General features: G+C 42.0%; 24 protein-coding genes and 1 tRNA gene. 3 read left to right on the top strand and 22 right to left on the bottom strand.

What is annotated here, in order from left to right:
- The 5 genes from IM477_RS00480 to IM477_RS00460 all read right to left on the bottom strand — a co-directional run.
- Window positions 1-92 (bottom strand): helix-turn-helix domain-containing protein (locus IM477_RS00480; protein ID WP_190718206.1); only part of this gene is annotated, 92 nt, incomplete at its 3' end.
- A gap of 139 nt (window positions 93-231) precedes the next feature.
- Complete coding sequence (locus IM477_RS00475) at window positions 232-1,152, bottom strand: DUF4351 domain-containing protein (RefSeq protein WP_287730020.1); 921 nt, start codon at window positions 1,150-1,152, stop codon at window positions 232-234.
- Between the two features lie 351 nt (window positions 1,153-1,503).
- Window positions 1,504-2,994 carry an MFS transporter gene (locus tag IM477_RS00470; RefSeq protein WP_287730018.1) on the bottom strand — a complete coding sequence of 497 codons (1,491 nt, stop codon included), beginning with the start codon at window positions 2,992-2,994 and terminating at the stop codon, window positions 1,504-1,506.
- Window positions 2,995-3,016: 22 nt separating this feature from the next.
- Entirely contained in the window at window positions 3,017-3,799 is a 783-nt protein-coding gene (gene recO, locus IM477_RS00465; RefSeq protein ID WP_287730015.1) for a DNA repair protein RecO, read from the bottom strand.
- A 198-nt stretch (window positions 3,800-3,997) separates the two neighbouring features.
- Window positions 3,998-4,070: transfer RNA gene (locus tag IM477_RS00460), tRNA-Ala, on the bottom strand.
- A 77-nt stretch (window positions 4,071-4,147) separates the two neighbouring features.
- On the opposite strand from IM477_RS00460, the gene trhO reads away from it, so the two are divergent.
- Window positions 4,148-4,960, top strand: a complete 813-nt coding sequence (gene trhO, locus IM477_RS00455; protein WP_287730013.1) for an oxygen-dependent tRNA uridine(34) hydroxylase TrhO — start codon at window positions 4,148-4,150, stop codon at window positions 4,958-4,960.
- A gap of 29 nt (window positions 4,961-4,989) precedes the next feature.
- Here trhO and IM477_RS00450 read toward each other — a convergent pair whose 3' ends face one another.
- Genes IM477_RS00450 through IM477_RS00440 form a run of 3 tightly spaced genes read right to left on the bottom strand, consistent with a single transcriptional unit; the run spans window position 4,990 to window position 7,607 of the window.
- Complete coding sequence (locus IM477_RS00450; RefSeq protein WP_287730011.1) at window positions 4,990-6,573, bottom strand: protein kinase domain-containing protein; 1,584 nt, start codon at window positions 6,571-6,573, stop codon at window positions 4,990-4,992.
- Between the two features lie 57 nt (window positions 6,574-6,630).
- Window positions 6,631-7,008: a coiled-coil domain-containing protein gene (locus IM477_RS00445; RefSeq protein WP_287730023.1), complete on the bottom strand. Its 378-nt coding sequence runs from the start codon at window positions 7,006-7,008 to the stop codon at window positions 6,631-6,633.
- Window positions 7,009-7,052: 44 nt separating this feature from the next.
- Window positions 7,053-7,607 (bottom strand): hypothetical protein, encoded by a 555-nt coding sequence (locus IM477_RS00440; protein WP_287730009.1) that lies wholly within the window; start codon window positions 7,605-7,607, stop codon window positions 7,053-7,055.
- A 407-nt stretch (window positions 7,608-8,014) separates the two neighbouring features.
- Here IM477_RS00440 and IM477_RS00435 point away from each other — a divergent pair, with 407 nt between their 5' ends.
- Window positions 8,015-8,542: a hypothetical protein gene (locus tag IM477_RS00435; RefSeq protein ID WP_287730007.1), complete on the top strand. Its 528-nt coding sequence runs from the start codon at window positions 8,015-8,017 to the stop codon at window positions 8,540-8,542.
- Between the two features lie 41 nt (window positions 8,543-8,583).
- Here IM477_RS00435 and IM477_RS00430 read toward each other — a convergent pair whose 3' ends face one another.
- The 13 genes from IM477_RS00430 to IM477_RS00370 all read right to left on the bottom strand — a co-directional run bounded on the left by IM477_RS00430 (window position 8,584) and on the right by IM477_RS00370 (window position 36,000).
- Complete coding sequence (locus tag IM477_RS00430) at window positions 8,584-9,363, bottom strand: pentapeptide repeat-containing protein (RefSeq protein ID WP_287730004.1); 780 nt, start codon at window positions 9,361-9,363, stop codon at window positions 8,584-8,586.
- 677 nt (window positions 9,364-10,040) lie between these two features.
- Window positions 10,041-13,139, bottom strand: coding sequence for an efflux RND transporter permease subunit (locus tag IM477_RS00425; RefSeq protein WP_287730001.1), 3,099 nt, complete (start codon window positions 13,137-13,139; stop codon window positions 10,041-10,043).
- Window positions 13,140-13,181: 42 nt separating this feature from the next.
- Window positions 13,182-14,537 carry an efflux RND transporter periplasmic adaptor subunit gene (locus IM477_RS00420; RefSeq protein WP_287730000.1) on the bottom strand — a complete coding sequence of 452 codons (1,356 nt, stop codon included), beginning with the start codon at window positions 14,535-14,537 and terminating at the stop codon, window positions 13,182-13,184.
- Between the two features lie 60 nt (window positions 14,538-14,597).
- Complete coding sequence (locus tag IM477_RS00415; RefSeq protein ID WP_287729999.1) at window positions 14,598-15,899, bottom strand: MFS transporter; 1,302 nt, start codon at window positions 15,897-15,899, stop codon at window positions 14,598-14,600.
- 48 nt (window positions 15,900-15,947) lie between these two features.
- Window positions 15,948-17,579, bottom strand: a complete 1,632-nt coding sequence (locus IM477_RS00410; RefSeq protein WP_287729997.1) for an FAD-binding oxidoreductase — start codon at window positions 17,577-17,579, stop codon at window positions 15,948-15,950.
- 80 nt (window positions 17,580-17,659) lie between these two features.
- Complete coding sequence (locus tag IM477_RS00405) at window positions 17,660-18,265, bottom strand: isoprenylcysteine carboxyl methyltransferase family protein (RefSeq protein ID WP_002731647.1); 606 nt, start codon at window positions 18,263-18,265, stop codon at window positions 17,660-17,662.
- A gap of 12 nt (window positions 18,266-18,277) precedes the next feature.
- Entirely contained in the window at window positions 18,278-19,453 is a 1,176-nt protein-coding gene (locus IM477_RS00400; RefSeq protein ID WP_287729996.1) for a type III polyketide synthase, read from the bottom strand.
- Window positions 19,454-19,500: 47 nt separating this feature from the next.
- Window positions 19,501-20,820: a flavin-containing monooxygenase gene (locus IM477_RS00395; protein ID WP_287729994.1), complete on the bottom strand. Its 1,320-nt coding sequence runs from the start codon at window positions 20,818-20,820 to the stop codon at window positions 19,501-19,503.
- 28 nt (window positions 20,821-20,848) lie between these two features.
- Window positions 20,849-24,811 carry a beta-ketoacyl synthase N-terminal-like domain-containing protein gene (locus IM477_RS00390; protein WP_287729991.1) on the bottom strand — a complete coding sequence of 1,321 codons (3,963 nt, stop codon included), beginning with the start codon at window positions 24,809-24,811 and terminating at the stop codon, window positions 20,849-20,851.
- Between the two features lie 40 nt (window positions 24,812-24,851).
- On the bottom strand, window positions 24,852-30,293 hold the full coding sequence (locus IM477_RS00385; RefSeq protein WP_287729990.1) for a type I polyketide synthase: 5,442 nt from the start codon (window positions 30,291-30,293) through the stop codon (window positions 24,852-24,854).
- Window positions 30,294-30,488: 195 nt separating this feature from the next.
- Complete coding sequence (locus tag IM477_RS00380) at window positions 30,489-34,283, bottom strand: AMP-binding protein (protein ID WP_287729987.1); 3,795 nt, start codon at window positions 34,281-34,283, stop codon at window positions 30,489-30,491.
- A gap of 93 nt (window positions 34,284-34,376) precedes the next feature.
- A complete protein-coding gene (locus IM477_RS00375; RefSeq protein ID WP_002776854.1) occupies window positions 34,377-35,039 on the bottom strand; it encodes a nitroreductase family protein in 663 nt (220 codons plus the stop codon).
- 31 nt (window positions 35,040-35,070) lie between these two features.
- A complete protein-coding gene (locus IM477_RS00370; protein WP_002732692.1) occupies window positions 35,071-36,000 on the bottom strand; it encodes a VOC family protein in 930 nt (309 codons plus the stop codon).
- A 733-nt stretch (window positions 36,001-36,733) separates the two neighbouring features.
- Here IM477_RS00370 and IM477_RS00365 point away from each other — a divergent pair.
- Entirely contained in the window at window positions 36,734-38,176 is a 1,443-nt protein-coding gene (locus IM477_RS00365) for an AAA-like domain-containing protein (RefSeq protein WP_287729984.1), read from the top strand.
- Here IM477_RS00365 and IM477_RS00360 read toward each other — a convergent pair.
- Window positions 38,173-40,890 carry an AAA-like domain-containing protein gene (locus IM477_RS00360; RefSeq protein WP_287729983.1) on the bottom strand — a complete coding sequence of 906 codons (2,718 nt, stop codon included), beginning with the start codon at window positions 40,888-40,890 and terminating at the stop codon, window positions 38,173-38,175. The genes IM477_RS00365 and IM477_RS00360 overlap by 4 nt on opposite strands.
- Window positions 40,891-41,144 lie beyond the last annotated feature (254 nt).

Here is a 41,144-nt window from a genome sequence, read left to right as displayed (position 1 = left end):
TTGTAAACCAATCTTACACAGCCCAAAGTGCGCCGCAATAGCGACTCTTGTTCGGGTGTGGGGTAAAATCGGAACGAGTAGGCTTTTTCCATATCTCACATTTTAGCATATATTTCGTAAATGTGCTAATATTTAACAGTAAAGCCGTCGTAGAACGACGGGGTTTCAGACCCAAATTTTCGATGAAAATTTTAGCGGGTGATGGACAAAAGGCGATCGCTAACGTCAAAACTAGGCAGTTAAAGTATTTAACCAATTGATTAAATCTTCAACCGTAGAGAAGTCGAATAAAGCTTCTCCTAATGCTTCGACATCATCAATACTTAACTGCATGATTTTAGTTTCTAATGCAGGATTAATTTCCCCTAACTTGCGTTTAAGTTGGCGAATAATAAACGTCTTTTCGCGTTCGATACCTTGTTCAATACCTTGACGCATCCAACTGGTGGTAATTTGCATAACTCCCTCCTGTACGGGTTGACTAAATGTGCTAATCTCTTCTTGAAATTGTATCTCTTCGACCGGATTTAGATTGAGATAAGTATCAATAAATCCAGAAATTAATTGCATTCTCGCCGCATCTAGCCGTAAAGTTATTAACAAGCGCAGACATTCCGCTTTAACTTTGGCTCGCTCTTTGTCGGCAATGTTCATCTTAGCCATCAAAGCCGAAGCAACCGGATTCGGCTGATTGAGAAAATCTCGCCAATTTAATCGATTTAATTGCACGACTTGATAGTTAAATTCTAAAACCTTGAAATCGGGAAAATCGACTACATATTGACTAATTGCTTCTTTTTTTGGCTTTGAATAAGAAAAAATTACAATGGGATAAATCGGTAAGACAAATTTCTCATGAAAGCGAGCAAAATAAGTAAACATTCGCCGGTTAAACCACTGGCGGGAACTTTCCTGCGCCTCCAGATGAATCAGAAAAAAAGATTCTTTTCCGCGAAACTTAACTTGTGCGACTAAATCGCTTTCATGCCTTTCTCCTTCCGTGACATCGGTAAATACTTCTTTGTCTAAAAAAGTAATCGAGTCCCTATCTAAATAATCCATCACTTGAGGAAAAAACAACTCAAAAAATTCGACAAAAAAGGTGGAGATTAACTCCTTAAATAAGCGATCATGGTCAATATTATTAGTCATGTAATATCATCTTAACTAATCTGAGCGGTGAATGACTACCAGAAAATAACAACTTTTTGATTCTAACAAGTTTAAGGTTACTTTGTCTCCTGATACTAAATCTGGTTATTAAAGACTGATTATTTATTCCCCTTTTTGCATGAGGCATGAGTAGAAAACGGGTTTCTCCGAGAAACCCGTTTTCTGTGCGTTACTCAGTAATTACTACCAAAAGCTACCGTTTAGTTAATGTTAGTTTCGCTTCTTTGCGGGGGAGATAGGAGAATAAATAAAGGCAATCTCCTGACTCCTGACTCCTGACTCCTGATTACTGATAACTGATAACTGATAACTGATAACTGAAAAGTCCCGCTAATCTTTAGATAAATTGCCAGAAACATACCAAGTAAAACCACCGCCGATAACTGCCATAACTGCTAAAGCTAATAGTACCGGTCGGAGTCCGAATTGAGTTTCGGCGATACCCGCAACAGCTAAGGGTAAAGAGAGGGCAATATTAACGGCATTGTTTTCTAAACCAAAGACTTTACCGCGCATTTCGGGGGGTGTATCTGCCTGTAGGGTGGTTTGCATGGGAACCCCGACTAAAGCGGCAAAAATCCCTAATAAAGCCGTCATAGCGAAGGCTAAAATTAAACTCTTTGTGGCTAGAGATAAACCGATTAAAGCTGCCGCCATACCCAGGGAACCCCAGAGACTTAATTGGGTGTGGGAGAATTTTTGGCCCCAATAACCCAAAGTAATCGCACTAACTGCCATTCCTGCACCACAGGAGGCTAATAAAAAGCCGAATTGAGAAGCTTTTAACCCGGGTAGTTTTTCCGCCATACTGACGGCTAATACCGATAGAGCAGCAAAAATACAGAATAAGATGACTAATTGAATCAGAGCGTTACGAACTTTATGATTTTTGTTGAGGTAACGAATGCCGTCGCGGATATCTTCCCAAACATGGGGCTGTTCTGCGGTAGGAATGACATATTTTTCGTTAGTTCGCAGGATAATTAGAATTAAACCGGCAATTATATAAAAAGCACCGACAATCATCACTTTGCCAATATCAAATTGTCCGGCTCTCGTGCCGAAAATGCTATCGGCAAAAGCTAATACCGGTTCACCGATGGCAAAACCGATAATTAATACCGCCATGGTGGTTAAAGTGTTGAGGGAATTAGCGGGTAGAAGATGACGACGTTTTACCACCAATGGCAGGGTAGATTGTTCGGCGGGGGCAAAAAATTGGGTTAAGGTGGAGACAAGAAAAGTAATGACTAACAACAGGAAAAAACCGAAGGGTAAATTAAATTCTCCTTGTAGCCGGTAATGCCAATTTCTTAAACCTTCCGGCAGCCAACCGAGGGGAACGGCTAAAGTTTGCTCGCGCACTAACCATAATAATAGGGGAATGAGGAGGACAAAAGCCCCGCGTAAAAGGTTAGAAATAACTAAAACTTGTTTTTTTAACCATCTATCAACATATACACCCGCCACCGAACCCACTAACACCGCCGGAATTGTATTAGCAATCATTATCGCCGATACCCAGCCACTAATCGACTGATCGGCTTCTTGGTAATGGGTGGCAATTAGGGAGATCATCAGGACTAAATAGAATTTATCCGCTAATTGGGAAAAAATTCCCCCCGCCCAGAGAGTGAGAAAGCGCGGGTTTTTTAGCACTGGGGCAAAACCCTGACTAGGATTGGATTTGGGCGCACGTTTAGGCAAGCGGTTCATGGTTTCTGCGTCGGATTGCCTCGGTGAGGAATCGGAAGAATTAAAAACAGGAGTGGAGGAGTCGCTAGACGTAGCGTCGTCAGTTTCTGAGTCAAACAGTTGCATTATGATGATTTTTGCTATCTGTTTAAAATTCTAAGGGAGATAAACCCTCAACTAATGCCGAGGAGCGAAAAGTTTTTCCCAGATGATATTGAGTATAGCGGCGCAGCAGGCGATCGAGGTTAATCCAAGCTAGTTCTGAGGTAAGGTTTTCTTCTGGGGGAAAATCGGGTTTTCCTAAGCATTGCAGTAATTGCAGTTCTTGCAACGTCAGTTTACTATCGATTTTGGGCGGGTTGATTGTTTCTGTTAGGGCAGCTAGATCTATTATTCCCCCTGCCTCGAAACTAAATCCTAGGCAATTGTTCCCAATTAAAGCTTTTCCCGTCAACAGGCAGTTATGGACTTGCGGCACTAAACCGGCAATTATTAAGAAATGAAAAATTGCTTGACAAAGGTAGGGAAGTATGTATTGATTTTCGTCGAGGACTTCAATTCTGGCCAGATGGCTGCAGATTAATTCGTATAATTCCCTCTGGGGTTGTTCGCTCAGAGCGATCGCCAAAACCAGTTCGCAGAGGTATTGGCTAACGGTGAGTTTGGCGAGATTTTGACTTAATTTGGGATAAGATTCGATAGTTTCGGCTTGAACGACCTTATCTAGGGATTTTCCTGCGACTATTAACAGATTATTGACCACAAATAGTTCACTTCTACCCCGCAGGGAAGATTTATACTTGCGCGCACCGGGAGCGATGGCTCTAATTAAACCATATTCGGCGGTCAAAATAGTTAAGAGGCGATCGGCCTCTCCGAAGGCCATTCCTTGCAGATTGATTCCAGTAGCTTGATAGGTACGAGACATCATTGATAGCAGTTATCTTAATGGTGAGGTACGAAGTTTTCGTTTTGGGGAGACTCCAAGACGACTCCCTCTAAACCCTAAACCCTACACCCTGCCCCCAGGAAAAACTTTTTCGGCAACCCTAGCTAATTGTCTCCCCAAAAAGACTTGAGCTAATCACCAAGCAAAAGTGAATCAGTCAGGACTATGGGGGAGATGCTATGGAGGTTAGCGGACTCGAACCGCTGACATCCTGCTTGCAAAGCAGGCGCTCTACCAACTGAGCTAAACCCCCGATCTGGTTTTTAGGACACTTTCGTTATCATAACCTATAGTGAAAAATATTACAAGTTAATTTTTCCCTTGCCTGCCATGTCTTATCTAGTCGCCACTTTTTACCAGTTTGTGGCTTTGTCAGATTATCGTCAAAAACAGCCAGAAATACAAAAATACTGCCAAGAAAGAGGAATTAAAGGAACTATTCTTCTGGCAGCCGAGGGGATTAATGCAACGATCGCCGGGAACAGTCAAGCGATCGCAGAGGTGATTAGTTGGTTAAAAACCGATACTCGTTTAGCTAATCTAGAGGTGAAAGAGTCTGTTTGCGATTATTTGCCCTTTCAACGCTTAAAAATTCGCTTAAAAAAGGAAATTGTGACTTTTGGTCAACCCAAGGCTAACCCTCTCGAAAAAACAGGAATTCATCTCAAAACTGAAGAGTGGAACCAATTGCTGAAAGAGCCGGACGTGGTAGTTATCGATACTCGTAATAATTATGAAGTGGCGCTCGGTACTTTTGCGGGAGCGCTTAACCCAGAAATCCAGCATTTTCGCCAATTTCCTGAGTATATTCACGACAATTTTGATAGTATTAACGATAAAAAAATAGCTCTTTTTTGTACGGGGGGAATTCGCTGTGAAAAGGCGGCAGCTTTTTTATTAAATCAAGGCTTTTCTCAAGTTTATCAGCTAGAGGGAGGTATTTTGAAATACTTAGAAGAAGTTAGTCCCGATCAGAGTCTTTGGCAAGGAGAATGTTTTGTTTTCGATCAAAGAGTGGCCCTAACAGCTAATTTAGAGGTAGGACATTATGAAATGTGTCCCGCTTGCGGTCATCCCATCGATGAAAAAGATAAACAATCCCCCAATTACCAAGCAGGAATATCTTGTCCCTATTGTAGTTGATTTTATCCTATCGTCCTGCTCCCATCTCCCTACTTTTCTAGGTTCTGGTTACTTTTTTTGCGGATTTGTGTACCGGAAATCATGTCATGAAGGGCGCGTTTTTTCTTTGTCCAGGCTGCCAGTAAAAAGCCCAAATATAAGGGAGCAGTGGAGATAAATTTTAGTAAGTAGCGGCGATTGGCTCTCGCAAAAGATATGCGTCTTCCTTCGCTATCGGTGACGGATAAATCAAAAAACATTTTACCAATAGTGGCTTTAAAAAGATATTCTAAGAAAACATAATATAACCATTTAATAACTATTCCTAAACCGAGAGCAGTCAGGATGGCAATATGCTCGTGAGTAAAGTTAATTTTGGCTTGAATATTATAGATAATTGCTGCTATAAATAAAGCAAAACCAAAAATTGTTGTTCCAGCTGCACTTAATCCTGCTGCGTAGTAAACCCAGATTTCTTTGGCTATATCAAAATCAAGGTTTAAATCTTGAAAAGTTGACCATTGTTGTAAGCGAAAACAGATATAACCACCTAATAAAGCGGCGATAATAAGAACGATAAAAGAATCAATTAAAGAGGCTTTTAAACGGAGCCAAAACCCGGCATAACTGGGAGAAATTGCAGCGAGTAAAGAAATAAGTGCAGGATTGGGAATAGGAATAATTTTAGGTTTTTCAAGAGAAGAATTTTTAGTTTTTTTAGTTTTTTTAGTTTTTTTAGTTTGATGGGGATTGGCTTTAATATCAGTAATAATTTTTAGCAAAGTTTTGGTGTCTTTAGGTCGATCAATAGGTTTTTCTGCCATTAAATTATCGATAAAATCTGCTAATCGAGAAGGGATATTTGGGGTATATTTACGCCAGTTAAATTCATTGGTATTAATATTATAAATTTTCGGGTCACTGGGTTCTTTACCGGTTAACAAAAAGACGAAAGTTTTGCCCAAAGCATAAAAGTCTGACTGGGGGACAGAGTGACCGCGAGATTGTTCGGGAGGAGCATATCCGGGGGTATAAATTCCTGTATTTTTGCCTCCTGCTAGGACGGTTTTAGTGACTTGTCGCGCCGCTCCAAAATCAATTAAAACTAATTGACCATCGGGTTTTAAGATAATATTAGAGGGTTTGATATCACGATGATAGAATTTATGTTTATGAACTTCGTAGAGAATATTAGCTAACTGAGTTAACCAATCACAAGCGAGATTATAATCAATCGGTTTAAATCCTCTTTGTTTTTGATATTCTTCTAAGTCAATACCAGCAATTTTCTCCATAACTAAACAGTGTAAAGCAGTTTGACTCTCCCGGGGATGATAAATAAAATAGTTTTCTCCTTTGGGAATACCGGGGTGATTTAATTGTTTTAAAAGATTGGCTTCCTGTTGAAATAAATCAATAGCTTTACTGGAATCGTAGGTAAGAACTTTTAATACTTTGGGTATTTTATGTTCATCTATCACTTCATAGGTATTACCAAATCCACCTTTGGCACTCAATAAATTTGTGACTCGATATTTACCATTTAAAAGCAAGTCGGAACCACAGGATTGACAGTAACGACTCTCCGTGATACTTTTCGGTTTAGGACAATGAGGATTAATACAAAAACTCATGGATTTTATTGGTAGAGTACAAAATAAACTTGATGATTAAAATATCCCCTGATATATTTAAGGTTTATTGCCAAGAAAAAAGCCGCGCAATCCCAAAGTTACCACGGCACTTAAAAAAGCTACAACCATGGGGATAATCAGAGATTTAAACCCTTTCAAGTCCGCAATATCTTTAACTAGGATTGCATAACTATCTTCGACTTTTTCCAGTCGTTTATCCATTGTTTCGACTTTCTGATCAAGAATTTTAATATCTCCTTTGATTTCTGTGACTTCCACCTTTAAATCATTAACATCTTTTTGGAGACTGTCAAATTTTTGATTAACATCTCTTTGGAGAGAGTCAATTTTCTGATTAACCTCTTTAATGCTATCTTTAATTTCTTTCAGGACAGATTCGAGAGAATAGGTAACGGTTTCGCTAGTTTGTGTCATCATTAAAAACCTCTTGAAAATAACTACTTTCTTGAAATAAAAAATTAAGGTTTGTTGCCAAGAAAAAAGCCGCGCAATCCCAAAGTTACCACGGCACTTAAAAAAGCTACAATCATGGGGATAATCAGAGATTTAAACCCTTTCAAGTCCGCAATATCTTTAACTAGGATTGCATAACTATCTTCGACTTTTTCCAGTCGTTTATCCATTGTTTCGACTTTCTGATCAAGAGTTTTAATATCTCCTTTGATTTCTGTGACTTCCACCTTTAAATCATTAACATCTTTTTGGAGACTGTCAAATTTTTGATTAACATCTTTTTGGAGACTGTCAAATTTTTGATTAACATCTTTTTGGAGACTGTCAAATTTTTGATTAACATCTTTTTGGAGACTGTCAAATTTTTGATCCATATCTCTTTGGAGATTGTCAAATTTTTGATCCATATCTCTTTGGAGATTGTCAAATTTTTGATCCATATCTCTTTGGAGAGAGTCAATTTTCTGATTAACATCTCTTTGGAGATTGTCGATTTTACTCTCGATCCTTGTCAGGACAGATTCGAGAGAATAGGTAACGGTTTCGCTAGTTTGTGTCATAATTAAAACCCTCTGGTCGATATAGCCAAATATAATTAGGTTATGCTGAAACAGTTTTTCGTGGGGGGTGGGGTGTCGGGTGTGGGGTTTTAGCCATTTTCAGGTGGTCAATTACCCAATGTTCAGGGAAAAAGTACCTGAATTTTCCCCCCTGATCACTCCAATGGCTGGCACTTTTTGATTTCAAAAAAGCCTAAAGATATTATCCAACAAAGTTTTTAGATTTATTCAGCCAGCCCTAATTATTCCCCTATTGCCTATTGCTAGGAGCCAAGGACGATTTTGCTACCGGAAAATTTTCAATTGTGGCCAGAGATCGATCGTGGTAATTTAAGAAAGCGATCGGGGAACTCTAACAGGGAAGATCCCGACCCTAGCGAGGGAGTGCCTGTTTAACTGTCTGTCCTATGTACAAGTCTATTACTGTTTTAACGCTGCTGACGGGAATTATTGCCGTTGATGTGGTTTTTGCTCAATCCACTGTTAATCTTCCCATCACAGTTAAACGGGGAGAATCCTACGAAGGATTATTGACTAGAGCATCGCAATTAGCAGAGAAAACTATCATCAGTCGTTTTAATCAACAACAGGGTCTTAATAAAATTGATTTATTGATAACGGCCGAAAAATCAGGGGCGATCGCACCTCTCCTCTCGGTGAAGGTATCCCGTCAAGATTGGTTTGGCCATCCCAATATTCAACGCTGGGCTAATGTTTTTCCCTTTGGCAAAGCTCTCCTCGGTTTTAGCTCTCCCGCACCCGTCGTCACCCCGAAAAGTCCCCCCGCTGCCGTTAATCCCACGCCATCTCCAGCACCATCTCCCAGTGCTACCACTCCTCCTCCTCCTGCTGCTTTACCCTTCGAGGACGAGCCGAATAATGCTCCCCCAATCCCCATTCCTAACCAAAGATTAACCACTCCAGCTAATCGTTAATCGATAGGAAAAGGAGGGGCTTTCGGCAGATATATTGACTTTTAAGTGGCAAAACGGGGCTGAAACCAGTCTAGGGGAAAAATATCATCTTCTTGGGCGGTTTCTGTCCAACCGGTGACGCTCTCAAAACAAGTCCCCGTCAAGTTAGCACCCCTCAAGTCCGCTCCCTGTAGATTTACCTCTTGTAAACGCGCTCCCGCTAGATTAGCACCCGCTAAATTGGCCCCGCGTAAATCACTACCCGTCAGACGTGCCTCGCTAAAATTAGCCCTTTCTAAATTAGCCCCCTGAAAGTCCACCTCTTTAAGAAAAGAGCCGCTAAAATTGGCTTCCCTTGCGGAAATCTGACGACATTTAGCGCCACTTAACCGCGCCTCTTGCAAATTAGCCCAATTGAGATTGACTTTATCTAGGGTTGCCTCCAAGAGATTAACTAAGTATAAATTCGCCCCGCATAAATTCGCCCCGCATAAATTCGCCCCCCGGAGATTAGCACGGGAAAGATCCGCCCCACTTAATCGCGAGTTACGCAGGTTTGCCTGTACCATAAAGGCCCCGGTGAGATTGGCTTTGGTTAAGTCCGCTTCTACTAATTGCGCTTGACTTAATTTGGCATAGGTTAAATTCGCCCAATTCAAACTCGCTCCCCGCAGATTTGATTTAGTCAGAAAAGAGCGACTCAAATTAGTTCCGCACAAATTGGCCGCTGCAAAATTGACAGCGATCAGAGTCACTTGTTGTAGGTCTAGACTCATCAAGTCAATGGCTAAAAAATCCCGCTCTCCTTGTTCGTAGAGTCTTAGTAACTGATTAACTTTCATCTCCCTTCTTCTACTTTAAGATGGTGGTTAAGAAGTAATCAACACAAGCACCCAAAAACTTCGTCTGATAACTAACTCCGCTTTTAGATGAGAAATTTACGAGGCTCTCCTTTGAGTTTATGTAAAGTTTTTTATCGATTTTTTAAGGGAAGATAACCCGAACAGCAAGTTAATTTTCATCATAGTTAAGTAGCTTGGCTAAAACAGTTTGACTGGTTTTTCCAATTCTACCCCAGTCCATCGGGTAATTAGTATCTGAAACTACTCTTGTTAAAAAACTTATCTATTGTTTAAACTCGATTATATTTAGGGCTTGCGGCAAAAAGTTTGTTGGTGGGGTTAGGAGTCAGTAGCCGGTCGTCAGTAGCCGGTCGTCGGGAGTTTCAGGCTTTGTTGCCCTCTCTTGTTTGTACCAATTTATGTACTATAATAAGGATAATGCCAGGTTTTTGAAGGTCTTAATCCTATATTCTTGCACTAACATCGGATTTTAACAGGTCAAAAGTCTTATTTTAAAAGGGTTTTACCATTATTCAGCAAGCCCTATTTAACCCAGTCAATTCTCCCTATTTTCTCGGATCAGGGCGGTGGAGCCGAGAGGACTTTCAGGGTATTTTTACCCAAATCAATAGAGACGTTGTCTAGCAACGTCTCTACAAAAGTGGTATTTAATCAAGCTACTCAGAAACAGACAGAGGGGAAACCTTTTGGGCTTGAGCGAGATAGTACCATCCCGACGGGACAAATACCAGTGCGCTTAGGGTGGTTCCGATCACCCCAATGGAAATACAGAGAGCGAGGGGTTCCCAAAAAGCGCCGCCGTAGAGAAATAATGGCACAAATCCCGTCACGGTGGTTAAGGTAGTGGTGAGAATGTGACGGGTGGAAGCAATGACCACTTCCCGGATTGCCTTTCGTTGGCGTTGAAGATGGGGGGGTAAAGCTTGTAAAGCCGCTACCACGACAATAGAATCATTAACGGAAACCCCAACTAAGCCGATAGTGCCTAAAATCGACATGAATCCTAGGGGATATTCAAATAACCAGAGGGAAAATAAGGCTAGTCCAATTGAACTAATACCGACGACAGTAACTAGGGCAGCAAGACGGAAGGAGTTAAAAGAAAGAACAAGGGTTGATAGCATTAGAATCGCCAAGACTCCCACACTAGCAATTAGATTAGCCACAGCTGTATCTCTTTCTTCTTCCTCTCCGCCAAATTCGAGCCGATACCCTGACGGAAGGGAAAATTTGCCCGATTCTAAGTTTTGGCGAAATTCGTCTAAAACCGTTGCAGCGATCGCATCAGCTTGAACATAGGCCTTCACCGTATTAATTCGCTTGCCATTTCGTCGAGGAATCGTGGCTAATTCGGGGAGAAAATCAAATTCTGCCACGGAGGAAAGGGAAATATTCGCCCGTTCAGCAGTGGCGGAGTTACCGAGAATATTTAAAGAGGCAATTTGTGGCAGTTGCTCGCGATCGCGATTACCGACTCGGACTCGTACGGGTAATTCTTCCGTTGCTTCTAAAATCGAGCCACCCACAGAACCTTCTAAAAGGTTATCCAATTGGCTGGCGATCGCCGCATTATCCAAACCAATCAGTCGAGCTTTTTCTTCATTAATTTTTAAGGCTAATTTAGCTTGAATTTCACTTAAATCAGCAACAGAATAGGTTATTTCGGGTATTTTTGCCAGTTCTTCCCGTAAGGACTCGCCAATTTTCCTTAACATCTCCAATTCTGAGCCATAAACCCTAATTTCGATCGGGGCGCCCACCGGTGGACCCTGTTCTAGGGGGCTAACTAATACCCTAGCCATCGGTAGAGCTTGACTTAATTGTTTTTGTAAGGTTTCGATCAATTGGGGTTCATCAGAAACTTGCCGAAGTTGAATCAATGCTTGGGCAAAATTAGGAGAGTCTTTAATGCCATCGGAGAGATTATAGTAGAAGGGGGGAGCATTACGCCCTAAAAACCAGTGAACTTCCCCAATTTCTCGATGATCTAGCAGTATTTTTGCAGCTTGAGCCACTTTTACCTGAGTTACTTCTAGGGCTGTGGTGGGGGCCAGTTCGATTTCTAGGGTTAACTGATCTCGTTCTGCCGGCGGAAAGAATTCTTCCGGGAGAGTGCCAGCGACAACAAAGCCAGTAATTGGGACAATCAAGCCAATAACCAGACCTAATACCGGAAAATAGAGAATTAACTTCAAAATTTGGCGATACAACCCCGTTAGGAGCGGTAAATTAATTCCCGTATCCCACCAATGGGTTTTTGTCTGGTGCGATCGATGAGTCAGTTGATATAAACGTAAACTGAGGACAGGAATAATCGTTAGGGACAAAATTAGAGAACTAACCAAGGCTAAGATCACTGTTTGGGCGATAGTACGCACGAATTCGCCAGTGCCTCCTGGCAAAAGAGCGATCGGCATAAAAGACAAAATCGTGGTTAGGGTAGAAGCTAAGAGGGGAATCCCTAACTGTTTAACGGTTTCAGCAACAATATGTTCGTGAGCTATTCCGGTCCGTAGTCCTTTTTGCAGTTCATCGACAATCACAATAGCGTTATCGATCAAAAGTCCCAAAGCAATAACAATTCCTGTCACCGACATTTGATGTAGGGGGATTTGCCAGAGATTCATACCGGCAAAGACCATCAGGATCGATAAAGGCAAGGATAAACTTACCACCAAGGCGGACTGCCATCCCATCATCACAAAAGCTGTCCCCATGACACAGAGTAACCCTAGGATCATGTTGCTGAATAATCCATCGAGTCGGTTAGCCACATAACGATTTTGGGCAAAAATTATCTTGAGGCTCACACCTTGGGGGAGAGAGGGTCGAAACAGGTCTAACTTGGCCTGGGCCGCCGCTGTCCATTCGTCTATGCGTTGCCCCGATTCCATCATAGCGGCCACCACAATAGCGGGTTTACCGTTAATAATGGTTAGTTCTGGTGGTGGTTCTTGAATTCCCTTGGTAACTAGAGCGATATCTCCTAAACGGGTAAATTGTCCCTCATTACTGTAACGAATCGGAATTGCTCGAATCCGAGAGAGTGATTCTAAACTGGTATCGACTTCCAATAATAAATTATTGCGATTACTGCGAAGTTGTCCGGCGGCGACCTTGGCATCACTGGTTTGAATTTGTTGGGCAACTTCGACGGCGGTTAGGCCCAGGGAGGATAATTTCACCGGATCGATTTCGACTAAAATTTCCTCGGCCGGAACCCCGACTAACTCGACCCTTTCGGTTCCCCAAAGGGCTTCTAATTCATCGAACAGTTCTTGGCCAAGTCGGCGTAAAATAGCGTAATTAGGAGCGGTATCTAGATCCCAAAGGATGGCAGTCAATAAACTAAAGGCTTTACTATATCCTTCTTCGTATAAGGGTCTTTGGGCTTCTGGGGGTAGTTCCGGGATGACATCGGTAATCCGATCGCGAATGCGTGACCAGACGGGATCCACATCAGTCACTTCATCTTTAAGTTCAATATTGACCGTGGAACGCCCTAATTCTGAGGAGGACTCAATCAGGCTAATTTCTTTGATGCTAGAGAGAGATTGTTCAATTTTTTCGGTCACTAGGGATTCGACCCGATAAGGACTGGCACCGGGTAAATTGGTGGTAATGGTGGCACCTCGATTAATTGTTTCGGGATCTTCCATGCGCGGCAAAATTTGAAAGGAAGACAATCCCCAGACAATAATCAGAATTAAGGTCAGAATTAGTAATCTAGGTTTACGTTCAAATAAGTTATTCATTGGAGATTATTAGGGATAATAAAGCTGATTAATGACCACTGACTACCAAATTTCCACCATTTGCCCGGGTACGATGCGGTGAACCCCTTCGACGATCACTCGATCACCGGAGGTGAGAGTCCCGCGCACCAACAAGCGATCGCCTTGAATCGCTAGAACTTCTAAATCTTGGCGTTTGACGGTAAACTGTCGAGGATTATCGGGATTAGCTTCTCCTAGAACATAGGAAGACCATAATCCTCTCGTGCCTTGTACTAAAGCTTCTGTGGGCAACCAATAGCCCGATTGTGGAACTGATTGAGATAATTCTAGGCTGACCACTTGCCCCGGAATCAGGCCCTGAGTCTGATTTAAACTTAAAATAACCGTGGCGGTACGGGTAGTTGGATCAATTTGGGGCAAGGTTGAAGTGACTTGTCCTGTTACTATTTTGTTACCAATTTTTAAACGATGTTTACTGCCAATTGGTAAGTTTTCGGACTGGTCAATGGGAACCCCTATACGCGCTTCCAGTTTATTACTTTCCACTAAACGAACGATCGGATTACTTGCAGAAACAACAGTGCCAATATTGACGTGAAGGAGGGCAATAGTGCCATCGTAGGGGGCTTGAAGTTGGCTTTTCTCAATCTCTAATTTAATATTCTTCAGTTGGGCATCAAATTGGTCAATAACGGCTTTTTGCAGAGAAATCAATTCGGGACGAGTACCGGCCTTGAGTTCATCTAATTGACTTTGGGCTTCATCAATTCTCGCTTGTTGTGCATTAACATCTGTTTGCACTTCTTCGAGTTGTTCTCTGGTAATTGCCCCTTCTTGATACAATCCTAGCCGTCTTTGGTATTTAGATTGGGCTAAAGCTAATTGTTCCCTGAGATCGCGGACTTTTGCTTGGGCTGCGGCGATACTTTCTTTCCTGGAACCAGCTTGTAATTCTTGCAGTTTAGCCGTGGCTTGCGATCGCTGGGCGATGAGTTCTTGTTTTTGTGCTTCTAAATTGCGTGTATCCAGAGTAGCAATTAAAGTACCTCGGCGTACCTCTTGACCCTCTTGAACCAATAAACTAATTAATTGTCCCGAACGCTCAAATCCTAGTTCACTTGTCCGTTTAGCCACAATATTACCCGTATAACGGCGCGGTTCTTGGTGATGGGTGACAGGACTTAAAGTTAAGGTTCGCACCGGTAAGGCTGCCGTCTTGCTCTTATCGATTGCTAACGAAGCGGTTTCTTTTGAGGTGGTGGATTCAGAGGTGTCTTCTAAGAGGACATTACGCAGGGTAGGATAGGCAAAAACCGAGGTGGCCGCTAGGATACCAGTAATAATTAATCGCCAGGGCAATCGCAGTTTTTTGATGGCAGTTTCTTGCTGTTTAGTGACAGGATTGGGGGAATTCATAATCCAGTTCCAAATTAGTAGTGTTTAGTGAAAAGTAATAACAGATTAGCGAGGAAAGAACTATTTTTTTATGGCATAAGACCGGAGGAAAAAAGCCGCTGCTAGGGATAATATACCGGCGGACAAAAAGGCAATTTGTACCCCCCAGGGGTTATCAGGAGTTTTCCCGAAAGAAAGGATTAATCCTGTTAGAAAAGACCCCGCACCTTGGCTAAATTGAATTAGTAGCCCCCTAGTTCCAAAAAATATTGCTTCTCGTCCCATTCCCTGTTGCTCCGCATCTTGATCGATAATGTCCGATAACATGGCATTCGGCAGACTAAAAAAGCTGGCTAGGGCTAAATTAGCGATGATTGAAAGGATTAACCAAGGAATCAAAGAATCTTGCCACCAAAAGCGACCACAGGCCATGGCAATCATACCCAAGCCAACCCAGATTAAAGAACCTTGAAAAACCAGTTTTTTGCCATATTTTTGCGCTAAGGGTAAAACCAAGGTAAATCCAGCCAAGGCACTACCGACGATAATAGTATTAATCACGGCGGCAAAACTTACCTCTCGTTTGAGGAGAGCAATTACTAAAAAAGTCGGAATCACCGAGATAATGCTAATCACCATCCACGCCAAAATCATGGTGATCATATAGATACAAAAAGTCCGATTGGTAAAAGCCGCCGTTAAGGTGGTTTTAAAGTTAGGATATTTCCCCTTAGAAGGAGTATATTCTTCTTTTTCTAGCAAGGGCATAGCTAGGGTAATTACCCCAATAAGACTAATAGCAATACCCATCCCCTGAAAGCCATAGCTATCAGTTAACCAAGGGGCAATAATCCCACCAATGGTGGCACCAACTAAACCAAAAATTCCGATTTGAGTTGATAATTTAACCCTTCCTTCTGGGCTTTTAGCGAGAGTGGGCAACCAGGCTAAATAGGGAACATGGTAGGATGCCATACCCACATAAAACACCCAAAGCATGGTGACTAAATAAATGAAGTAAGTGGTTTGATTTAAGTTATTAGGGGGATTAAACAACAGGATAAAACCACCAATTAAAGGGAGTAAACTGGCCAGTATGAATGGTCTTCTTTTGCCCCAAGGACTCCAAAAGCGATCGGAAAAATAACCGACTACTGGCTGCACAAAAGCCCCAGCAATACGGCTAATCATTATCGCTATCCCCACTAAAGCAGAGGGCAATAAAATGGATAAGTTATAGTCATTGGGAATGCCGGGGTCGTAGCGATAGATTAGCATGGTTAGAAGGGCATTATTAACGATAAAGTTACCAAACCAACCGGTGATATAAGGAAGATAATCTATTCGGAGATGTTGCCATTTGCTAGAAGTGCTAGAAGTCATTAGAATTGGGGGAGAGATGGGTAGTTAGCAATAGATTGTTAGGCTTATTTAAAGAAATTCGTAGCGACCGGGTGAGAGAATGTGATTGGGATCCAAGCTGTCTTTAATTTTCTGGATTAAGCAACTATAATCGTCTTGGGCTACGGGTAAACTATTCATAGAGTGGGTACTAAGACGGTAGGGATAATAGCCTTTATTGATCAATTCTGCCAACATTTCATCGTGACAATTTAAGGCTTTTTGGTCTTCTCCTTCTAGCAATCGATCATAAAAAATGGCAGCATTGATGTTGATATTGCGCTCGGTAATACAGTTAATGCCGATATTAGGTTCATAACCATATTTTTTAGCGATGCTGCTGATAATATTGAGAGCATTTCTGAGATGATTTCCCAGAAAAGGAACAGCGGGAACACACCAAATCATGCCACAGGCATCCAGGTCTAAATTCAACCTATCGGTGGGGGGCGTTTTTTTGCGCCAATAGGCCATCTTCAGCACTTTTTCGGTAATCATTCCTCGTTGGGGATTTTTGTGATAAATTAAATCCACCTTGTCCTTAATTTCCACACCAGTAAATACTTTAAAAATGGGACTCATTTTGCTGGCCATTTTGAACTTATTTTCATCAAAAAACATAAGTTTATTGACAATTCCTTTCAAGGCTTTTTCAATTAGGTTTCTTTCGACTTTTCCCTGTTCTGGTGAAGCCGAATATAAAGCTCCTTCTCCTATCCAAACACCGCCGCCCCATTGATGACTTAATTGTTCTAATAAATCGGGGGGTAAAGGAGTTTTTTCTTGGCATTCCTGCCAGGGATATTGTTGTTGAATGGACAACATTCGGTAGTTATTATTAATGTGGAAGGTCGTTTTAATTACCCCTGCCATTTTCAGTTGACGTAGTTTATCGATCAATAACTCTAATTTATTTTCTTGATCGATGCTATAGAAAAAAGCCTGAAAATATTCAGGATAGGGCGTTAACCAAAAAGTCATTTTGGTGACGATTCCTAGGTTAGATTGGGTAAAAATTCCATCAAAATAGGGACCGACTCCCCAACGATTGACCGCCCCTATTTGGGAATTTTCAAAGCGATTAAATCCCGTATGAACACATTCACCGGTGGGCAAAACTACTTCCATTCCACAGACATGATTAAAGCGATCGCCCAAAGGTCCTTTGGCTTCACCTCGTTCGAGAATATTGCCAATAATACTAGAATCAGGAGTCGAACCGGTGACACTCATTAATAATTTATTGCCATTTTTCTGCAAAAAATCGTAGAGTTGTCGCTGAGTAACACCCGCTTCAATAGTTACATAAGCTAGGGTTTCATTGTAATCCAAAATCTGATTTAATCGACTCAAATCCATTAAAACCGAACCGGTGCGGCTAGGAACTCGCGAACCATAACCCCAATTTTTACCTGTACTAATAGGATAGACAGGGGTTTGATAGCGATTAGCAATTTTTAGAGATTCTTGGACTTCTTGACGATTACCTGGGCGAATAATTGCCGGGATTTTAGCATGGGTTTCGTAGGTAGCGGTCTCGGCTTCTAGGCGTTTTTTGTTATCGGTGCTGACATATTCGGAGCCTAATAAAGTTTCCCATTCTTGTAGAGCGTCAGTTAAATTGTCGCTAATAATATTTTCGGAAACAATTAGAGAGTCCATAGTATTTTTTTTCTCCTTGAAATTCAGGTATGAGGGGTAATTAAAGGGCCCTAGGGAACCGGCCCTGCTATCCGTGGCAATTAACTTTTAAGCGGTTGCTGTTTGCGAGAGAAAATTGCGCTAAAACTAGGAATAAAACGGGGAGTATTGGCGAAAACTGCTTGATAATTGGTGTCTTGACTTAAAGCTTCTTCTTCAGCCGGAATGCGTTGGATTAATAACCAAGCATTCAGGAGACTAAAGACTATAGATGTCAGATAAGCGGTATGAAACAGGGGAACCACCGCTAATTCCGTGATCATGGCCCACCAGTTAGGATGACGGATATATTGATAAATGCCATTGTCGATCACGGGTGTCTGAGGAACCGTGACCACCTGATGAATCCAGCGATCGCCTAAAGCTTCAATGGAGGCATAGCGGAGCTTTTGAGCTAAAAAGGTAGTAATTAGGGAAAATAAAGCCAATGCTGGAATAAAAGGTCGATCGAGCAGATAAACTTCCCCGATCATGCAAAGCATCCAGCTAGATTGGAAAATCTTGACGAATCCCACATAATTAGAACTATGCAGTTTGCCACCTTCCGCTAAGACTTTGGCCATATTCTGTTTACTCAGACGAGTAACGCGCACTCGTTGGACAATAATGTAACTAATCAGGGCAATGAAAACTATTTGGCTTAACATCCTTAAATATCCTTAGAATTGAACTAAAATGGCTTCTTGAGCAAATCCAGGCCCCATGGAAATTATTAATCCGTAGGAACCCGTGGGAGGATGGGGACGGGAAAGGGTTTCATCGAGAATGCAGAGGATAGTAGCAGAGGCAATATTGCCAATTTCCGCCAAAATATCCCAACTAACCTGTAGAATATCCGGTTCTAACTGGAATTCTTCAACTATTGCATCGAGAATCTTTGGACCTCCCGGATGCACCATCCAACAGACAATTTCCTCGAGGGAAACTCCTATTTTTTCCAGTAAAGATGTCACCGCTTTTCTCACCCCACCCTTGACGTAATCAGAGACTTCTGGGCGAAGAATTTGGCGAAAACCGTAGTCTGTTAAAGGTAATGCCATTAAATGCTCTGTGTGGGGCATTAACAGCGATTGAGTGCCGATAATCTTCAGTTTTGCTTTACCTTGCTTGACTAAGGGATGTTCATCTCCCGCTAAGAGCACAGTACCGACTCCATCGCCAAATAAAGCCGCTACCACAAGGGTCATAATGATATTGCTATATTGAGAGGGATCTTCGGGTAATTGTCCCAATAATTCCGTTAAATCGCTATGAATTGACCCTTGCCAAAGGCCAGAGGAGGGATCGGTGGTAAACAAGATCGCTGCTTCGGTGGGATGTCCTTGCAGATAATCGTTTACTCTGGCTAATCCTTGGGCGCCCCCCAAACAGCCGACACCCGATAACGCTTGCCGCTTGATATCGAGGGAAAAATCTAGACGATTGAGGAGTAAACTTTCTAGGGAAGGAACGGAAGGAAGAACAGTAACGGAGGTAACTAGGGAGATTTCTTTAGGAGAAAGAGCGGCTTTTTTCAGCAAATTAGTTACTGTCGATGTTACTAAATCCATAGTTAGATCGACCATTTGACGAAAGGGTTGGGCGATTCCGGGAGGATTATCCGCATCGAATTCATCTAGGGGAATGGTGAAGTATCGCCCTTGAATTTTGACATTACTGAAAAAACGATGAATTTGTTCTAAATCAAAAAAGGTTTGTTCCTGGAAGTCGAGATGATTTTCTCGGCAATAATCTTGAAGAAGATTAGCACAATGATTTCTGATATTGACTTCTAGAACCTCTTGGGGATAGTAATGTTCTGGAAAACCAGTAGCTGTCTCAATAATGTAGGGCATTGGAGTTAAGATAGAGGGATTTCAGGGGGTGAATTATGGTGGTAGATTTAAGCCAGTAATCGGCGAGCTAATCCTTGGGCTTCGCGTATATAACCCAATTTGTCAATCACTAAGGAGTGAGTACCGCTATGGTGTTTATTGTCGGCGCTTAAATTGGCACTAATTTGACGTTTTAGCTTTTCAAATTTATAGACAAACCGGGATTTTTTATCCTGAGCTTGTAGATAAGCGGCCACTAAATTACTTTGTTCTTCAAATACGCGCCAGTGGGTGCCAGTGGGATGAACCATTCCGATGACAAACAGGTTATTTTCCTCTGGGTGAAAAACATTCATATAGAGGTTGGGCTGGGTGGTTCCTTCTTGCCAATTTAAATCTGATTTGTCAATAAAAGAAAATTCAATTTTGTAACCAGTGGCGTAGATAATGAGATCAATTTCTTCTGTACTGCCATCGGCAAAAATAACTTTCTTTCCGTCTAATTGTTGAATATTAGGCTTATGGGTGACATCTCCATGCACATAATAACGATAGATTTGTTGGTCACTGTTGGGAATAATTAGACCGTTACTTTTACAATCTGTAGGAATATTGAGCTTTTTGAGATTAACTCCTTGTAAGAATAGAGCTATTGGTGATAATAAAGCCATCATTTTCATGTGTTCTTGGGCTGGAATTAGATTCATGATTGGCGTGTTAATCATCACCCATTCTGGGGGCAAACCGAATAAAAATTTCGGCATACAGAGAAAGCCACGACGGGTACTATGGAAAGTTTTACTACCATTGATAGCCGCTTCGACGACTAAATCCATGGCTGATTGTCCCGCTCCAACTACTAGGACTTTTTTAGCATTTAATTGAGCAGGATTATCATAATCTTTTGCATGGATAATTTCACCGTCAAAATGACCAGTAAATTGAGGAATATTCGGTTTATTGTGATAACCACTAGCGATTAAAACTCCTCGGTATCGTCTGGTTTCTTGGTTGCTAAGGCTGACATCCCAAAAGTTACCCACCTTTTTTACTTTCTCTACGCTGAGATTAAATTCTATGAAATCATAGAGATTGAAATGAGCGGCATAATTGCGAAGATATTCATAGACTAACCGATGATTGGGATAATCTGGGTAATCTTTTGGCATGGGAAAATCGGAAAAAGGTTGTGTGGTTTTATGGCCAATTAGATGCGTATTTTTATACATTGGACTATCGGGACGGTCATAAATCCAAATACCACCAACATCCTGAGCAGATTCGATAACATTAAAGGGAATTTTGGCTTTGCTTAAGGCTCTAGCCGCCGCTAATCCTGCGGCACCAGCCCCAATAATACAGTATTGCTCTTTGTAATCTAAAGTCATGATTTTTCTCCCTTGAATAATTGGTTAATTAGGCAGTCATTTGTTCAGGAAACTCTCGTAAACTTTGGCAAATTATTTTCATAATTTTCTCCGTATGTTGATTGATAAAGAAATGTCCTCCTGGTAAGGTATGCAGGACAAAATCTTGATTGGTTTGCAGTTGCCATTGTTGTAATTGAGGTGCAGAAACCTTGGCATCGTTGTCGCCTCCAAAAACGGTAATAGGACAATTTAAGGGTTGACCTTGTTGATAAGAATAGGTCTCTAGGAGTTTGAAATCTGCTCGTAAAATTGGTAAAAAAGCCGCCATTAAATCGGGATTTTTGAGGAGAGTTTCCGGAGTTCCTTGAAAATGACCTAAAGCTGCTAAAAATTGCTCATCTCCCAGACGATGAATGGGTAAATCGGGATTGACAATTTGAGGCGCTCGAAATCCAGACATAAATAAATGTTGGGGTAGATTTTGCCGAGTTTTAGCTAATTCTCTGGTTAATTCAAAACTGATTAAAGAACCCATGCTATGACCAAAAAAAGCATAAGGTTGGTCTAAATAGGGAGTCAGAATCGGAATGAGACGATTAATCAGGGATTTTAGCGATGTAATCGCAGTTTCCTGAAGACGCGTTTCGCGTCCGGGTAGTTGAATCGCCCACAATTCCACTTCCTTGGGGCAGTAATTCAGCCAATTTTGGAATAGGGAGGCACCCCCACCGGCGTAGGGAAAACAAAATAGACGAATGTGGGCGTTAGGATTAGCTTGTTTGCGAATTAGCCAAAGTTTCGGATCATTAGAGATATTTTCGGCTTTAGTCGTCTTGATTGGTTTTTTCTGTTTTGAGGGGAGAGGAGTTTTGTTGCTAGTTGCAGGTTGGGAGTTTTGGATGATTAAGTTGAATATTTGCGGTAAAAACTGCTCAATACTCAATCCCGCTAGGTATTCTACGGGAACAATAATTTTTAAATCCTCCTCTAGTTGACGTCGTAATTGACTGGACATGAGAGAATCTAAGCCTAAACTAGAGAGCGGTTGCTTGCTATGTAGCTTAACCATGGATAAACCGGTAATCTGTTCTAAAACACCGATAATGTAGGTTTCTAGTTGTTTAAGCTGTTTCTCTGCGGGTGTGGCCAAAAGAGAGTCAAGGGTAATTAGATGACCAGAAGATGATGCAGTGGTGGTTTTGACAACTTCTGGCGGTTGAGGAGGTGTTTCTAGGAGATATTTCGACAATTTAGGCAATAATTGCGCTTCTTCTGCGGTCAAGTCGCCTGTTTTTAGCCAATAACTACTTCTTTCAAAGGTGTAGGTCGGTAAGATACAGGGTTTACTGTCTTGATTGGCCGTTATCTCTTGCCAATTCAGGGCGAATCCCCGCAGATAAAGCTGACTGACACTCTCGAGGATCTGTTGTCGGTCAGAGGTTTGACGACGCAAACTGGGCAACCAAAGACAAGAATAATTTTTATCCAGTAGGCTGCCCATGGCCGATAAAACGGGATGGGAGCCGCATTCGACAAATAGCTCATAACCGTTGTCCAGTAAGGTTTTTATCCCATCGGCAAAGCGAACAGAAGACCGGAGATGACGACACCAATAATCGGGAGTAGTGACCTCAAAATTGACTAACTTGCCATTAAGGTTAGAAATTAAGGCTCGTTGCGGGGGATGATAGGTGATGGTTTCAGCAATTTGTCGGAACTCGTCTAAAATCTCCTCCATCAGAGGGGAATGAAAGGCTTGAGAGACATTTAACCGGGTAATTTTCAGATTTTTGACCTGAAGCTGTTTTACCAGGGTTTCTATGGTCTCTGCAGCACCGGACAGGACAATATTATCCTGACCATTAATAGCGGCAATAGCTACCTGAGATTGATAGGGGGCAATTAAGGGACTAATTTCAGCTTCACTAGCCGAGATAACGACCATTGAACCACTTTTTCCCACAGAATCCATCAATTTAGCCCGAGAGAAGACTAATTTTAAGGCATCTTCTAAACTAAAGACTCCAGCAACACAGGCGGCCACATATTCCCCTAAACTATGACCCATAACCCCATGGGGGCTAATTCCCCAGGATTCCCAGAGTTTAAAAAGGGCGTATTCGAGAGCAAATAGGGCAGGTTGGCTGTAAAAAGTTTGATTGAGATGATTTTCTTGGTCAATAATCTCCGTTAGGCAATAGTCCCCATATTGACGGAGAATCTCAGCACAGCGATCGAGTGTTTGACGAAATAGAGGATAACATTGGTATAGTTCCCTTCCCATACCGGGGTATTGAGAACCCTGTCCCGGAAAGAGAAAGGCAATTTTTGCCCGATTTTTGCCACTAAATTCACTTTTTTGGCGAAAAGAACTCGGTTCACCTTGAACAAAAGCGGTTAATTTTTCTTGAAGTTGGCAGTGACTAGAGACAATACAGGTGAAACGATGGGGTAATTGGGAGCGACTGCGATTGCTAGTAGCACAAATTGAGCTTAAAGCAACATTTTTCGCATTTTCTAGGTAATTTGCGTATTTTTGAGCTAGTTTGATTAAAGCCGATTCGGTCTTGGCTGAGAGGGTGAACAGATAGGGCGATGAATCAGGTGCCGCAGTCGTTTGAGGTTCGTAAGGGTATTCTTCGAGAATAATATGGGCATTAGTGCCATTTAAGCCAAAAGAACTAACTCCAGCTAAACGAGAAGAATTTTCACTAACCCATTCACGGTTTTTAGTCGGAACTTTCAGCGGTTGATTTTCCCAGTCTAGATGGGGTGTCGGTTGCTGGAAGTGGAGATGGGGGGCAATTTGTCGATGTTGCAAGCATAAAATCACTTTCATCAGTCCGGCAATACCAGCGGCCGCTTCTAGATGGCCGATATTGGTTTTGACGGAACCAACCCAAACCGGGTGGGGATTTTTAGCAAAAACTGTCGATAATGCACCTAATTCAATGGGATCGCCCAAAGAAGTGCCAGTTCCATGGGCTTCAATATAGCTAATGTCCTCTGGCTTTACCTGAGCATTTTTTAAAGCTTGACGAATCAATTGTTCTTGACTAAGTTGATTGGGAACTGTTAAACCGCTACTCATACCGCCATGGTTAACGGCCGAACCTTTAATTAGTCCTAAAATCAAGTTATTATCCCGAATAGCCGCAGATAAAGACTTTAAAACTATAATACCGCCGCCTTCTCCCCGCACATAGCCATTTGCTGTTCTATCAAAGGTTTTACAACGACCGTCAGGAGACAACATCTGGGCGCGGGATTCCATGATAGTAACGAAGGGAGTTAACATTAGGTTGACTCCCCCGGCTAGGGCAACTTCACACTCGTTATTGCGTAAACTTTGGCAGGCTAAATGAACAGCGACTAAAGAGGAGGCACAAGCAGTATCAACCGTTAAAGTTGGGCCATGAAATCCAAAAAGATAGGATAAACGTCCCGAAGCTACACTTTTAGCATTTCCCGTTCCCGTATAGGCATCAATCAGATCGGGATGATGGCTAAAATGGGAGTAATCTTGAGTCATCATGCCTATAAATACCCCCGTTTGACTTCCTCGCCGATTTAAGGGTGATATTCCCGCATTTTCCAGAGCTTCCCAGGCTAGTTCCAGCAGTAATCGCTGTTGCGGATCCATTTGTGCCACTTCCCGGGGAGAAAGACCAAAAAAATCAGCGTCAAATTGATCTATCGGTTGATTTAAGAAGCCACCGTGACGGGTATAGACTTTTCCCCTTGCATCGGGTTTAGGATCGTAATAATTGTCAATATTCCAGCGTTGCGGCGGAATTTCGCTGATGGCATCGGTTCCTGATTGCAATAATTCCCAAAAAGTTTCCGGTGAATTAGCTCCCTGGGGAAAGCGACAGGACATACCAATAATTGCAATTGGTTCATTCTTAGCTTTTTCTAGGGTATGTAGCTTAGTTTTTAAGACCTTAATTTGATTTAAGGCATCTTTTATTAAGCTCATTTGATCGGTTTTGGCAGGTATTTGTGTCATGGTAAACAGGTTATTTAGATAGGGTTTGAGGTATGCTTTTCTAGCTTAAGGAATTTAACTCCTGTAGCAGTAAATCGGACAATTCTTCTAGGGATAAATCTTCTTCGTTGAGGGGATCAATATTGGTATCTTGATTTGCTCCTATTGCTAAGGGTTTTAAACTAAAGTCAAGGTCAATAACTTCAGCTACCAGATAATCGACCAAACTGGTCACTGTTGGGTATTTAAAAGTGATAGTTGCCGCCAGAGATTTACCTAAATCCTTGGCTAAACGATTGCGTAATTCCACCGTCATTAAAGAATCCATTCCCAACTCAAAAAAACCTTGGTCAACTTGGGTAAATTCTCTAGCCGGAATAGCGAGAATTTCCGCTACAATCCCTTGAACATGAGCAGTCAAAGCCGCAAAACGCTCCTCAATTGGTACTGTAATTAAGACATCAATAAAATTATTGTCTGGGGTTAATTTTGGGGCTGAAAAACTCTGGAAATCTCGTAATAAAGGCGGAATTTTTTGATTCTCGAAACTGTTAAAAAAGCTATTCCAATTGAGAGAAGCGACAGTTACCTGTGTCCGAGAAGTCGTCAGTAGTGTTTCGAGGAGATGCAAACATTTTTGGGGATCAAGAGGGGTAAAACCCTGTTTAATTAGCCTTTTTTTCGCTTTTTCGCCTAAATTTTCGGCCATACCACCCTCTGCCCAAGGACCCCAATTAACGGTCAGGGCCGGCAGTCCTTGCGCTTGACGATAATGGGCTAGACTATCTAAAAAGGCATTAGCACTAGCATAATTACTCTGTCCAGAAGACCCTAACACCGAGGCCATCGAGGAAAAACTAATAAACCAGTCTAAATCAACTTCTTGACTGAGGAGATGCAAATTCCAAGCGCCGAGTATTTTGGGGGAAAAGACGCGCTCAAATTTCTCCCAAGTCTGTTTGGATAAGCTGGCATCCTCTAACACCCCGGCCGTGTGAATAATTCCTTTTAAGGGGGGTAACTGTTGCTCGATTATCTCAAAAGCCCGACGCATTTGGCCAAAGTCGCTAACATCGGCGGCAAAAACTTCTACATTGGTTCCCTCTTGTCGCCATTGGTCTATAATTGGTTGGGTTTCTGGAGTTATTCCCCGGCGACTCAGTAAGACGAGGGATTTTGCTCCTTTTTTCCTTAACCAATTAGCCACTTGCTGCCCTAAGGCCCCTAGACCACCAGTAATAAGATAGGTGGCATTTTCGGCAATTTCTCGGTTTTTTAGCGACGATTTCGGGATAAACCGCCCTAAACGAGCCACATAGCTCCGGCCTTGCCGCCAAACGATTTGATTTTCCTCCTCCGCACTTTGTAAAGATTGGAACACCTCTAGGGCTAAGGTGTGGCTATCCTGAAATTTATCTCCATCTAGACACAGACAGCGCAATTCTGGGTATTCTAGGGCAATAGTCCGTCCTAATCCCCAGAGGGAACTTTGGGCAAGGGCAATCACTGTGGGCTGAGAAGGAATGTATTGAGCCGATTGGGTGACAATATAGAGGCGAGGAGAGTAATTAACCTCTATTTTGCCTAGTTCTTGCACTATTTCCAGCAAAGTTCCACAAATTCGCTCTTGAGTGGCGGCTAGGTTTTGATTATTTTCTAAAGCTTGGTCGTCATCGATTCCCCAGAGATAAATTAGACCTTGATAGGGTTTTTTGAGGAGATATTGCCAAGTCTGGCGATTGTTTTCGGTGATAAGTTGGCATCTATGCCCTTGTTGCACCAATTTTTCGGCTAATTGTTGCCCCACTCCCTTTTTGTCAGCAAAAATTAACCAATCTCCTGTTTCTGTCCAATCCATTCCCGTCAAGTCCGTGGCTTGCCAAGTAATTTCGTATAAACTATCATTGAGGTCGTTGGTCTGGGAAAAGAGGGTTTCTGGCCGGGCCTGTTGAAAGGTTAATCCGTCAATTTGGCTAATTAATTGACCCGATTCGCTGAAAATAGTCAAATCAGCGATTAAGATGCCGTTTTGCAAATTGCTATGGCTGAAGCGACCATGACAGTATATAGAGGTGTCCTTAACTCCCGAAAAGGTCAATCGGTCAATATTAGTGGGAAGATAGGTGCTATTCCCTGCGGGAAATAGTGCCGACATAGCGTGAAAGCAACCATCAAGTAAGACAGGATGTAGCTGGTAATCCACCGCTTGCGAGAGTAGATGGGAAGAAAGTTGAATTTTTGCGACAATTTCGGACTGATTGCGGTAAAGTTGCTGGATAACTCGAAAACTTTCCCCGTAGTTCACTCCTTTACTTAAACAGTCCTGATAATGCTGTGCAATTTCGATTTTTTGGTGACAACGGTCCCGGATATCTGTCCAATTGCCGCTGGGTAAGTCCTGGTTTTCATTGGTTAAATTACCGGATAGATGCAGTAGGGAAACTTCCCCTTCCCCAAGACTGAGAATCTGAAATTGTCCCCCCGCTAGTAAGCTTAACTGTACCTTTTTACGCTGGTTTTCTGAGAAAATTAAGGGTCGATTCAGACTCAATTGGCCAATAGTAAACTGCTGATTGGGATATTGTTGACCGGCTGCCACTATAATCATCTCTAGATAGGCTGCGGCCGGGAAAACTACCTGGCCAAAAACTTGATGTTCTTGCAGATAGCTGGGATAGCAGGGAGAAAGAGAGGATTGATAGTGAACATCCTTTGACCCCAATAGATGCAGCGGTTGCTGTAGGAGAGGGTGGAAAGCTGCTGCTGTCGGGGTTTTTAGCTGAGAATCAATGTAATCTAACCAATAGCGTTTTCTTTGGAAGGGATAGGTAGGTAAGGGGATTTTTTCGCGTAAATAATCCAGGTCGAATCCATTCCAGTCAATTTTGACCCCTTTTACATAAAGGGTCGCTAAACTTTGGAGTAGGGTTTCCCAATTCGACTGTTTTGGGGATAAACTAGCTAACCAGAGACCTCGGTCGGGGAGATTTTGCTGACCTAGGTTAATTAATGTGGTTTTTGCGCCAATTTCTAGGAATATTTCCGTATTTAACTCTCCTAATCTTTCTATACCCCGGGCAAACTCTACGGGAGACAGTAGATGATTAACCCAATATTGGGAAGTTGCTATCTCTGCATCGATAACATCCCCAGTCAAGTTAGAAATAAGGGGAAGACGTGGGGAATTATAGGTGATAGTTTCGGCAATCTTGGCAAATTCCCCCACCATACCCGTCATTAAGGGAGAATGGAAAGCATGGGAAACCCCTAAAGTCTGACTTTCAATGCCTCTCTGGTTAAAGTTAGCGATTAAATGGTTAATAGCCTCAGTTTCGCCAGAAATGACCGTATTTTCTCGACTATTGACCGCAGCAATGGTACAGATGCCCCTAATCTTCCTCAGATGATTGGTCACGCTGTCGGAATCGGTAAAAATTGCCGCCATTATGCCGTTTTTCGGTAATGTCTGCATTAAGCGTCCCCGATGGGCAATTAACTTCAAACCGTCTTCTAAGCTAAAGACTCCCGCTAAACAAGCGGCCACATATTCCCCTAAACTATGACCGATGAGAGCATCGGGTTTCACTCCCCAAGATAACCAGAGTTGAGCGAGGGCATATTCCAGAGAAAATAGGGTAATTTGACTGTAAAAAGTCTGATTAATCAACTGACTGGTTTTTTCGTCCCCATATAACACTTGCAGTAAGGATTTCACCCCATAGCTCCGTAAAATTTCGTCACATTTCTCTAAAGTTTGGCGAAAAGTCGGTTGCGTTTCGTAGAGTTCCCTAGCCATTCCGGGATATTGTGAACCCTGTCCCGTACACATAAAAGCCAGTTTAGGGGCTTTTTTCGAGGTTAAAAGACTTTTTTGACCTGAAAAGCGATTTTCACCCCTAATAAAGTCTTTTAAAGCTTGCTCAAGCTGTTTTTGAGCCACAAAGGGAATAGCTAAACGATGCTCAAAATGCGATCGCCCAGTATTAGCGGTATAGGCCACATTTGCCATGACCGTCTGGGAATTTTGACCGAAAAAATCGTAGTAGCGTTGAGCTAATTCTCTTAAGGCCGGCTCACTTTTCGCCGAAAGGGTAATTAAATGACAAGGACGTTCTAAATGAGGTTTTTCGTCACCAAGCCGCTCAAAATTGCTTTCCTCAACGATTAAATGGACGTTAGTGCCACTCATCCCAAAAGCGCTCACTCCAGCCCGTCGGACTCCTTCTCTGACCAACCAAGGGGTAAGAGTGGTGGGGATTTTGACCGGCAGTTTTTCCCAGGGAATATAGGGATTAGGGTTCTTAAAATGAAGATTAGGGGCGATTTGCTGATTTTGTAGCTGTAAAACTGTCTTAATTAACGCCGCAATCCCCGCAGCTCCTTCCAGATGCCCCATATTAGTTTTCACGGTTCCCAAAATCAGGGGATTATCTTGGCTATGACCCCGGCCATAAATTTTCCCTAAGGATAAAACCTCGATGGGATCTCCTAAAGATGTACCTGTACCGTGAACTTCGACGTATTGCAGATCTTTAGGTTGAATTTTCGCTCTTTCGAGGGCTTGTCTGAGTAAAGCTTCCTGTGCCTGACCATTGGGGGCGGTTAAGCCATTACTTTTTCCATCGTGATTGACAGCCGAACCGCGAATTTGGGCGAAAATAAGATTGCCATCTCGGAGAGCATCACTGAGACGTTTTAAAACCACGACACCGCAACCTTCGCCCCGACCATAACCATCGGCCGAAGCATCAAAGGTTTTACTGCGACCTTGGGGAGAAACGGCTTTTAATTTACAATTACTAATCGCAGTGGCCGGGGTTAACATCAGATTCACCCCCCCCGCTAAAGCGAGATTGCATTCTTGGCCGCGCAGACTTTGACAGGCCAAATGTACTGCCAAGAGGGAGGAGGAGCAGGCCGTATCAATTTGCAGAGTCGGACCGTGAAACCCAAATAGATAAGAGATTCTGCCGACGGCAATAGCGCGACTGGTTCCTAAACTGTTGTAAGCATCAATGTGATTGACTACGCCTTGATGAAAACATAATTGGGCATAATCATCGCGAAAAATGCCCATAAATACGCCAGTTTGACTATTAATCAAACTTTCTGGCGCAATAGCCGCATTTTCTAGGGATTCCCAACAGACTTCTAACAGTAACCGTTGTTGCGGATCCATGGCGGCGGCTTCCCGAGGTGAGATGCCGAAGAAAGCTGGGTCAAATTCGTCAACTTTGTCTAAAAATGCCCCTTCCCGACTATACATTTTCCCCGGAACATCGGCATCGTGGTGATAATAATCGGCAATATTCCAACGTTCTAGAGGAATTTCCGTTACTGCATCGATGCCATTAACCAATAACTGCCAATAACTCTCGGAATCATTGACTCCTGCGGGAAAACGACAGCCAATACCCACAATAGCGATGGGTTCGGTTTGCGCTTTGACCATTGCATCGAGGTGTTTGTATTGTTCTAAAAAAGCTTGTTTTTGTTGATTCATATTCCTAACAACTCTTGTCTTGTTATGTCACGTCACTTTCATCTCAGGTTATGCTTGGGAAAAAGTCACGGATAAGCAGGAAAAACCTTGATACTGTCGGGATGGGAAAATTTAGTGGCATAGTCACAATTGTCCCCGTGACTCTGAGGTGGGGGATAGGTCAAGGGAAATTAGCTATCCTATCCCCACCAGCGATTAACTAAAGAAGGCAGAGATTTCTTCTTCGGATATTTGGGGTAAAACTGCTAAAATTTCGCTTTTTTCTCGATTATTTGCCGATTCAGCCGCCGTATTGCTTTGATTAATCTGGTTAGCTAAATATTCTGCCAAACTATCAATAGTGGGATAATTCCAAACAATGGTGGCTTCGACGGGGATTCCCGACCAATCGGCAATATCTTGGGCTAATTCCACGGCAAAAATTGAATCTAAGCCAAAATCAGCAAAAGACTGGCTGGTTTGGATAGTGGCTGGATTGACCTTTAATTTCTGGTGTAACCAATTACCTAACCACGTTTCCACCTTTTCGGGAGTTTGTTGGCTAAGAAGGGACTTTTTCGGACTAGAGGGGCTATTTACTCCGTCTTGCCGCGGTTGACTAGCAATTTCGACCAGAGAAGTTTCAGCTTGAGGATGAGTCTGTTTAGCTTCTGGTTCCAACATCAATAACTCGTCGAGTTGATAATCGGAACCCTCTAGACGTTGTTCGATATCATCAATAGATTGAGTATAATCGAGGATACGATCGCGGATAGTTGCCACCGAAGAAGCAAAGTTTTCTTCGGGTGTTCCCCGGAGAGCTTTCTGCACAGATAAATCAAACTGCAATTGACTCCAAGCTAGGGCATGACTGTACTTTTCCCCGGGGTGAATTTGGGCCATTTTCGCTGTTGTTGCTACTAAAGCGGCGTAACAACCCAATTCTCCGATTAAAGAATAAGCCCAAGCTAAGGCGGCAGAACGATCACCCCAGAGATTAGACTGGAGACAACGCTGATTAATAGATTGGGCAGTGGTGTGGAGTTGCAGGGCAATCTCGGGCGCTTCCAGAACTTTTGTCAGAAATTCGCCTAATTTGTCCGTATGGGTGATACTTTTGCCCAAAAAGATTTTCAAACTTTCGTTAGGACCTTCGCCAATTCGTAAAACTCTGGCATCCCGGAGAATTTGCGGGGCAAGATTAGTTTCCATGTAACCTCTACCCCCGAGCATCTGAACGAGACTATCGGCCGCTTCCCAGAGGTAATCAGCCCCCGTAATCTTGGCAATAACGGCCATTTCCCTGGGAACGGCAACTTTTTGGTCTAAGGCGGTGGTGATACACTTTAAGAGACTGGACAAGGCCACCGTAGCCCCAGTTAAATGGTCAAAACGGGCTAAAGTAATCGGACTTTCTAGCAATTTACCGGTAGCGATCGAACGACGACTGGCATAACGTAACATTAATTGTAAACAGCGTTTCATGCCGCCAACTCCCATCATGCCAATCCCTAAACGGGCATAAAGTAAAGCATCGTCGGCGGGTTCAGTGCCATTGCCCAATTCTCCCAGCAATTGCTCTTTAGTGACTAAAACATCCTCAAAATAGATGGCATTTTGCATAATTCCCCGTAATCCCATAGTTAGGGATTCAGGTCCCAAACGCAGACCGGGGGTGCCTTGACGGACAAGAAAACCTGTCAAACCGTTATTCCCCGGTTCTTCGGAATCAAGCAAACGGACAAAAACATTAATCATTCCGGCCCAAGCAGAACCATTCCAACGCTTAAGTCCGCGAATTCGCCATTTATCTCGGCCATCCGGCACTGCAACGGTACTAATTGCCCCGATATTCGCTCCTGCTTCGGGTTCCGTCATGCCAAAGGAGGATAATTGTCTTCCTGTCGCTAAAAGAGGTAATAATTCTTGCTTGAGGGAAATAGTCCCGTAGTTGAGCAGCGGACGGATACCTAAGCTGTTATTAAGACTCACCATCGTCGCCAGGGTTAAATCAATGGCGGCTAATTGTTCCATCACCTGCAAAAAATTGCGATTATTAAGGGCTATTCCCCCGTATTCTTCGGGAATCTGCATTCCCATCAGTCCTTGATTGCCAAAATCCATGACAATATAGGGCGGCACACAACGACGGTCATCAATCAGATGGGAATTAATGCGAGTTTTGGCGTAATCTCGCAACCAAGTCAAGATTTGCTCGGTTTTTTCTTGACTAGCGGTTGTGGGGGCAGCTTGGTGACTGCTGAGGGGGGGGGTTAGCGTCGGCATAGGGGATGAAATTAGTGGAAGTTGCTGGTTTAAATACTGTTGACGGCAAGCGTGGCGTTGAATTTTGCCGCTAGAAGTTTTGGACAGAGATGCGGGTTTGATAAAAGCGATATCATAAACTTGCAATTCGTGTTCTTGAAAAACCGCTCGACGAACTGCTTCTAGGGCTTTTTGCTGGTTAAAACGGCGAATTGCCGTTCTTTCCACCTCTTGAACTAGGACTAACTTTTCTTCTGCCTCGATTTCTACGGTAAAGGCGGCAGTTCCACTGGGGCAAAAGTCGGGATAGCATTGTTCTACGGTCTGTTCGATATCCTGGGGATAGTAGTTACCGCCGCGAATAATCATCAGGTCTTTCAAGCGTCCGGTAATGTATAGTTGACCCTGATGAATAAAACCTAAATCCCCTGTACGCAAATAAAAACCCTGTCCAGTATCGGCGATAACTGCTTGAAAAGTTTTTTCTGTAGCTTCGGGATGTTGCCAATAGCCCTGGGCAACGGTTTTGCCTTTCACCCAAATTTCTCCCACCTGCTGGGAGGGACAGCGTTGACAGGTTTCAGGATTAACAATGGCAATTTCTGTGTCGATTTCTGTTTGTCCACAACTGACTAAGGATTGAGAATTTGGGCTTTTTTCCGTAAAAACGATTTGATGACGGTTTAAAGCGGCTTTTTCAACCCAGCAGATTTGAGGAACTTGATTTTTCCTGACAGCAGCAACTTTTAAGGTGGCCTCGGCTAAACCATAACCCGGACAAAAAGCGGCAAACTCAAAACCACAGGGGGCAAATTTACGAGCAAATTCGCTCAAAATTTCCATTCTGACGGTTTCTGCCCCATTTAAAGCCACTTTCCACCTGCTTAAGTCTAAATCCGCCAGCTGTTCCTCTTTAATCTTGTCAAGACAACGTTTATAGGCAAAATTAGGGGCGGCAGTGTGGGTGGCCCTGTATTTGCTGATGGCATTTAACCAACCGAAAGGACGTTGTAAAAAGGAAACTGGGGACATTAGATAACAGGGAAATCCTCGATAAAAGGGCAGTAAAATGCCATAAATTAGCCCCATATCATGAAAAGTTGGCAACCATGTCACCATAACGCTCTTTTCATCGTGTTCCCAACCTAAATCTAAATCTCGGAGGTTGGTCAAAAGATTCTCGTGATTGACCATCACTCCTTTGGGAGTCCCCGTGGAACCAGAGGTGTATTGTAAAAAGGCTAAGGTCTCTGCTTTTATCTGAGTGGGGTGGTCTTCGGCTAAACTTTTGCCGATTAAGCTATCCGTAGCTAGAAAGGGAATATCTCTGTCTAGTTGCCTTTTTAATTGGTCTAATTCCGATTGTGTGCTTAAAAGTAAGCTTGCTTGCGAATTATTAATAATAGAAGTTAAGCGAGCCATCTTTTGGTTTTTCTTGGGCAAATTAACTGGAATTGCCACTACTCCTGCTAATAAACAGCCGAAAAACCCAGTAATAAACTCTAATCCCGAAGGGTATGCTAATAAAACTCGTTCCCCCGGTAATAGGATGGATTGGAGACTATTGGCAATCGCTTGCGCTTCCAGAAATAATTCCCCGTAGGTAAGGCGTTTTTCTTCGGTTTCGCCATCGACTAAAAAGGTATAAGCAGTTTTTTGGGGTTGGTATTGGGCGCGATAACGAATAATATCGACTAAACTGCTTATTTCTGACAAATTAAGCTTAGTATCTAAACAAAGAGTCATTTTTTTACTCCCTATTATTAAATGGAATCGAAGACAAAGATTTAATCCTCTCGCACCGGGAAAAGTTTCTGGTGACGGGGGGCGACGGTCACTCTAGGGGTGATTTGGGCTTAAATTAAAGGTTTCTCCGTAAATTTCGCCATAGCAGAGCTTCTGAGTCCCAAAACGTCCCCCATACTCGCTCAAAGGTTCATCAGCGTATCCCAAGGCTAACAGACAACAGACATCGACCGTATCGGGAATTTGGAAATACTCGCGCAAGGGTTTAGCCACAAATCCTTCTAGGGGACAACTATCCACCCCCAAGCTTTGCGCCGCTATCATGAGATAAGTAACCGCAATCATAACTTGTCGGTTGCTCCAAGCTTCTGGAGACTGATAACAGGGTTTAAATTGGAAAAAAGGCGGAATGGCCATGTGCATGAACTTGGCCCGTTTTTCGGAAATCGTCCCCTCTTGCTTTCCTAACTCAATTACTTGATTAATGTAACCACGATGGTTAACTTGGCGATCGCCACAACAGATTAAAACCACGGGTGCATCGACTAATTTATCTTGTTCAAAGCCGAATTCTCGCAATTTTGCCTTATTTTCTGGTTCTCTAACCACTATAAATCGCCATGGTTGCAAATTATAACTAGAGGGAGCTTGGAATCCTAAACGAAAAATTTCGGCTAAAATTTCTTCGGGAATGGCATCGGTGCGAAATTTACGAGTAGAGCGTCTTTTTTGAAATATTTCAGCAATATTCATCATCTAAACCCTTTTATGAGACGTTTTCAACGGTTTAACCTAAAAAACTTTCGGGAATCGCCGGTCCCCATTGATAGAGAATATCTAACCCACCCGCGTGAAGTTCTGGCTCGGTGGTTTGCTCAAAAAGGTCCCCATCGGTAAAATGTTCAATGAGGCTACCGAAAGGATCTTGCCAATAGTCAAACACTTGACTTCCCAACAAATGGCGACCAATACCCCACACAGGAGTCCATCCTTTTTCTCGTAACCAATCGTGGCCGATTTTAATAGAGTCAAAATCTTGCACCTCGAAGGCAGTATGATGGACTTTGGGGTGAGAACCTTGCAACATGGCGATGGTGTGATGATCAACCCATTCCTCTCCCCGTTGACAACGAAGAAAACCCCCGACTCGTAAACTGGGATGGCCGTAATAAATTAAATCTGTTGCTTTTAAGCCAAAAGTCTGCTGATACCAGTGATAGCTTTCCTCAAAGTCTTTGACATCAATAGCTAGATGACCTAGACGTAAAATAGGTGCGGGTTCTTTTTTCGGCCTTTGGGTGCGACCTAAACGGGTTTTGCGACTAGCGTGATTCCATTGCAAGGGTTCAGGAATCGGCAAAGGTTCCACTTCCTCGATACCATAGACCAATTCTAGGTTAAAACCGTTGGGGTCAATAATTTTGATGCGCTGACCACCGCCGGGGGTGAACAGGGTTTCCACGGTCGAAGCGGAGGCTAAAGTGGCTAGTTCATGTAAGACAGATTCTGATGTCGCTTCTAGGGCAAAACTAACAAATTTAGCTTCTTTTCCCCATTCTACGACATAGACAAACTGTTTTTTGCCTCTAGCTCGCATATACAAGGCTGTATCGGTTTTAACTGCGGTAATCAGGCCAAAATCCCTCAAAAAACGTTCGCACAGGTCTAAATCCGGATGTTGATAGGTAACGTAGGCAATATCAGCAATTTTAGTCATAGTCGGTCAACCAGTGGAGTTGTCTAATTCGGCACAAAATAGCCAGACAGATATCGGTCAAAGTGCTGCCATAGCAAGGGTAAAAAGACTATTAAGAAAATCTGAACCTTGTTGTGGTTGATTATGGCATTGTGAGTACACCCACAGTCAAAGGCTAATTTTTCTTGCCCTCAATTGCTATCCCAGACTGGAGTTTGAGTAACTTGGGGGTGGAGAAAAACCTTGGGGAACTTCGGGGTTTTGCGGAAAATTTTTTTGAGAGATGTGATGTGGTCAAGGTTGTCTAGAGTACCTCGATAAATTGGACTTATTGAGAAAATATTCACACTAATTGAGAATCAACAAAGGTTTCATCAGGGTTTCAGGCGGTGCAATGCTGAAGTAAATCTATTTTTTGAGGTACCCTCTAGAAAAATCCGCTATCGTTCGAGTAAGCAAGTCAGAGAATATTGGGATCAGTGGCAGCGGCAAGGATTATTTCTGTTTCCACTGCCCAAATACCCCTCTGAAATCAATCTTGTTGCACCTGAATGGCATCAATTGAAAACTCGCGAACTGACAGGTCAAATTTTTCTCGAACGGTTGGATTTAGCGCACGCTGTTAAACAGGGGAGCGAAGCTTGCACTCAAAAAGGAGGATAGGAAACTCACTGTTTTAAGTTTATTCCGTAACCAAATCATTACTTAAATTTTTCAATTACCGGCAAAGTCCTTAATTACTAAACTTGAGATAATGTCTAGAAAAGTTACCTATGGGGATATTCCCAGGCAAAGAACCAAATATCTGCTTAATGCTCTGTTAAAGTTTGCTAACTACGAGGTGGATAATTGTGAAAATCTGGCGATTAAATTTAGCTGGATTAATGAGAAAAAATTGAAAATTCAAGCCGAACTTAATGCTTTAGAAATGCTGACAGAAAAATGTGGTCAAAGGCTGGAGTTATGGCAAATTCGGGATGCTTTGACGGAATATCTTAACGAAAAGTTTTTAGGTATTTTGGAAGATCATCGTCTCAATAATCAAGGGAAAATTCGTACTTTTCAAATTACTTTTTGGCAACGGGGTCATGATATTTTAACTAACCTAAGGAGCTTTGATCAAGAGTGGGCAAACAAAAGTAAACATCAATCTCCCGCAATTGCTGCTATTTTCTCCTCTTTAGATGAGGAAAAACAACAGGATTATCAGACCTATATTAAGGATTATGTAAAACGTCCACCTCTGGAGGAAAATTGTCTCAAAGTTCTTCAGCAAGAACAATCGTTGCTAAGAATTCGCGCACCTCATAATAGTGGCAAAACCCGTTTAGTTAATTGGTTAGTCCATCATCTCAAACAAGATAATTATCAACCAGTTATCATTGATTGTGAGGAGGAAAAAGCCACTATTGCCCTTAGTTGTGAAGACTTGCTGCTGTCGATTTGTCGTACCATTACCCAAGAATTAAAGATTAACGAATCTCTTCTCGATAAATTTTGGTCTCGTCCCGGAACTCCTGCCCACAAAACTCGACGATATTTAGAGGAATATGTTCTCCAACCCAGCGCAAATCCTCTGGTTTTTGTCTTTGAAAAATTTGATACAATTTTGGAAACTGAAACACTCGGTAATGAAATTTGTGGTATTCTCAGAAGTTGGCATGAAAGACGTTCCCAACCTTGGCGGAAACTACGCTTAATTATTATTCATTCAACGGAATTTTATAGCAACTACGATTTTTATGCCTCTCCCTTAATTGGTGTAGGTTATGTGGCTAGTTTATCGGATTTTAATGCGGAACAAGTTCTCACTTTCGCTCAAGTTAATGGCATTAATTGGACGTTATCAGATGTTAACAAGGTCATGAACTTAGTGGGAGGTAATCCTTATTTAATTAAGTTAATCTTGGTAAAATTGCAAGAAGGGAATTCTCTAGAAAAGGTTCTAGATGATGCCTTGCAGGGACGAGAGCCATTTCAAAGTCATTTTTTCCTACTGATGAGATATCTGAAAAGTAATGCTAACCTACGGAATATTTTTAGGCAAATTCTTCAGAAAAAAGCTCTGACTCCGGCTCAAATGAAAGGAGAATCTGTCCAATTTTTGGAACGATTGGGACTGATCCACAAAAGTTATGATACCCTAGAGGTGCGTTGCAATTTGTATCAAGTATATTTTGACGACTTGCTTGATTAGTCTCGTTGAGATTCCAATTGAAACTGAATTGAGTTTTCAAGTTTTGCTTCTAACTTACTCTTAACCCTGACAGTAATTGGTTCTCGATTAGATTCGGATTCATTATCTACAAACCTGAGAGAATTGCCTGAGGTCAAACTGGCCGAAAGATTGAGGTTTTCTAAATATTCTTGTATCAACTCTGAAGAAATTTTATTCTGGGATTGCAAGGCTCTAATAGCAGCTATAAATGATTGGGCCGCATCATAACTGGTAGCGGTTCGCCAACTAATATCTTCTTTCCATAAAGCTTGAGCATCTCTGACAAAATTTTGGGACTTAATTAGATGGGAAAACCAAGGCACAGCCAAAACTAAATTATCAATAAATTTACCGCTATCAACCAACATTTCATGTTCATACATGGAATGGCTCCCTAAAAGAACTAGCTTATTTTTCAGTTCTGGAGTGGTGCTGGTATTCAACTGTTCAAGAGTATGGGATAATTCTACTACCACAGAAGCTGATTCCAAACTGGGAAATAAGACAATTCCTCTAACTTGATCTTGGGAAAATGCTTTGAAAACTTCTGCGTCAATATCTAGGGAAGATGATAAATCAATTACTTTAGTGATTTTACCGCCTTTTTTTTGGAAAGCTTGATGAAACTCTTGAGTAAGTTCTTGGCTATCAATCTGGTTAGAATTATTAAAAACAATTACCTTATCTAGATCATGTTTGCTGGCATAATTAGCTAAAGTCTCACCAATTTTTTCATTGGTAATAACGGTTCTAAAAAAGTATTCACTCTCAATTACATTCGAGGAACTTGTAGAAGAAATTAAAGTAATTTTGGCTCTTTCATAGATAGGTAAAGCTGCTAAGGTGGCTTCACTAGAATAATGTCCAATTACTCCAATAACTTTGGGGTCTTTAACGATTTCCTTGGCGACTATCTTAGCAACTTTTTCATCATTATTATCATTGGCAATAACGATATTTAAAAATAAATTATTCGCACTTGTCGGTAATTGGCTATTAAATAAATATTGTGCTTGAGCAATCCCTTTAAGGATTTCTTGGGAAATTTCATTTTTTTTGCCACTGGGAATAACCACCGCCAAAGTCACATAATTATTACTTAAATAAGCGATAACATTATTATAATAAATCAAGTTTTCTGCATCTTCAGGATGAGCGAGATAGGCTTTTTTGAATAACTGTTTAGCTTCCAAATAATTAGCATTTTTAAAAGCCAAAATACCCCGATCTTTATAAAAATTTTCCTGTTTAATAAGTAGCTTTTTTTCGCCTTGGCTAAATAGTTCAGGCTCCTTAGTATAGGGGATTTTATAAAAGTAAGGTAACAGCCATGACTGGTAGAATCCCAACCCAAGTAAACCTGTAACAATGCTAGTAAATATTCCCGCTACCAACATAAATAAACGAGATTGTTTTTGACGAGTAATGCTTTCAGAGGCTGCTAAAAAACGATAATCGATACTATCTAATTCTTTATCTTCTTGCCATTTTTTAGATTCCTCTAACTTTTTACCTGTCAGTAAACAATTTGTATCGGTAAAATTTGAGTCTTCCCACTTAGCAATTTCCGATTGATAAGGACGACTAGCTGCTAATACATTATATAACCATTTTTGATTAAAAATTGCCTGATAAATAGCATTAGCCACTCTAAGATAGCCCTGATTATCGACGATAACTAATCCAGATAGTAATAATTCATCATGTTCTGGTGTGTTACTCGCTTTCACCAATTTACCTTTTAAAACATTAGCATAAACCCTTAGTAAATACCCTTGATCAGGATGATAAATAAGTCGCTCTCTTATACTTGATAAAAAAGCAGGTTCATCTTTTTTTTCCCAGTTATCAATAATGTGTTTATAAACAAAATCTCGCATCCAAGCTGATAAGAGAGACCGAGGTATTTGAACTTTAAACTTGGCCATTAAATAACACAATTTTTGAGTTAGAAAAGGTTGACCATTAGTCCAGCTAAAAATTTCTTGTAGAATTTCTTGAGGGGACACACCCAACCCTTCTAGTCCTTGCATCAAGGGTTGACAGTTATCTTCTAACGACAGTCCATTTAATTCAATTGCTTTACCAATATTGAAAGGAGTTCTTTGACTATCCTGAATTAATTGATTGGGGGTAGCCGTGCCAATTAAAACAAATGAAATACGATTAAAATCTGCATTAATAACTCGCTTTTCATGACAAGACCTAAGGTAAGCAAAAAAGTCATCAGTAGCAAAGGGTAGTTTTCTAACCACATCAATTTCATCAATAAAAATAACAATGTTGTTTGAAATTTTTATCAATAAAATTTCTTTAATAAACTGTCTAAGTAACCCAACATTAGAAACAGATTGACTGGCAATCCAAGATTCTAGATCCGTCATATTTAGTTTTAATTGTTCGGCAATTTCAATAATTAAGGAATGATACCAGCTAGATTGATCTACTGATGTCCCCAATTCATTTAAGTCTATACGGGAACAGGCAACTCCTTGGGCTTCAATTTGAGTTTGGATGCGTACCGTCAAACTCGACTTGCCCATTTTGCGAGAATTAAAAATATAACAATACTGACTGTTCATCAGAGCTTGGTACAATTCCAGATCAGCCCTTCTATCCACATAGCTTGGATCGGAAGGAGATAAGGTACTAGAAAACTTATAAACATTCTCGGCGGTTCCGTTTTCTTGCATATTTCGGTATTTCATTGACCAGATAACCAAAACTTGGGTAAGTAATACCAGTTTGAACTACACTAACCCCGGTGATAAATCCAGAAAAAAACCGCGCTCACTCATAGCCGATTATTGGTAAGCTAGTTCTACTCTGAATGAAATTGGCATATTTTCTTAGGGTAAACTCATCGGAAATTTTGGGTCTGAAACCCCGCCGTTCTAGGTTGGCTTTACGTTAGAATTAAAAGGCCAGTCTCGAAAACCAAGTGGAC

The sequence above is a fragment of the Microcystis sp. M090S1 genome (assembly GCF_020246295.1).
In the GTDB taxonomy this organism is placed as follows: Bacteria; Cyanobacteriota; Cyanobacteriia; order Cyanobacteriales; family Microcystaceae; genus Microcystis; species Microcystis aeruginosa.
The sequence above is the reverse complement of the archived record's forward strand: the minus strand, read 5'-3'. Positions and strand labels throughout refer to the sequence as shown.

Coding starts and splice junctions, on each gene's coding strand:
- IM477_RS00475 (WP_287730020.1), bottom strand. CDS start 1,152: ATGACTAATAATATTGACCATGATCGCTTATTTAAGGAGTTAATCTCC.
- IM477_RS00470 (WP_287730018.1), bottom strand. CDS start 2,994: ATGCAACTGTTTGACTCAGAAACTGACGACGCTACGTCTAGCGACTCC.
- recO (WP_287730015.1), bottom strand. CDS start 3,799: ATGATGTCTCGTACCTATCAAGCTACTGGAATCAATCTGCAAGGAATG.
- trhO (WP_287730013.1), top strand. CDS start 4,148: ATGTCTTATCTAGTCGCCACTTTTTACCAGTTTGTGGCTTTGTCAGAT.
- IM477_RS00450 (WP_287730011.1), bottom strand. CDS start 6,573: ATGAGTTTTTGTATTAATCCTCATTGTCCTAAACCGAAAAGTATCACG.
- IM477_RS00445 (WP_287730023.1), bottom strand. CDS start 7,008: ATGACACAAACTAGCGAAACCGTTACCTATTCTCTCGAATCTGTCCTG.
- IM477_RS00440 (WP_287730009.1), bottom strand. CDS start 7,607: ATGACACAAACTAGCGAAACCGTTACCTATTCTCTCGAATCTGTCCTG.
- IM477_RS00435 (WP_287730007.1), top strand. CDS start 8,015: ATGTACAAGTCTATTACTGTTTTAACGCTGCTGACGGGAATTATTGCC.
- IM477_RS00430 (WP_287730004.1), bottom strand. CDS start 9,363: ATGAAAGTTAATCAGTTACTAAGACTCTACGAACAAGGAGAGCGGGAT.
- IM477_RS00425 (WP_287730001.1), bottom strand. CDS start 13,139: ATGAATAACTTATTTGAACGTAAACCTAGATTACTAATTCTGACCTTA.
- IM477_RS00420 (WP_287730000.1), bottom strand. CDS start 14,537: ATGAATTCCCCCAATCCTGTCACTAAACAGCAAGAAACTGCCATCAAA.
- IM477_RS00415 (WP_287729999.1), bottom strand. CDS start 15,899: ATGACTTCTAGCACTTCTAGCAAATGGCAACATCTCCGAATAGATTAT.
- IM477_RS00410 (WP_287729997.1), bottom strand. CDS start 17,579: ATGGACTCTCTAATTGTTTCCGAAAATATTATTAGCGACAATTTAACT.
- IM477_RS00405 (WP_002731647.1), bottom strand. CDS start 18,265: ATGTTAAGCCAAATAGTTTTCATTGCCCTGATTAGTTACATTATTGTC.
- IM477_RS00400 (WP_287729996.1), bottom strand. CDS start 19,453: ATGCCCTACATTATTGAGACAGCTACTGGTTTTCCAGAACATTACTAT.
- IM477_RS00395 (WP_287729994.1), bottom strand. CDS start 20,820: ATGACTTTAGATTACAAAGAGCAATACTGTATTATTGGGGCTGGTGCC.
- IM477_RS00390 (WP_287729991.1), bottom strand. CDS start 24,811: ATGACACAAATACCTGCCAAAACCGATCAAATGAGCTTAATAAAAGAT.
- IM477_RS00385 (WP_287729990.1), bottom strand. CDS start 30,293: ATGAATCAACAAAAACAAGCTTTTTTAGAACAATACAAACACCTCGAT.
- IM477_RS00380 (WP_287729987.1), bottom strand. CDS start 34,283: ATGACTCTTTGTTTAGATACTAAGCTTAATTTGTCAGAAATAAGCAGT.
- IM477_RS00375 (WP_002776854.1), bottom strand. CDS start 35,039: ATGATGAATATTGCTGAAATATTTCAAAAAAGACGCTCTACTCGTAAA.
- IM477_RS00370 (WP_002732692.1), bottom strand. CDS start 36,000: ATGACTAAAATTGCTGATATTGCCTACGTTACCTATCAACATCCGGAT.
- IM477_RS00365 (WP_287729984.1), top strand. CDS start 36,734: ATGTCTAGAAAAGTTACCTATGGGGATATTCCCAGGCAAAGAACCAAA.
- IM477_RS00360 (WP_287729983.1), bottom strand. CDS start 40,890: ATGCAAGAAAACGGAACCGCCGAGAATGTTTATAAGTTTTCTAGTACC.